This window comes from Mesorhizobium sp. WSM4823, assembly GCF_055811195.1.
Window position 1 is genome coordinate 788,876 of sequence record NZ_JBVVQL010000001.1, and the last position, 54,988, is coordinate 843,863.

58 protein-coding genes (2 of these 58 cut by a window edge) are annotated in these 54,988 nt (G+C 61.4%); 37 read left to right on the forward strand and 21 right to left on the reverse strand.

What is annotated here, in order from left to right; genetic code table 11:
- Window positions 1-255 carry the 5' end (the start) of a TetR/AcrR family transcriptional regulator gene (locus AC0L26_RS03795; RefSeq protein WP_473631315.1) on the reverse strand. The gene continues 387 nt to the left of window position 1, outside the view, so 255 of the gene's 642 nt are visible here — the first part of the coding sequence; the start codon lies at window positions 253-255; the stop codon falls past the left edge of the window.
- A 181-nt stretch (window positions 256-436) separates the two neighbouring features.
- Between AC0L26_RS03795 and mddA the strand changes: the two genes are divergently transcribed.
- The 4 genes from mddA (at window position 437) to AC0L26_RS03815 (ending at window position 3,673) form a co-directional block, all read left to right on the forward strand.
- Window positions 437-1,171 (forward strand): methanethiol S-methyltransferase, encoded by a 735-nt coding sequence (mddA, locus tag AC0L26_RS03800; protein WP_473631316.1) that lies wholly within the window; start codon window positions 437-439, stop codon window positions 1,169-1,171.
- Between the two features lie 106 nt (window positions 1,172-1,277).
- Window positions 1,278-2,081: a class I SAM-dependent methyltransferase gene (locus AC0L26_RS03805; protein WP_473631317.1), complete on the forward strand. Its 804-nt coding sequence runs from the start codon at window positions 1,278-1,280 to the stop codon at window positions 2,079-2,081.
- 139 nt (window positions 2,082-2,220) lie between these two features.
- Window positions 2,221-3,039, forward strand: a complete 819-nt coding sequence (gene fabI, locus AC0L26_RS03810) for an enoyl-ACP reductase FabI (protein WP_473631318.1) — start codon at window positions 2,221-2,223, stop codon at window positions 3,037-3,039.
- A gap of 46 nt (window positions 3,040-3,085) precedes the next feature.
- A complete protein-coding gene (locus tag AC0L26_RS03815) occupies window positions 3,086-3,673 on the forward strand; it encodes a histidine phosphatase family protein (RefSeq protein WP_473631319.1) in 588 nt (195 codons plus the stop codon).
- 78 nt (window positions 3,674-3,751) lie between these two features.
- On the opposite strand, the gene AC0L26_RS03820 is transcribed toward AC0L26_RS03815, so the two are convergent.
- Both AC0L26_RS03820 and AC0L26_RS03825 read right to left on the reverse strand, forming a co-directional pair.
- Window positions 3,752-4,036 (reverse strand): hypothetical protein, encoded by a 285-nt coding sequence (locus AC0L26_RS03820; RefSeq protein WP_473631320.1) that lies wholly within the window; start codon window positions 4,034-4,036, stop codon window positions 3,752-3,754.
- Window positions 4,037-4,108: 72 nt separating this feature from the next.
- Window positions 4,109-5,722: an adenylate/guanylate cyclase domain-containing protein gene (locus tag AC0L26_RS03825; protein ID WP_473631321.1), complete on the reverse strand. Its 1,614-nt coding sequence runs from the start codon at window positions 5,720-5,722 to the stop codon at window positions 4,109-4,111.
- Window positions 5,723-6,124: 402 nt separating this feature from the next.
- Here AC0L26_RS03825 and AC0L26_RS03830 point away from each other — a divergent pair, with 402 nt between their 5' ends.
- The 4 genes from AC0L26_RS03830 (at window position 6,125) to AC0L26_RS03845 (ending at window position 12,262) form a co-directional block, all read left to right on the forward strand.
- A complete protein-coding gene (locus AC0L26_RS03830; protein WP_473631322.1) occupies window positions 6,125-8,257 on the forward strand; it encodes a caspase family protein in 2,133 nt (710 codons plus the stop codon).
- 645 nt (window positions 8,258-8,902) lie between these two features.
- Window positions 8,903-9,358 (forward strand): hypothetical protein, encoded by a 456-nt coding sequence (locus AC0L26_RS03835; protein WP_473631323.1) that lies wholly within the window; start codon window positions 8,903-8,905, stop codon window positions 9,356-9,358.
- Window positions 9,355-11,571 (forward strand): glycosyltransferase family protein, encoded by a 2,217-nt coding sequence (locus AC0L26_RS03840; protein ID WP_473631324.1) that lies wholly within the window; start codon window positions 9,355-9,357, stop codon window positions 11,569-11,571. The genes AC0L26_RS03835 and AC0L26_RS03840 overlap by 4 nt, the downstream gene beginning before the upstream one ends.
- Before the next feature lie 403 nt (window positions 11,572-11,974).
- Complete coding sequence (locus AC0L26_RS03845; RefSeq protein WP_352938689.1) at window positions 11,975-12,262, forward strand: hypothetical protein; 288 nt, start codon at window positions 11,975-11,977, stop codon at window positions 12,260-12,262.
- Window positions 12,263-12,470: 208 nt separating this feature from the next.
- Here AC0L26_RS03845 and AC0L26_RS03850 read toward each other — a convergent pair whose 3' ends face one another.
- Window positions 12,471-12,725, reverse strand: coding sequence for a DUF1344 domain-containing protein (locus AC0L26_RS03850; RefSeq protein WP_352987594.1), 255 nt, complete (start codon window positions 12,723-12,725; stop codon window positions 12,471-12,473).
- Window positions 12,726-13,002: 277 nt separating this feature from the next.
- Here AC0L26_RS03850 and aroC point away from each other — a divergent pair, with 277 nt between their 5' ends.
- Together aroC and ribB are read left to right on the forward strand one after the other, a co-directional pair.
- Complete coding sequence (gene aroC / locus AC0L26_RS03855) at window positions 13,003-14,103, forward strand: chorismate synthase (RefSeq protein WP_473631325.1); 1,101 nt, start codon at window positions 13,003-13,005, stop codon at window positions 14,101-14,103.
- Between the two features lie 93 nt (window positions 14,104-14,196).
- Entirely contained in the window at window positions 14,197-15,297 is a 1,101-nt protein-coding gene (gene ribB / locus AC0L26_RS03860) for a 3,4-dihydroxy-2-butanone-4-phosphate synthase (protein WP_473631326.1), read from the forward strand.
- Between the two features lie 60 nt (window positions 15,298-15,357).
- Here ribB and AC0L26_RS03865 read toward each other — a convergent pair whose 3' ends face one another.
- Window positions 15,358-16,581 (reverse strand): MFS transporter, encoded by a 1,224-nt coding sequence (locus tag AC0L26_RS03865; RefSeq protein ID WP_473631327.1) that lies wholly within the window; start codon window positions 16,579-16,581, stop codon window positions 15,358-15,360.
- 118 nt (window positions 16,582-16,699) lie between these two features.
- Between AC0L26_RS03865 and AC0L26_RS03870 the strand changes: the two genes are divergently transcribed.
- The 10 genes from AC0L26_RS03870 (at window position 16,700) to AC0L26_RS03915 (ending at window position 24,972) form a co-directional block, all read left to right on the forward strand.
- Window positions 16,700-17,347, forward strand: a complete 648-nt coding sequence (locus tag AC0L26_RS03870; protein ID WP_473631328.1) for a TetR/AcrR family transcriptional regulator — start codon at window positions 16,700-16,702, stop codon at window positions 17,345-17,347.
- A gap of 133 nt (window positions 17,348-17,480) precedes the next feature.
- Window positions 17,481-18,407 (forward strand): histone deacetylase family protein, encoded by a 927-nt coding sequence (locus AC0L26_RS03875; RefSeq protein WP_473631329.1) that lies wholly within the window; start codon window positions 17,481-17,483, stop codon window positions 18,405-18,407.
- Window positions 18,408-18,410: 3 nt separating this feature from the next.
- Window positions 18,411-18,662, forward strand: a complete 252-nt coding sequence (locus tag AC0L26_RS03880; RefSeq protein ID WP_352938671.1) for an exodeoxyribonuclease VII small subunit — start codon at window positions 18,411-18,413, stop codon at window positions 18,660-18,662.
- A gap of 96 nt (window positions 18,663-18,758) precedes the next feature.
- Complete coding sequence (locus AC0L26_RS03885) at window positions 18,759-19,025, forward strand: DUF2277 domain-containing protein (protein ID WP_126039692.1); 267 nt, start codon at window positions 18,759-18,761, stop codon at window positions 19,023-19,025.
- Window positions 19,026-19,035: 10 nt separating this feature from the next.
- Window positions 19,036-19,956 (forward strand): pirin family protein, encoded by a 921-nt coding sequence (locus tag AC0L26_RS03890; RefSeq protein WP_473631330.1) that lies wholly within the window; start codon window positions 19,036-19,038, stop codon window positions 19,954-19,956.
- A gap of 106 nt (window positions 19,957-20,062) precedes the next feature.
- Window positions 20,063-22,003 (forward strand): 1-deoxy-D-xylulose-5-phosphate synthase, encoded by a 1,941-nt coding sequence (gene dxs, locus AC0L26_RS03895; protein ID WP_473631331.1) that lies wholly within the window; start codon window positions 20,063-20,065, stop codon window positions 22,001-22,003.
- Between the two features lie 80 nt (window positions 22,004-22,083).
- On the forward strand, window positions 22,084-22,878 hold the full coding sequence (locus AC0L26_RS03900; RefSeq protein ID WP_473631332.1) for a TlyA family RNA methyltransferase: 795 nt from the start codon (window positions 22,084-22,086) through the stop codon (window positions 22,876-22,878).
- Window positions 22,875-24,116 carry a class I SAM-dependent RNA methyltransferase gene (locus tag AC0L26_RS03905; protein WP_473631333.1) on the forward strand — a complete coding sequence of 414 codons (1,242 nt, stop codon included), beginning with the start codon at window positions 22,875-22,877 and terminating at the stop codon, window positions 24,114-24,116. The genes AC0L26_RS03900 and AC0L26_RS03905 overlap by 4 nt, the downstream gene beginning before the upstream one ends.
- 109 nt (window positions 24,117-24,225) lie before the next feature.
- Window positions 24,226-24,510 (forward strand): hypothetical protein, encoded by a 285-nt coding sequence (locus AC0L26_RS03910; RefSeq protein ID WP_473631334.1) that lies wholly within the window; start codon window positions 24,226-24,228, stop codon window positions 24,508-24,510.
- A 108-nt stretch (window positions 24,511-24,618) separates the two neighbouring features.
- Complete coding sequence (locus tag AC0L26_RS03915) at window positions 24,619-24,972, forward strand: antitoxin Xre/MbcA/ParS toxin-binding domain-containing protein (RefSeq protein WP_473631335.1); 354 nt, start codon at window positions 24,619-24,621, stop codon at window positions 24,970-24,972.
- Window positions 24,973-25,022: 50 nt separating this feature from the next.
- Here AC0L26_RS03915 and AC0L26_RS03920 read toward each other — a convergent pair whose 3' ends face one another.
- The 4 genes from AC0L26_RS03920 to AC0L26_RS03935 form a co-directional block, all read right to left on the reverse strand.
- Window positions 25,023-25,412 carry a type II toxin-antitoxin system VapC family toxin gene (locus AC0L26_RS03920; protein ID WP_473631336.1) on the reverse strand — a complete coding sequence of 130 codons (390 nt, stop codon included), beginning with the start codon at window positions 25,410-25,412 and terminating at the stop codon, window positions 25,023-25,025.
- Window positions 25,399-25,674 carry an AbrB/MazE/SpoVT family DNA-binding domain-containing protein gene (locus AC0L26_RS03925; protein ID WP_473631337.1) on the reverse strand — a complete coding sequence of 92 codons (276 nt, stop codon included), beginning with the start codon at window positions 25,672-25,674 and terminating at the stop codon, window positions 25,399-25,401. Before AC0L26_RS03925 ends, AC0L26_RS03920 begins: the two co-directional genes overlap by 14 nt.
- A 144-nt stretch (window positions 25,675-25,818) precedes the next feature.
- Window positions 25,819-27,231 carry a metalloprotease TldD gene (tldD, locus tag AC0L26_RS03930; RefSeq protein WP_473631338.1) on the reverse strand — a complete coding sequence of 471 codons (1,413 nt, stop codon included), beginning with the start codon at window positions 27,229-27,231 and terminating at the stop codon, window positions 25,819-25,821.
- Between the two features lie 139 nt (window positions 27,232-27,370).
- Window positions 27,371-27,943: an invasion associated locus B family protein gene (locus AC0L26_RS03935; protein ID WP_473631339.1), complete on the reverse strand. Its 573-nt coding sequence runs from the start codon at window positions 27,941-27,943 to the stop codon at window positions 27,371-27,373.
- Window positions 27,944-28,317: 374 nt separating this feature from the next.
- On the opposite strand from AC0L26_RS03935, the gene coxB reads away from it, so the two are divergent.
- The 11 genes from coxB (at window position 28,318) to rnhA (ending at window position 37,616) form a co-directional block, all read left to right on the forward strand.
- Window positions 28,318-29,202 (forward strand): cytochrome c oxidase subunit II, encoded by an 885-nt coding sequence (gene coxB / locus AC0L26_RS03940; RefSeq protein WP_473631340.1) that lies wholly within the window; start codon window positions 28,318-28,320, stop codon window positions 29,200-29,202.
- A gap of 37 nt (window positions 29,203-29,239) precedes the next feature.
- The gene (gene ctaD / locus AC0L26_RS03945; protein WP_095486177.1) at window positions 29,240-30,892 is read left to right on the forward strand and encodes a cytochrome c oxidase subunit I; all 1,653 of its coding nucleotides are present in this window, start codon (window positions 29,240-29,242) and stop codon (window positions 30,890-30,892) included.
- A 76-nt stretch (window positions 30,893-30,968) separates the two neighbouring features.
- Window positions 30,969-31,910 (forward strand): heme o synthase, encoded by a 942-nt coding sequence (locus AC0L26_RS03950; protein WP_473631341.1) that lies wholly within the window; start codon window positions 30,969-30,971, stop codon window positions 31,908-31,910.
- Between the two features lie 2 nt (window positions 31,911-31,912).
- On the forward strand, window positions 31,913-32,074 hold the full coding sequence (locus tag AC0L26_RS03955) for a hypothetical protein (protein WP_473631544.1): 162 nt from the start codon (window positions 31,913-31,915) through the stop codon (window positions 32,072-32,074).
- Window positions 32,075-32,082: 8 nt separating this feature from the next.
- Entirely contained in the window at window positions 32,083-32,724 is a 642-nt protein-coding gene (locus tag AC0L26_RS03960; RefSeq protein WP_473631342.1) for a cytochrome c oxidase assembly protein, read from the forward strand.
- 1 nt (window position 32,725) lies between these two features.
- A complete protein-coding gene (locus AC0L26_RS03965) occupies window positions 32,726-33,607 on the forward strand; it encodes a cytochrome c oxidase subunit 3 (RefSeq protein ID WP_473631343.1) in 882 nt (293 codons plus the stop codon).
- 80 nt (window positions 33,608-33,687) lie between these two features.
- Window positions 33,688-34,074, forward strand: a complete 387-nt coding sequence (locus AC0L26_RS03970; protein WP_473631344.1) for a DUF983 domain-containing protein — start codon at window positions 33,688-33,690, stop codon at window positions 34,072-34,074.
- Window positions 34,071-34,868: an SURF1 family protein gene (locus AC0L26_RS03975; RefSeq protein ID WP_352938639.1), complete on the forward strand. Its 798-nt coding sequence runs from the start codon at window positions 34,071-34,073 to the stop codon at window positions 34,866-34,868. Before AC0L26_RS03970 ends, AC0L26_RS03975 begins: the two co-directional genes overlap by 4 nt.
- 239 nt (window positions 34,869-35,107) lie before the next feature.
- Complete coding sequence (gene ispH, locus AC0L26_RS03980) at window positions 35,108-36,118, forward strand: 4-hydroxy-3-methylbut-2-enyl diphosphate reductase (RefSeq protein ID WP_473631346.1); 1,011 nt, start codon at window positions 35,108-35,110, stop codon at window positions 36,116-36,118.
- 5 nt (window positions 36,119-36,123) lie between these two features.
- Complete coding sequence (locus tag AC0L26_RS03985; protein WP_473631347.1) at window positions 36,124-37,086, forward strand: homoserine kinase; 963 nt, start codon at window positions 36,124-36,126, stop codon at window positions 37,084-37,086.
- A complete protein-coding gene (gene rnhA, locus AC0L26_RS03990; RefSeq protein ID WP_352938632.1) occupies window positions 37,083-37,616 on the forward strand; it encodes a ribonuclease HI in 534 nt (177 codons plus the stop codon). Before AC0L26_RS03985 ends, rnhA begins: the two co-directional genes overlap by 4 nt.
- A gap of 19 nt (window positions 37,617-37,635) precedes the next feature.
- On the opposite strand, the gene AC0L26_RS03995 is transcribed toward rnhA, so the two are convergent.
- The 3 genes from AC0L26_RS03995 to AC0L26_RS04005 form a co-directional block, all read right to left on the reverse strand.
- The gene (locus AC0L26_RS03995; RefSeq protein ID WP_473631348.1) at window positions 37,636-38,112 is read right to left on the reverse strand and encodes a DUF2938 domain-containing protein; all 477 of its coding nucleotides are present in this window, start codon (window positions 38,110-38,112) and stop codon (window positions 37,636-37,638) included.
- Window positions 38,113-38,231: 119 nt separating this feature from the next.
- Entirely contained in the window at window positions 38,232-38,714 is a 483-nt protein-coding gene (locus AC0L26_RS04000) for a redoxin family protein (RefSeq protein WP_473631349.1), read from the reverse strand.
- Between the two features lie 121 nt (window positions 38,715-38,835).
- Window positions 38,836-39,642 carry a protein-disulfide reductase DsbD domain-containing protein gene (locus AC0L26_RS04005; RefSeq protein WP_473631350.1) on the reverse strand — a complete coding sequence of 269 codons (807 nt, stop codon included), beginning with the start codon at window positions 39,640-39,642 and terminating at the stop codon, window positions 38,836-38,838.
- Between the two features lie 170 nt (window positions 39,643-39,812).
- On the opposite strand from AC0L26_RS04005, the gene AC0L26_RS04010 reads away from it, so the two are divergent.
- Window positions 39,813-40,421 (forward strand): YqgE/AlgH family protein, encoded by a 609-nt coding sequence (locus AC0L26_RS04010; protein ID WP_354494431.1) that lies wholly within the window; start codon window positions 39,813-39,815, stop codon window positions 40,419-40,421.
- A gap of 263 nt (window positions 40,422-40,684) precedes the next feature.
- On the opposite strand, the gene AC0L26_RS04015 is transcribed toward AC0L26_RS04010, so the two are convergent.
- From AC0L26_RS04015 to thrC, 4 genes are read right to left on the reverse strand one after another with little or no spacing between them, the layout of a single operon-like run.
- Entirely contained in the window at window positions 40,685-43,573 is a 2,889-nt protein-coding gene (locus AC0L26_RS04015) for an EAL domain-containing protein (RefSeq protein ID WP_354494433.1), read from the reverse strand.
- A 3-nt stretch (window positions 43,574-43,576) separates the two neighbouring features.
- Window positions 43,577-44,173 (reverse strand): GNAT family N-acetyltransferase, encoded by a 597-nt coding sequence (locus AC0L26_RS04020; protein ID WP_352938616.1) that lies wholly within the window; start codon window positions 44,171-44,173, stop codon window positions 43,577-43,579.
- A gap of 15 nt (window positions 44,174-44,188) precedes the next feature.
- Entirely contained in the window at window positions 44,189-45,481 is a 1,293-nt protein-coding gene (locus AC0L26_RS04025; protein ID WP_354494435.1) for a M16 family metallopeptidase, read from the reverse strand.
- Window positions 45,482-45,495: 14 nt separating this feature from the next.
- The gene (gene thrC / locus AC0L26_RS04030; RefSeq protein ID WP_473631351.1) at window positions 45,496-46,893 is read right to left on the reverse strand and encodes a threonine synthase; all 1,398 of its coding nucleotides are present in this window, start codon (window positions 46,891-46,893) and stop codon (window positions 45,496-45,498) included.
- A gap of 128 nt (window positions 46,894-47,021) precedes the next feature.
- Between thrC and AC0L26_RS04035 the strand changes: the two genes are divergently transcribed.
- Entirely contained in the window at window positions 47,022-47,696 is a 675-nt protein-coding gene (locus tag AC0L26_RS04035) for a hypothetical protein (protein WP_473631352.1), read from the forward strand.
- Window positions 47,697-47,732: 36 nt separating this feature from the next.
- Here AC0L26_RS04035 and AC0L26_RS04040 read toward each other — a convergent pair whose 3' ends face one another.
- On the reverse strand, window positions 47,733-48,419 hold the full coding sequence (locus tag AC0L26_RS04040) for an HAD family hydrolase (RefSeq protein ID WP_473631353.1): 687 nt from the start codon (window positions 48,417-48,419) through the stop codon (window positions 47,733-47,735).
- Between the two features lie 172 nt (window positions 48,420-48,591).
- Here AC0L26_RS04040 and AC0L26_RS04045 point away from each other — a divergent pair, with 172 nt between their 5' ends.
- Complete coding sequence (locus tag AC0L26_RS04045) at window positions 48,592-49,725, forward strand: DNA methyltransferase (RefSeq protein WP_473631354.1); 1,134 nt, start codon at window positions 48,592-48,594, stop codon at window positions 49,723-49,725.
- Window positions 49,726-49,839: 114 nt separating this feature from the next.
- Here AC0L26_RS04045 and vapC read toward each other — a convergent pair whose 3' ends face one another.
- The 4 genes from vapC to mutY form a co-directional block, all read right to left on the reverse strand.
- Window positions 49,840-50,229 (reverse strand): type II toxin-antitoxin system VapC family toxin, encoded by a 390-nt coding sequence (gene vapC, locus AC0L26_RS04050; protein ID WP_473631355.1) that lies wholly within the window; start codon window positions 50,227-50,229, stop codon window positions 49,840-49,842.
- Window positions 50,226-50,438: a type II toxin-antitoxin system VapB family antitoxin gene (locus tag AC0L26_RS04055; protein ID WP_473631357.1), complete on the reverse strand. Its 213-nt coding sequence runs from the start codon at window positions 50,436-50,438 to the stop codon at window positions 50,226-50,228. The genes vapC and AC0L26_RS04055 overlap by 4 nt, the downstream gene beginning before the upstream one ends.
- 333 nt (window positions 50,439-50,771) lie before the next feature.
- Window positions 50,772-51,383 carry an HAD family hydrolase gene (locus tag AC0L26_RS04060; protein WP_473631358.1) on the reverse strand — a complete coding sequence of 204 codons (612 nt, stop codon included), beginning with the start codon at window positions 51,381-51,383 and terminating at the stop codon, window positions 50,772-50,774.
- Between the two features lie 38 nt (window positions 51,384-51,421).
- Complete coding sequence (gene mutY, locus AC0L26_RS04065) at window positions 51,422-52,606, reverse strand: A/G-specific adenine glycosylase (RefSeq protein WP_473631359.1); 1,185 nt, start codon at window positions 52,604-52,606, stop codon at window positions 51,422-51,424.
- A gap of 55 nt (window positions 52,607-52,661) precedes the next feature.
- Here mutY and AC0L26_RS04070 point away from each other — a divergent pair, with 55 nt between their 5' ends.
- From AC0L26_RS04070 to smc, 3 genes are all read left to right on the forward strand, one after another.
- Window positions 52,662-53,162, forward strand: a complete 501-nt coding sequence (locus tag AC0L26_RS04070; RefSeq protein ID WP_473631360.1) for a DUF721 domain-containing protein — start codon at window positions 52,662-52,664, stop codon at window positions 53,160-53,162.
- Between the two features lie 130 nt (window positions 53,163-53,292).
- Window positions 53,293-54,030, forward strand: coding sequence for a DsbA family protein (locus AC0L26_RS04075; protein ID WP_473631361.1), 738 nt, complete (start codon window positions 53,293-53,295; stop codon window positions 54,028-54,030).
- Window positions 54,031-54,147: 117 nt separating this feature from the next.
- Window positions 54,148-54,988, forward strand: partial view of a chromosome segregation protein SMC gene (gene smc, locus AC0L26_RS04080; RefSeq protein ID WP_473631362.1) — the start only. It continues 2,618 nt past the right edge of the window; the window shows 841 of its 3,459 coding nt (coding positions 1-841); its start codon is at window positions 54,148-54,150; its stop codon lies beyond the right edge, outside the window.

Genomic DNA, 54,988 nt, shown 5'->3' on the forward strand with positions numbered 1-54,988 from the left:
TTCCGCCTGGCGCTTTAGCAGGCGCTCGTTCAAATGATCGAGCAGGGCCAGGATCAGGCGTTCCTTGGAGCCGAAATGATAGTGGATCTGGCTGAGGGGAACGCCCGCTGTCTCGGCAACGCGCCGCGTCGACAACTCAGCGAAACCGTCCCGATGCAGGCAAATCTCGGCTGCCGCCAGCAGTTCGGCGCGTGTGTCGCGCCTTACCTTGTTGTTCGAACCCGTCGCATCAGATTTGTCTGCGACGTCTGTCATGCGGTGTGCCCGTTGCTCGAATGGGCACGCTGTTGGTGATGCATGATTTCTCCTGTCCAGGTTCGCGTCTCACCACCTTACTTCAGTCGAGCGACCGATCAAGTTGACTCTCTTCTCTAATTGTGATGTTATGTGAATTCGGTCGACCGACCGAATTTTTATGCTTGCAAGGAGGGGGAGCATGGCGGGCGTAATCACCCTTATTTACGGCATTGTCGCATACGTCATATTTTTGGGCTCGTTTCTCTACGCCGTCGGCTTCGTCGGCAATCTAGTGGTTCCGAAATCGATCGATTCCGGAACCGTGGGAAGTCCGGTCGAAGCCGTGATCGTCAACACGCTGCTGCTCGGTCTTTTCGCCGCGCAGCACAGCGTCATGGCGCGCCCGGCCTTCAAGCGATGGTGGACGCGGCTTGTGCCGAGGTCGGCTGAGCGCAGCACCTATGTGCTGCTGGCCAGCCTCATCCTGCTGCTGCTTTATTGGCAATGGCGGCCGATCCCCGGACTTGTCTGGACGATCGAGAACCCACTGTGGACCGCCGTCATCCATGGCGTATTCTGGCTTGGATGGGCGATCTTGCTGATCAGCACCTGTCTGATCAACCACTTCGAACTGTTCGGCCTGTCGCAGGCCTTCGCCGCGTTGCGCAAGAAGGAACTGCCGCCTCCCGTCTTCAGAACGCCGCTCTTCTACAAATGGGTCCGGCATCCGATCTATGTCGGCTTTCTGCTGGCCTTCTGGGCGACGCCGTCGATGACATGGGGCCATCTTCTGTTTTCGCTCGGCACGACCGGTTACATCCTGCTTGGCATTTTCCTCGAGGAGCGGGATCTCGTCATGCTGTTCGGCGATCGGTACCGTCTCTACCGCAAACAGGTGGGAATGCTCTTCCCCTGGCGCAAAGTTGCCGAATAGGCAGCATTTTCGGCTCAAATCCCGGCACGGGATACGAGACAGCCTCGCCTGAGGCACGGGACTGTTACCGTGTGCGTCGAGAATGCTGACCTGCCGCGGAGAGAGAATGAACAAGTCTGCCGAATTCGATGCATGGAGCGTTGGTCAGAACTATGACTACTATATGGGCCGCTGGAGCAGGCGGATCGCCGATCAATTCGTAGATTGGCTGGGCCCGTCGCGGGACGCCGCCTGGCTTGATGTCGGCTGCGGCACGGGCGCCTTGACGGCGGCGATCCTTGGCGGATGTTCGCCACGATCAATCTTGTCGACCGACCCGTCGGAAGGGTTTCTGGCGCACGCCCGCTCGGCAATCCACGACGAGCGCGTCCGCTTCGAGATCGCAAGCGCGCAAGCCCTTCCGGCCAGCGATGCCAGTTTCGACATCGTCGCTTCGGCGCTAGTCTTGAATTTCGTCCCCGACAGGCAGGCGGCATTGGCTGAGTTGCGCAGGGTTTTGAAGCCGGGTGGGTTGCTGGCCTTCTATGTCTGGGACTATCCCGGCGGCGGGATGGGTTTCATCGATGCCTTCTGGAAAGCGGCTGCAATCGACCGCGACGCCGCTGCGCTGGACGAAAGCAAGCGGTTTCCGTTCTGCACCCGGGATGGGCTTGCCGAAATCTGTCATGCGGCGGGTTTGATGTCACCGGTCATCGAATCGCTCGAAATCGAAACGGTATTCCCCGATTTCGAGGCGTTCTGGCTGCCGTTCACGCTCGGCGCGGGGCCGGCACCCGGCTATTGCAGCAGTCTGCCGCAGGAGAAGCGAGCCGCACTGAAGGCACATCTGGCACATACGCTTGGAACAGATCAGCCTATTCGTCTGGTTGCGCGAGCCTGGGCCGTCAAGGCACGCTGGCCAGAGCACTGAAGCTCGCTCCAACGCCCGTCCTGTCCGCCGTTCACGCCGCGTGACTGATTTGAACTCGCTGGCCGTCTGCGCTTGATGCGGCGTTTTGCCTGTGCGATAGGCACTCCACAAAGCAGAAGATCTTGCGGAGAGCGCTCACATGGCGGGTGGACAAGGCATTATGGCCGGCAAGCGCGGGCTTGTCCTGGGCGTCGCGAACAATCGGTCGATCGCCTATGGCATAGCCAAGGCCTGCGTCGACCACGGCGCCGAGATCGCGCTGACCTATCAGGGCGAGGCGTTCAAGAAGCGCGTCGAGCCGCTGGCGGCGGAACTCAACGCCCATGTTGCCGGCCATTGCGACGTGACCGATCCGGCAACCCTCGATGCGGTTTTCGACGACATCGCCAAGCATTGGGGCAAGCTCGATTTCCTCGTCCACGCCATCGCCTTTTCCGACAAGGACGAACTGACAGGCCGCTATGTCGAGACGACGCGCGACAATTTTCTGCGCACCATGGACATTTCGGTGTTTTCCTTCACCACCATCGCCAAGCGCGCCGAGGCGCTGATGACCGGTGGCGGCTCTCTGCTGACGCTGACTTACTACGGTGCGGAAAAAGTGATGCCGCACTACAACGTCATGGGTGTCGCCAAGGCGGCGCTCGAAGCCAGCGTGCGCTACCTGGCCGTCGACCTCGGCGCCAAGAAAATTCGCGTCAACGCCATCTCCGCCGGCCCGATCAAGACGCTGGCTGCTTCCGGCATCGGCGATTTCCGCTACATATTGAAGTGGAACGAGTACAATTCACCGCTGAAGCAGACCGTGACGCAAGAGGAGGTCGGCGATTCGGCCGTCTATTTCCTGTCCAACCTTTCACGCGGCGTTACCGGTGAGGTCCACCATGTCGATTCCGGCTACCATGTCGTCGGCATGAAGGCGGTCGACGCGCCTGATATCTCGACCGTCAAGGAATAGCTTCCTCGACAAGCACCTCGCCTGCTCCCGTTATCCGAAAGACCTGATGTATCCGCTCGTCTACATCGCGCGCCATGGCCAGACGGAGTGGAACGCCGAGTCCCGGCTGCAAGGACAGGCCGACACCGATCTCAACGCGCTCGGCCGCGATCAGGCCTCCCGCAACGGCCATCGGCTGGCCGAAATCGTTCATAACCCCGAAGAGTTCGACTTTGTCGCCAGCCCGATGCGGCGAACGCGTGAGACCATGGAACGCGTTCGCATGGCGATGGGCCTCGATCCGCAAGCTTATCGTACCGAGCCGTTGCTCGTCGAGTTGAGCTTTGGCGACTGGCAGGGTTTCACCTTTGCCGAACTCGAGGCGAGGGATCCCGGTTCGACCAGGCAACGCCGCCTCGATAAATGGAATTTCCAGCCGCCCGGCGAAAGTGCCGAAAGCTACCAGACGCTGCTCGAGCGGGTGAAGCCGTGGTTCGACGCGCTCGATCGCAACACCGTCTGCGTGACCCATGGTGGTGTCGTGCGCGCGCTGTTCCGCCTGGTGCTAGGGATGTCCACGCAAGAGGCGGTTAGGCTGGACGTGCCGCAGGATCGCCTGCTCCGGCTGGAGGGCCGGCGCCTGGAGTGGCTTTGAGGGTCGAAATCCAATCGCTCTGAGCGATTAGCCCCCTCTCAGACATTGATGGCGTGAATAGCCGCTTCGCCCCTCAAATCAGGCATTCCTGCCCCCCGGGATTGAAATGACCGCCAGCGGACTCGTGCCCCGAATTGTGGTCGCAAGAGCCGGCCTCGTGATATGAAAAGCTACCCACTGGCCGGAAGGTAGGCCGGTGATTTCAAGCTCGATTAGCAAGCCGCCCGGCGTTGCCGTCAACTGAGCTGTTCCACTGTCCTTGCCCGCCACACCGGTGAAGCCGACGGTCACGGTTTCCGCGTCTTGCGCGATTGCCACCGTTGCCATTGCCGCGAGAACGACCGCGAATAAAACAGTCTTCATCTTTCTAGCCCTAACTGTTTGATGTGCTCGCCGGTCGTGAGCGTCGGGGCCGTATCGGCTCCTCCCAATGCGCTAGCCGCTCGTTTCCTTTGGAGAAGGCACAACCAACTTAGCCTCGAGTTGAGCCAGCGCCGACTGAAGTTTGTCGCGCAGACGCGCAGCCCTGGCGGGGTCGAGCCCGGCGGTATCGAGCGTCAACGACATGCCCTCGTCCATTTCTGTTATGACAGTGTCGTCGCGCAACTGTTCCCGGACACCCCGCACCGTATAAGGCACGATCGGTCTGCTGATCCCCTTCATGCTGATCTGCTCACCTGCCGACGCTTCGACCATGTCCCGCACGTTGGAATATGTTTCGTAGCTGAGCATTATTCCGCCGGCAGGTGCAATGCTCTGCAGCCGAGCGGCGAGGTTAGCTTCGGCGCCGATGATGGTGTAATCCATACGATCGTCACTGCCGAAGTTGCCGACATTGCAGTAGCCGGTGTTTATTCCCATCCGCACACGAAAGGGGTGCTCGATACCCTGCTGCCGCCATTTGACTTGCAAGTGCTCCAAACGCTTTTGCATGGCCAAGGCCATACGCAGACATGCACGTGCGTCTTCGCGCGGGCCAAGCGTCTGCGGGTCGCCGAAAAACGCGAGAATGGCATCGCCGATGAACTTGTCCACGGTGGCGCCATGAGAAATTGCGATATGCGACATCTCTGTTAGATACTCGTTGAGATGGGCCGTCAGTTCCTCAGGTTGCATACGCTCGGTCGTGGCAGTGAAATCCACGATGTCGGAGAAGAAGATGGTTAGTTTCTTTCGCTCTGCAGTCACCTTCACGTCGCGCTCGCCGCTGAACACACTTTTGTAGATCTCAGGCGAGAGATATTTTGCGATTTTAAGCGACACCGTTGCCAAGAAGTTGTTGGCCACCTTCAGTTCGCCGTTGACCAGGGCGAGTTCGCGCGACTGCCGCCACTGCATTACGATGAATGCAACTCCTGTGGCTATGGCGGCCGCAAAATATGCGAAGAGATAGTGGAAGCCGATTGACCCTTGAGATAGGGGCTGCGAGACAGACACAGCTTGAATCCCTCTGACATCACCGACGTTCCAATCCTTCTTTGGGCTGTCCGGATGCGAGTTGTGGCATGCTACGCAGGCGGCGGTCATGCGGATCGGCGAAGCCAGCCGAACGGTCGGACTCCAGCCACCTTCCGTCGCCTCAAGCGTTTGAACATTCGGGTCGGCACGAAATGATGCCAATGCCTTTAATTGAAAGTCATCGAGATTGTGTGGAGGCCGCCCGGCGAAAGGATAGTCGGAAACAAATTCGTACCGGACAGTGTTGTCACGCGAACTCGTGAGACGCCCGATTTCCAGCGAGAACGTCGCTGGAATTGGTATCGCGCCAGCAACGTCGCGGTAGTTATCGGTCGCGGTGATTTTCGTATGCGCGTCCGCTTGGACGATTCGCCCAACCACGTCATTGGCGTAGAACGTGCGAATGTCAGTTATGATCTTGCTGATGTCGTTCGCTTGACGTTCGGATAGTTGATGCGTGAAGTCACGCAGGTCGAGGAGGACAGCAGCTGGAAGCGTCACTAGGAGCAGGATCACCGCGATCGCAGCCGGCCAGATGCGACGCTCCCGAATGTTGTTATTTTCCTCTGAAGCCGGTTGCGCGCTTGTCACAGCAATGACCCTTGGTTAGCTGAGTTGCCGCGCAAGATTGCATGAAATTAGTTCCGATACTGTGTCGCTAAAGCACGCGCTGGAATTCGCGCACGTTACAAGGTGTCTGAGTGCATCCTATGCGCCCGCGAAAGCGGCAGCTTTGCGCCTCACGTCGGCCGTTGGATCAATCTTGCTATCGCCCGATAGCAGACTTAGCCAGCGCGAACCGCGGACATCGCAGTTGCCCCTATTGCAGAAATTCCTCGCCCGCTCAGAAGCACCTTCCTTATCGACCGAACCAAGCGCGCCCTCAAGCAGTGATCTAGAGCAAAAACGAGGTCCGTTGGAATTTGCCATTGTTCGGGCTATGATTGTGCGGATTCTTCCCTTGGAAAAACGCTGAGAAGGCAGGTTGCGACGGTGCTTTCCAATCATTTGAGGCGTGGCTTCCTGTTCGCGTTCATGGCCGCGTTCAGCCTGCTTTGGCTCGCTGAGGCCCACGCCGAGAGACGCGCGGCCGTTGTCGTCGGTAACGGTGACTACGCCTTCGCTCCCCTTGCAAATCCCCGCAACGACGCCAAGCTTATTGCCAATACCTTGACCGAGCTCGGCTTCAATGTGCTGCTTTTCTACGACATCAAAAAGGCTGCCACCAAGGATTTGAAGGACGCAATTGCAGCGCATCTCGTGGGTGCAGACATGGCGATATTCTACTATGCCGGCCACGCACTGCAGTTCGATCGTCAGAACCTGCTGCTGCCGGTCGACACCGCCACGTCCTCCGCAAAGAAGATCGTCGCCGATGCAATGCGGTTCAACGATCTCATCGATATCGTCAAGGACGACCCGGTTGGGGTGAAGCTCTTCATCCTCGATGCCTGCCGAAGTAACCCTGCCGCGAAGGACAAGGGACTGGACGAGGGACTGGCCTACACAGAATCGGGAAGCGGCCAGGTGCTTATTGCCTTCGCGACAAGTGCGGGAGAAGTCGCCTATGATGGCACAGGCATAAACAGCCCATATTCCTCCGCCCTCGCCAACGCTTTGCAAACGCCGGACCTCGATATCTACGACACGTTCAGGACGGTGCGAGGCGACGTCCGCCAGGCGACAGGTGGGTTTCAGATACCCTGGATCACCGGTTCGATTGAAACGAAATTTGTGTTCAAGCACGGTGTCGCAGCGATCGGCGGGGGGCAGGCGCCGGCTGAGACAAGCGGCGGCCTGACCATCGACGCGGTATTGTGGGCCTTCATCAAGGATAGCCCCAACCCGGACGATTTTAGCCGTTTCGCAAAAGTCTTTCCGCAGAGCCGCTTTGCCGCAGAGGCAACGGTGAAGAGCAAGGTACAGCTGGCGTCGCTTTCCCAGCGCGGCGCCTTCGTCAGCGGCCCTCTGAGATCCGCTTCAATCGAGGACGAGATCTTGGTCGTCGGTGAGAGCCAGGCGGCTAGCGCCGAGTTTGTTTTCCAACAGGCAGGAGAACGCGCCGTCAGTGAAACGTTTCGCGTATGGCCATCGGTTTTGCCCGACACTCAAAAGGGCATGAAGGCGCTCGTGACGAATTGTGACCTCTATGCGGCAGATCCCAACGACCCACAGCGTTCTGTCCCAGGCGTCACCAATGGGCTGGTCAACGTTCGCGATGCGCTCAGGGCATGCGGCTTCGACCTTGCAGCTGACATCAACAACCCGCGCCTGCAGTTTCAATTCGGGCGTGTTCTGGAAATTGCCAGGCGCTACGATTGGGCTGAACATTACTATGAGCTTGCCGGCAAGCAGCAGTACAGTGCTGCGCTCATAAACATGGGCTATATGGCACGTGTCGGAATGGGGCGCGAGATCGACTACGGCCGCGCGTTCGACTTTTACGTTCGGGCCGCTGCGCTTGGCAATCTCAGGGCCAGGACCGACATCGGCTCAGCCTATATTGCCGGCCAGGGCGTGCCAAAGCTGCCGGAGGAAGGCGTTCTTTGGTATCGCTTGGCCGCATCAAGCGGCTGGGCAAATGCGATCACCGCGCTCGGCGACGCATACCGCCTCGGCACCGGCGTCAAGCAAGACTTCGTCCAGGCAGCGTCGTTGTATGCAGCAGCAGCCGACACCGGCCAGATCGATGCGATGGCGAATCTGGGACAGTCCTATGTCGCGGGGGAAGGCGTGAAAAAGGACGTGCCACGAGGACTCGACCTGTTGCAGCGCGCAACCGAAATGGGCAACAGGTACGCGCCCTATTTTATGGCCCAGCTATATCTGAAGGGCGACCGCAAGCTGGCTGCCGATCCTCGCCGCGCCCTGACCCTCCTTGAGCTTTCCGCAAACAGGGGAAATGAGTACGCCTATGTCCGTCTCGCATGGGGGCATCGCGACGGTTTATTCACCGGGGGCAAGCCCAACCTGCAACGAGCTTATTTCAACGCCTCGCTCGCCGCGAGGCTGCGGGCCGATCAAGGGGAACAGGCAAAGGCAGAAATTGCCGACAAAATAAACCGCGCAACTCGAGAAAAAATAGACGCAGAAGTTGAACTATTCATCAAACAGAACGGACCGTAACATCTGAGCAATATTACACGAGATTCGAAATTCTCGCGTCACTACCGATTGTCAGAAGCCAAAAACCCAACATTTATGACGGCTCCCGGCGAAAAAGTCGGTTGATCAATATTGAGAACTGCGGCGCTCCGGCGCTGATTGGTCGCGTCGAGGCGCATTCGCCTTGGTGACCTTAGCGCACCGTCCGTCCGAGACGAAGACGCAGATAATGGGCCTCCCTGCAATCGTCCCGCAGCCGTTTAGCATGACTGAAGTGGAAACCAGAGCGGCAGCCGAAGCCAACCGTGACAGTAGCGATCTTGCCATCTGCGTCACTCCTCAAGACTTGGCCGAAGTAGAACGGCCACTGCCCAGCATCAGGAAGTTCCAACTGCACGCCAGAACAAGAAATACGCGAACTGCCCTACAGTCAAGGCCACGCGGGCGAATGCGCCGGCCTTGCAAATTGACGAAGCCGTCGACGGAGTTTGGCGAAGGGCATGTAACTGGAGTGTGCCGCCATTGCGAGGGCTTTTCGCCCCGTTCCATATGCTGCTAGACTGGTTCGAGACAGCGAACACCAGACAGGCGCGCGCATAGCTTGAACGTTTGACACGCATAAATCGTCATTGCTGGGCTAAGCATCCCTAAAGTGAGCGCCAATCAATGAGAAAACTCACAGAATTTTTCCTTCGAAGAAGTAAGCAAAAAACGGAAGTTGAAAACCCAGGTAATATTTATATATACAAATCTAAAGAAAAAATTTCGACTATTATTATAACGATTTTTGATGTAAATCCAGATCTTCTCGAAGAAATCATCGTTACCACCAAGCGCAGGCTTCCGGGAAAGAACGATAGGCTCGTTTATCTGACCAACAATCCGGACTTCACGATGTTCCGCCGTCATGGCGTAATTTTCGAGTATCTGCCCCCTCTGATAGAACAGCGGCTGCACGCAACCGACATGCCCTGGCAGGCTTATTTGCGGGGACGCTGGGGGCTCATTCTTGCAAAATGGCGCCCCCGCCGTGTCCTGGCTTACGGCACGACAATCGACACTTTCCTGGAAGCGGCGCCAGCGACAACTGTCCGCAAAGCGCCGGATACTCCCAAGTCATGAAGCTGAACATTCTGTTCATCGCCGATGTCCGCTTCGAAGGCGGCACGTCCACGGCGCTTGCGGTGGAAATCCAAGCGGCCGCCCGCGCAGGTCTCAAGACCGGCTTGCTGGCAGTGAAGGGACCATTGCTGGATCATCCCTACCCGATGCATCCCGACTTGCGGGCGCTGCTCGATGGCGGCGCTACAGAACGGATCGACCCGGAAACGAAGGTCGAGGCCGATCTTGTCCTACTCCACCACCCGACGATAATGTCCAACTGCGTCACCAGGCGGATCAGCATCCGGGCCAAACACCTGGTCATGGTTCTCCATCATCCTATGGTCGACCGGCTAGGCAAGCTGCAGTATGACCTAGCGCGCATCATCAACAATTGTCGTTGGACGTTTGGCGTCAATGTTTTGCTCGCCCCCGTCAGCGCCATCGTTCGCGATGCTTTACCCCGTCGTTTGCCTACGGGCGCCGAACTGTTGTCGGAAGATTGGACCAATCTGATCGATCTCGACGACTGGCCTCGCAGGGCAGACGGCCCACCGCATAATCCAGTGGTCATTGGCCGCCATGCCCGTCCGGACAAATTGAAATGGCCAAGCAGCGTCGCCGATGCGCTGCGCATCTACCCTGCAGATCAATCACGCTACACCATTAGGATCCTGGGCGGCGATTCCTTCCTCGAAGAACTTTATGGCCAGCTGCCGGCCAACTGGGAAATACTACCCTTTGCATGGACCGGCATCCCCGAGTTTCTCCAAGGGCTCGATTTCTATGTCTACTATCATAGCGATTCCTGGTCGGAGGCTTTTGGCCGCACCATCCTCGAAGCGCTCGCGGTAGGGCTCGTCACGATTCTCCCCATACACTTCCAGCCATTATTCGGTGACGCAGCAGTCTATGCGGCGCCGAGTGATGTTGAGCGGGTCATCGACAAATTCATCAAGGACGTAGAGGCCTACGCTCAGCAATCGGCCTTGGCCAAGGATTTCGTTTCTCGGCACCATTCAGCCGACCTCTTCCAGCAACGCCTTGAGAGGTTGTTCGGCATTGCCAGACCACGAGATTCGGCAGCCGAGCGAGCGTCGATGATCCAGCCATTGCCGACACGTCACGTGCTGTTTGCATCCACCAACGGTATCGGAATGGGGCATCTTGCACAGCAGATGGCTGTCGCTCAGCGGTTGCCGGAGGGGCTGAAGCCCGTCTTTGCGACGATGTCCTACGCCATGAGAATTGCAGCCAATGAGGGTTATCACGCCCACTTCCTAACCTATCACCGCGGCATCGATGCCGCGCCCGAGGACTGGAACGACGTGCTTGCCGAGGAATTATTCGACCTGATCAGCCATCTGCGCCCCGCTGTATTTGCCTATGACGCGACAGCCGTGTTCGACGGTGTCGCCGCAGCGCTTGCCATGGACCCCAACCTTTTTTCGATCTGGGTGCGCAGGCCGATGTGGAGGGAATCCCACCGAGGGTTCCTGGAGATGGCGAACGCTTTTGACGCCGTGATAGAGCCAGGAGAGTTGGCGGATGAGTTCGATCACGGCCCGACCAAGGAGATGCGCGACAAGGTCTTTTTGGTCCCGCCGGTCCTGCATCTGGAACCCAACGAGCGCCTGGAGCGCACTGCTGCGCGCCTATTCCTCGACCTGCCGGAAGGCGTGACCGTCGTTGCCCTGCAACTCGGCTCAGGCAGCAATTTCGACATGCGCGGCGTCCGCAACGGCGTTCTTAAAGCTCTGCTCGACCGTCCGGATACGCTGGTGCTAGATATCCGCTCGCCGATCCGCGCCGATCTCGCACCCGACGAGCCGGTCGGTCCGAGGCATCGGATCGTCGAGCTGTTCCCGAGTTTCCGCTATAGTCGCGCATTCGACGCCGCGGTCGTCGCGCCTGGCTACAACACTTTCCATGAGAATATCCTTGGCGCAGTCCCGACTTTGTTTGTGCCCAACGAGGCCGACGAGATGGACCTGCAGCTCAACCGCGCACGCTGGGCCGAGCTCGGCGGTTTTGGCCTACTGATGCGGCGCGACCATGGCCTCCCACATGTTGATAGCTTCGTTGAGCGGCTGCTCGACCCTACCGAGCGCGACAGCATGGCAGCGCGCTGCAGTTCTATCATATGGACCAACGGCGCCGACCAGATCGCGGACTTCATCGAAGACCACGCCAGGATTCTCCGAACCGACTGGGACATCACCAAAGGTGCCTGACGTCGCGGCTGAGCAAATATTCTGTTAGTGTCGTCCAACGGTGTCGTCGTCGGCCGTCTGACCCGCCAAATTGCCGTCGCCGAACGGCTTGCGGCCGCTTTCGGTCCAAGGCTGCAGTCCAGCTTTGCGCCGCCTATCGGACATTGAGACCAGCGTAGCTGTGCGCTCAAAACGGACCTCGCGAGCCAGAATCGTCAGCTGGATGGACCAGCAAGCGCGCCGAGCAGCAGACGCGCTCGGCCGAAGAGCCTAGCACCTGGTCGGTGGTCGGTCCCAAGCCAATTTTCTGCCTGCCGCGCTCCACGTCATTGCAAGACGTTCAAATTTGAGCTTCCGCACTCATGCTTTGTCGAGAGTATCTCCGTAAGTTTTAGCCGTTCTGACGGCGAAATAGGAGAACGCAATGACTCGCAATCACGTTGAACGTCTTGGAGAGTTCAGGGAAATCCTGGTCACAACTCGACGCGAAGGTGTCCGTAACGTCCACCATACTCGCGACGCAATGCGGGCAAGTGGTTTTCAGATCGGGGACAGCGACGGCTCCAGCTACGGAGCCGAGTTGAAGGCGCTCCAAGAGGAAATTGAGGCAGTCGATCGCGCCATCGAAGACGAGAAGCGGTTGGCCTTGGCCCTTGAGGGCGCTGCTCAACCCCGCCGAACGACTAAACCGAGAATCGTGAAGAGAGCATAGAGTCAGGTTACGGCCTGCCCCGTCGCGTCGATCGCCTGCGACATCGTATCGGGCTCGTCGCCGCCGTGGTGCAGCGCCTTGACAGCGGACGTTCCGTTTTCGGCAAATTTCGGTCGTTCGAGGACCAGTATTCCCGTGGCAACCTATGTCGCTGTGTGCTCGTTTCCACCCGCCGGCTTCGGGATGGCCCGCTGGGACTCTATTCGGTTTAATCGCCATCCGGCAATTGCATGTCGGTGATGATGTTCTCGCCGTTTGTCTCGTCATAGGCGATCACGATATCCATGCCGGGTTTCAGCGCTTCGAGATCGGTTTCGGCATTCAGCTTGTAGGATTTGCCGTCGTCGAGTGTCAGCGTCAGCGTTTCCTTGTCGACCGCCTTGATCAGTCCCTCGGTTTGACCGGCGAAGGCGGCGGTGGAAATCAGCAATGTGGCGGCAACGGCGCCGATCAGGATACGCATCATCGTCCTCTTATCATTGCGCCGGCACGGTGGCGGCGGGTGTTCAACGGGCAGATGGAGCTGACCAGAAACCAACCGAATGTGTCAAAACTAAATCCGCCGGATCACAGTTTGACCACTGCGGAAAACGCCAATAGAACGCAGACTACAGCGCCGCGCGTCCTGACGCGCAAAGGACGCTGTAGCACTTTTGATTTGCGCAGGATCCTTTCCGAAAGTCGCTCCGATTTTCAGGGTCATGCGCTAAGCCGGCTCGATGCCGGCAGGGCAGGTTTCCATGTCTCACAACACGTTTGGCCATCTTTTCCGCGTCACCACCTGGGGCGAGAGCCATGGCGCAGCGCTCGGCTGCGTGGTCGACGGCTGTCCACCCGGCATCCGCTTTACGCGGGAGGAGATTCAGGCCGAGCTCGACAAGCGCCGTCCCGGTCAATCGCGTTTTGTCACGCAGCGCCGCGAACCCGACGAGGTCAAGGTCCTGTCCGGCTTCATCCTGGATGAGGACGGCGAGACCATGATCACCACCGGCACGCCGGTGTCGATGATGATCGAGAATGTCGACCAGCGCTCCAAGGACTATGGCGAGATCGCCCGCCAGTATCGGCCGGGTCATGCCGATTATACCTACGACACTAAATACGGCCTGCGCGATCATCGCGGTGGCGGCCGCTCTTCGGCCCGCGAGACGGCGGCGCGGGTGGCGGCCGGCGCCTTGGCCCGCAAGGTCGTGCCCGGCATGACCGTGCGCGGCGCCTTGGTGTCGATGGGGGAAAAACGAATAGACCGCGCCAACTGGAACTGGAATTTCGTCGGCGATGCCGAAAACCCGTTCTTCACGCCCGATCCGGCCTCAGTCGCCGTGTTCGCCGCGTATCTCGACGGCATCCGCAAGGCGGGTTCGTCGGTCGGTGCGGTCATCGAGATCGTTGCCGACGGCGTTCCGGCAGGCCTCGGAGCGCCTATCTACGCCAAGCTCGACCAGGATATCGCCTCGGGCCTGATGTCGATCAACGCCGTCAAGGGTGTCGAGATCGGCAACGGCTTCGAGGCCGCCCGCATCACCGGCGAAGGGAATGCCGACGAGATGCGCATGGGCAATGACGGCAAGCCGGTCTTCCTGTCCAACAATGCCGGCGGTATCCTCGGCGGCATCTCGACCGGCCAGGCGATCGTCGCCCGCTTTGCCGTCAAGCCAACCTCGTCGATCCTGACCCCGCGGAAGTCGATCGACAAGGACGGCAACGACGTCGAGATCATGACCAAGGGCCGGCACGATCCGTGTGTCGGCATCCGCGCCGTGCCGATCGGCGAGGCGATGGTTGCCTGCGCGATCGCCGATCACTATTTGCGTCATCGGGGACAGACGGGAAGGCAGTAGGGCCCGTTGTCGCTGAGCCCCCAGTCATTTTTTCCTTTCCCCTACTCTCTTACTGCCCTATTCCCCTACTCCCTGCGAGTGAAACGAGCGCCCATGCCTTACGACCAGAAGAAAATCGTCGAAGCTCTGCGCGCCTTCGAACGCGGCGAGATTGTCGTCGTCATGGACGATGATGGACGCGAGAACGAAGGCGATTTGATCGTCGCGGCCGTCCATTGCACGCCGGAGAAGATGGCCTTCATCGTCCGCAACACCTCCGGCATCGTCTGCGCGCCGATGCCGCGCGAGGAAGCCAAGCGGCTCAACCTGCAGCCGATGGTCGCCGACAATGATTCGGCCCACACCACCGCCTTCACCGTCAGCGTCGATTTCAAGCACGGCACCACAACGGGCATTTCGGCCGACGACCGCACGCTGACCGTGCGCAACCTCGCCAACGGCAATGTCGGCGCTTCCGACTTCGTCCGCCCCGGCCACATCTTTCCGCTGATTGCTAGGGAAGGCGGCGTGCTGATGCGTTCGGGCCACACCGAGGCTGCGGTCGACCTCTGCAAGCTCGCCGGCCTGCCGCCGATCGGCGTCATTTCCGAGCTGGTCAACGACGACGGTACCGTCATGCGCGGACCGCAGGTGCAGGCCTTCGCCGAAAAGAACGGGTTGAAGCAGATTTCGGTCGCCGACCTCATCGCTTACCGCCAGCGCAAGGAAACGCTGGTCGAGCGCGTTGCCTGTTCCGAAATCGACACGCCCGGCGGCAAGGCGCAGGTCTTTACCTACACGCTGCCCTGGGACTCGATGCACCATGTGGCGATCGTCTTCGGCGACATTCGCGACGGCGAGGAGGTGCCGGTGCGCCTACATTCCGAGGACGTGGTGACCGACGTCTTCGGCACCAGCCACAGGCTGGACGGCATCATGAAATCGATGGGGGAGCGCAAGCGCGGCGTCATCGTTTATCTGCGCGAGGGCTCGGTCGGCGTCGCCCATCAGGAGCGCAACCGGCCGGCTGCCGGCGACCGCGAGGACCATGAAGAGGCGCGTCGCCGCGAAAACGAATGGCGCGAGATCGGTCTCGGCGCGCAAATCTTGAAGGATCTGGGCATTTTCTCGATCAACCTGATCGCCTCGCGCGAACGCCATTATGTCGGGTTGGAAGGTTTTGGCATCCATATCGCCAACACCGAGATTCTCTAGGCAGGCCCAGCGACGCTGGCATTCGTCCGGTCCCGTCGGGACCGGACGTACAGCCGGACATTATTCAGCAGGAACCGCGGCTGCCTCGCATGCGGAGGTGTCGCAATCCGGTGTGGCAAGGCTGCGCTGGCCGGCGAGCACGATGACCAGCGCGATTGCGCCCGCCGCCACCGACACCAGAAACCCGCTCTGCGCGCCGAAGGCGTCCACCACCCAGCCGGCGGCGAAAGAGCCGAGTGCCATGCCGATGCCGATGCCGGTCATCACCCAGGTGACGCCCTCGGTCAGCATCGCCTCCGGCACGCGCCGCTCGATCAGGCCGAATGCCGTGATGAAGGTCGGCGAGATCGCCACGCCGCTGATGAAGACGGCCAGCGCCAGAAGAGGCACCGTGTCGGCGATGAGCAGCGGCAGCGCGGTGAGCGCAATAATTGCGACCGCGATGGCGAGCTGAATTTGCAGCGGCGTTTTCAGGTTCAGGGCACCGATGACAATACCGACCACGAACGATCCGAGCGCGTAGACGCCGATGACGAGACTGGCGGCGCCCGGCTGGCCGAGCTCCTTGGTGATCGCCACGGTGCTCACCTCCGTGGTTGCGAAGGTCGCGCCGATAAAGATCAGGGCCAAGGTGATGATTTGGACCGGCCGCAGGCGGATTGCCGAGCCACCCGAACCAAGTTCCACCGGTCGCACACGCGGCTCGGTCGAGCGCTGCAGGATAAAGGCGGTCGAGCCGAAAGCGAGGAACAACGTGCTCGCCAACATTCCCGCTTCCGGGAAAAGGGCGACGCTCAGGCCCACCGACAGCGAAGCCCCGGAGATGTAGACCAGCTCGTCGGCCGCCGACTCGAAAGCGAACGCGGTGTTCATCTCGGGGCGATCCCGGAAGAGCTCTGTCCAGCGCGCGCGCACCATTGCCGGGATGCTGGGCATCGTGGCGGCCAGCAGCGCTGATGCGAACAGTGTCCATATCGGCCAGTCCTGATTGGCCGCCGCAATCAGCACTACAAAAGCGAGCACGGATATGACGGTGGTGGGCACAACGATCCGAGCCTGGCCGAGGCGGTCCACTAGCCGCGATATCTGCGGCGCGGCAAAAGCATTGGCCAGCGCATATGTCGCGGAGACGGCGCCGGCCAGCCAGTACTCGCCATGTGTCTGCGACAGCATCGCGACGATCCCGATCGGAGCCATGGCCATCGGCATCCGGGCAACGAAGCCGGCAGCGGCGAAGCCTTTGGCTCCCCTTGCCTTGAAGATTTCGCGATAGGGATTGGGCATGTGAATACTCCTGGATTTTTGAGGCCGGGCCACTTATATACGTGGCGTATGCAAATCAGATAATGGCATACGATGCGTATGTCAATTAATATACGAGGCGTATGAGAAAGAAGGGGCAATGGCGCACAAACCACGCAAAGAGATGATCGCCGAGACCCGCGCCAAGCTGGTCGCTGCGGCGCGCCATGCCTTTGGCACTGTCGGCTATGCCGAGGCCTCGATGGACGACTTCACCGCATCGGCCGGGCTGACGCGCGGCGCGCTTTATCACCACTTCGGCGACAAGAAGGGCCTTCTCCAGGCCGTTATCGCCGAGATCGACGCGGAAATGTTGGCCCGGCTGAAAATCGTTTCGGCCAGGGCGGACACTCTCTGGCAGGGTTTTGTCGACGAATGCACCGCCTATATCAAGATGGCGCTGGAACCGGAGATCCAGCGTATTGTGCTTCGCGATGGGCCGGCGGTGCTAGGCGATCCTTCACAATGGCCGAGCCAGAATGAATGCATCCGCTCGATGAGCGAGAACCTTCAAAAGCTAAGGGACGAGGGAACCATCGTTGCCGTCGATCCCGAAGCCGCAGCAAGGCTGGTCAGCGGCGCCTCGCTGCATGCGGCGCAGTGGATCGCAAATTCGGAGGATCCCGAAGCGACGTCGAAAAAGGCGGTAAAGGCATTCAACGTGCTTTTGGAGGGGCTGCTCAAGCAAGGCCGCAGGCCTGGTCGTCCGCAAGTACTGGCTGAGATTGGAGAAGAGGGCCATCCCTGAAGGGGGAGGTCGGGGCACTATAGGACGGCTCGCGCTGGACCTAACCAGCACCAGGCATCTAAACCCTGTTGAACGTCTGCCTTTGATGGCGTCAAAACATGGTCAAAGCCGCCCGGCGCGCCTATATCGGGGCATGGTCACAAGGCTTTACACCCATCCGATCTTTCTCGAGCATATAACACCGCCCGGTCATCCGGAGCGGCCGGACCGCCTGCGCGCCATCGAACGCGTGCTCGACGACGAGGCCTTTGCCGCGCTCGATCGTGCCGAGGCGCCGGAAGGCGACGAGGCGACCGTTCTCTACGCGCACCCGCAGGAATTCGTCGATCGGGTCCGCGCAGCGATACCGGATACCGGTATCGCTCGCGTCGACGCCGACACCACCGCCAGCCCGAAAAGCTGGCAGGCTGCGATTACGGCAATAGGTGCCGCCAACGCGGCCGTCGATGACGTTTATCGGGGGCGCGCCGATAATGTTTTTGTCGCTGCGCGGCCGCCCGGCCACCACGCCGAAAAGACCACGGCCATGGGCTTCTGCCTGTTCAACACCGCGGCGATCGCGGCGCGCTACGCGCAAAGGCAGCACCATGCCGAGCGTGTCGCAATCGTCGACTGGGACGTGCACCACGGCAATGGCACGCAGGACATTTTCTGGGACGATCCGTCGGTGCTCTATTGCTCGACGCACCAGATGCCGCTTTACCCAGGGACCGGGGCCGTGAGCGAAACCGGGGCCGGCAACATCGTCAACGCGCCGCTGGCGCCGCAGACCGGCAGCGAAGTTTTCCGCGATGCTTTCCTGTCGCGTATCTTGCCGGCGCTCGACAATTTCGCGCCTGACCTCATCATAATTTCCGCCGGCTTCGACGCGCATCACCGCGATCCGCTGGCCGAGATCAACCTCACCGAGGACGATTTCGACTGGGCGACCGGCCAGTTGATGCAGCGAGCCGGTCGCCACAGCGACAACCGGCTCGTCAGCCTGCTTGAGGGCGGCTACGATCTGCAGGGATTGGCATTTTCGGTCGCCGCCCATGTCGGGCGACTGATGAAAGGATAGACGATGGATGGTGAGACCAACGAAGACGTCAAGGCGATGAGCTTCGAGCAGGCGCTCGACGCACTGGAGAAAATCGTCGATGATCTGGAGCGCGGCGACGTGCCGCTCGACCAGTCGATCCGCATCTATGAGCGCGGCGAGGCACTGAAGGTGCATTGCGATCGGCTGCTCAAGGCGGCCGAGGACAAGGTCGAGAAGATCAGGCTTTCGCGCGACGGCAAGCCGGTCGGGACAGAGCCGCTGGACGCGGAGTAAGCATGATCCCACCCGAAGTTGCGTTAGCGAACCGATTTTCGGACAAGATCATGCTCAAAGCGAGGATAAAAGCGAGACACGGAGGTCCGGAAAGCAATGTGCAGAAACATCAAGACCCTGTTCAATTTTGATCCGCCGGCAACCAATGACGAGGTCCGCGATGCCGCACTTCAGTTCGTCCGCAAGCTGAGCGGAACGACGCGGCCGTCGAAACAGAACCAGCATGCGTTCGACCACGCTGTCGAGGCCATTGCCGCATCGGCACGCGAATTGCTCGACAGCCTCGAGACGACGCAGCATCCGCGCAATCGTGAAGAGGTGGCGGCCAAGGCGAAAGCCCGGTCCGCTCTCCGCTTCGCCTGAGGGAGGCTGCATGAGTTTCTTCCCTGGAAATGATCCACAGGCTGGCGATGCCTTCGCCAGCGACCAGATCGAACTGATGGTCATTCCGAACGCCAAGGACATTGGCGGCTTCCAGGTTCGCCGCGCTTTGCCGACTGCTAGGCGCCGGCTGGTCGGTCCCTTCATCTTCTTCGATCGTATGGGGCCGGCCATTTTGCGGGCCGGCCAGGCGCTCGATGTCCGTCCGCATCCGCATATCGGCCTGTCGACGGTGACTTACCTGTTCGACGGCAAGATCCGGCACCGCGATTCGCTAGGCACCGAAATGGTAATCCAGCCAGGCGACGTGAATTTGATGACCGCCGGCCGCGGTATCGTCCATTCCGAGCGTACGCCGGAAGAGCTGCGCGGCGCGCCTATGTCGGTTTCAGGCCTGCAGACATGGCTGGCGCTGCCCGACGACAAGGAGGAGGTCGCCCCGATTTTCGAGAATACGGCGGCCATCCGTCTGCCCGAGATCGATGCCGACGGCATCAGCGGGCGCGTCGTCCTCGGCGCATTTTCCGGGCTGCGGTCTCCGGTTGCGACCGCATCGGACACGCTCTACGCTGACCTCCGCCTGGCACCAGGTGCCAGCGTGAAAATCCCTGCCGATGCCGAAGAGCGCGCCATCTATACGTTGGAAGGCGAGGTTTCGATTACCGGCGACCGCTTTCCGGCGGAGCGGCTGCTGGTGTTCCGGCCCGGCGACGAGATCGTCGTGTCGTCGGAGGGCGGCGCGCATTTCATGCTGTTCGGCGGCGCCTCGCTCGGCTCCAAGCGCTACATCTGGTGGAATTTCGTGTCGTCGTCGAAGGAACGCATCGAACAGGCCAAAGAAGAGTGGAAGACAGGCCGCTTCGACATCGTTCCTGGGGATGAAGAAGAGTTCATTCCGCTGCCGGACAATTAGAATGTTACGCGTCTTTTTGGATGCGCTGAGGGCGCTCTAGCACTTTGGATCTACACCGCGTCATTGACACGCATTTACATTCGCCGGCCAGCGGCCTATTTCGCAGATGAATAAAAAGCAGGCCCCACCGCCAGTGAACGCAAAGCTCCATACGCCGCTTCTCGACAAGGTCCGCATCCCGGCCGACCTCAGGACGCTTGACGAGGGTGATCTGCCGCAGTTGGCATCGGAGCTTCGCACCGAATTGATCGATGCGGTGTCCCACACCGGCGGACATCTCGGCGCTGGCCTTGGCGTGGTCGAACTGACGGTCGCGTTGCACTATGTCTTCAACACGCCCGACGACCGGCTGATCTGGGATGTCGGTCACCAGGCCTATCCGCACAAGATCCTGACCGGCCGCCGCGACCGTATCCGTACGTTGCGACAAGAGGGCGGCCTGTCCGGTTTCACCCAGCGCGCCGAGAGCGAATACGATCCGTTCGGCGCCGCCCACTCCTCGACCTCCATTTCCGCTGGCCTCGGCATGGCAATGGCACGCGATCTCTCCGGTGGCCGCAACAATGTCATTGCCGTCATCGGCGACGGCGCCATGTCGGCCGGCATGGCCTACGAGGCGATGAACAATGCCGGCGCGCTCGATGCCCGGCTGATCGTCATCCTCAACGACAACGACATGTCGATTGCTCCGCCGACCGGCGCGATGAGCGCCTATCTGGCCCGCCTTGCGTCGGGCAAGGCCTATCTGGGCTTGCGCGATTTCGGCAAGAAGCTGACTTCCTATCTGGGCGAACGCGCCGATCGCGCCATCAAACGGGCGGTCGAACATGCGCGCGGCTACGTCACCGGCGGCACATTGTTCGAGGAAATGGGTTTCTACCACATCGGCCCGATTGACGGTCACAATCTCGAGCACCTCATCCCGGTGCTGAAGAACGTTCGCGATAATGCCGACGGCCCGGTGCTGATCCACGTCGTAACCCAGAAGGGAAAAGGCTACGGACCGGCCGAGGCGGCCGCCGACAAATATCACGGTGTCAACAAGTTCGACGTCATCACCGGCGCGCAGGCCAAGGCGCCGGCCAACGCACCGAGCTACACGAAGGTCTTTGCGGAAAGCCTGATTCAGGAAGGCCGGGAAGATGATCGCATCGTCGCCGTCACCGCCGCCATGCCGCAAGGCACCGGCCTCGACCTTTTTGGCGAGGCGTTCCCGGCGAGAACCTTCGACGTCGGCATCGCCGAGCAGCACGCGGTGACCTTTGCCGCCGGCCTTGCCACGGAAGGCTTCAAGCCTTTTGCCGCAATCTATTCGACTTTCCTGCAGCGCGCCTACGATCAGGTCGTCCATGACGTGGCGATCCAGAGACTGCCGGTGCGCTTTCCGATCGATCGCGCCGGCTTCGTCGGCGCCGACGGGGCGACCCATTGCGGCGCCTTCGATACGACCTTTCTGGCGACGCTGCCTGGTTTTGTCGTCATGGCCGCGGCAGACGAGGCGGAACTGCGCCACATGGTGCGCACGGCGGCAAGCTATGATGATGGGCCGATTGCTTTTCGCTATCCGCGCGGCAACGGCGTCGGTGTCGACATGCCGGAGCGTGGCTCGGTGCTTGAAATCGGCAAGGGCCGTATCGTCAGGGAGGGTACCAAGGTTGCGCTGCTCTCCTTCGGCACGCGGTTGCAGGATTGCCTGTCTGCGGCCGAGGAGCTCGGTGCGGCAGGGCTTTCCACCACGGTCGCCGATGCTCGTTTCGCCAAGCCGCTCGACGAGGATCTGATCCGGCGCCTGGCGCGCTCGCACGAAGTGCTGGTAACAGTGGAAGAAGGCGCGGTCGGTGGCTTCGCCAGCCACGTGCTGCAGTTCCTGGCGCATGAAGGGCTGTTGGAAAACGGCCTGAAAGTACGCCCACTCGTGTTGCCCGACACCTTCGTCGATCACGCCAAGCCCGAGAAGATGTATGCCGATGCCGGGCTGGACGCTGCCGGCATCGTGCGCACGGTCTTCTTGGCGCTGGGACACACCGCCAGCGCGCAAAGCGCCTGATCTGGCGGCCTGATCGCTGCATTCCGAAGTTGTTCGTTGTCCTCCCTTGCCTTCGTGACCGGCTTTCGCCATGAAAGCCGATGAACTCCCCTTTGCCAGCCAGCATACGCCAGCGGCTCGACGAACTGCTCGTCGCGCGCGGCCTGTTCCCAAGCCGCTCTCGTGCCCGTGACGCGATCGAGCGCGGCACGGTGATGGTCGATGGCGTCATCGCCCGCAAGCCCGGCCAGACCGTCTTGGCGGATTGCCTCATCGTCATCGATGATCCGGCGCAGGGTTACGTGTCGCGCGCGGCGCTGAAGCTGATCGCCGGGCTCGACCATTTCGGTCTCTATCCCGCCGGCAGCGAAGCGCTCGACGTCGGCGCCTCGACCGGCGGCTTCACTCAGGTCTTGCTCGAGCGCGGCTCGGCCCATGTCACGGCGATCGATGTCGGCCATGGCCAGATCCATCCGGACATCGCTGGTGACCCGCGCGTGACGCTGATCGAGGGCCTGAATGCCCGTGATCTCTCGGTAGCCGATCTTGCGGATCGCATTCCGGATTTCATCGTCTGTGATGTCAGCTTCATCTCGCTGAAACTGGCGCTGCCGCCTGCACTCGCCATTGCCAGGAGCGGCGCCAGAGCAATATTTCTGGTCAAGCCGCAATTCGAGGCGGGCCGTGAGGCGATCGGCAAGGGCGGCTTGCTGAAAGACCCCTACGATGCCGCTCGGGTTGCCGGTCTGCTGCAGGACTGGCTTGACGGCGTCCCCGGCTGGCGCTCGCTGGGCCTGCTTCTGTCGCCGATCGAAGGCGGCGACGGCAATCGCGAATTCCTGCTCGCCGGGATCAAGGACGCCGAGATGAAGAACGGCGGGATCGGCGGCCGATGAACGCGCGTTTCACGATCACAAGACTGGGCTCCCAGGGCGACGGCGTTGCCGACACTGAAACCGGCGAACTTTTCATTCCGTTCACGCTGCCCGGTGAAACCGTCACCGCAGCGCGCGAAAAGGATCGCGCCACGCTGATGTCGGTAGTGGAAGCGTCGCCGCTTCGCATCGACCCCGCCTGCCGGCATTTCACCGAATGCGGCGGCTGCGCCATCCAGCATATCGAGGCCGAAGCTTATAACAGGTGGAAGCGCGACAAGGTTGCGCATGCGCTCGGCAGCAAGGGCATCGCCTGCGACATTGACGCGCTGGTGCCATGCGCGCCGCAGACGCGCCGGCGCGTCGTGTTCACCGCCCGGCGGAGCGAGGCCGGCATGCGGCTCGGCTTTGTTCGTGCGCTATCATCCGAAATCATTTCCATCGAGGAATGCCCGATCTCGCTGCCCGAGATCGTCGCAAGCCTCGACCGTCTGAAAGCACTCGCCGAATTGGTTTGCGCAACGACGAAATCGTTCCGCATGACGGTCACGGTGACCGGTTCTGGCCTCGATGTCGCAGTTCATGATTCCGGCAAGCTTGGCGAGAACCAGCGGCGCGTCGCCTCCAACTTTGTCATCGCTCAGGGGCTGGCCAGGCTTTCGATCGACGGCGAGATCATCATCGAGCCCAGAAAGCCGGTTGTCACGTTCGGCGGCGTCGCTGTCGCGGTGCCGCCGGGCGCCTTCCTGCAGGCCACCGAGGCCGCCGAGCAGGCGATGGCGGACATCGTCGGCCGGCACCTCGCGCGCGCCAAAAAGGTCGCCGATCTCTTCGCCGGCTGCGGCAGCTTTGCGCTACGCCTCGCCGCGAAGTCGGAAGTCCACGCGGTGGAGGGTGACGCGCCGGCCCTTGCAGCTCTCGACCGCGCCTTTCGTTTCGCCAGCGGTCTGAAGCGGGTGACCAGCGAACGCCGCGACCTGTTCCGGCGGCCGCTGATCTTCAAGGAGCTGAATGCCTTCGACGGCCTCGTCTTCGATCCACCCCGCGCTGGCGCCGAGGACCAGTCGAAGCAGATCGCCCGTTCCGATGTGCCGCTCGTCGCCGCGGTTTCCTGCAATCCGGTGACGCTGGCGCGCGACCTTCGCATCCTCATCGACGGCGGCTATGCGCTCAAAAGCGTGACGCCGATCGACCAGTTCCTGTGGTCGCCGCATGTCGAGGCCGTCGCGCTTTTGGAGAAGCCGAGGCGAAGGCATTAACGCGCGTCGCGTTGACGGCTTGCGAGACACGCTAAAATTCTTGTTTTTGCATGTTGTGTTTCCCGACCGAAACGAGCATGATGCACGCTAGGGTAGAGGGGGAAGAATAATGTTTTCATCAAGGGTTGTGGCTGAGATTTTGGGCGCCGCTTTGTTCATGGCGCTAACCGGTGCGCTGATCGGCTGGCTTTTGAGAAAGGTCACCCGCATCGGGCTGTTGCCATCCTATGCACTTGGCATCGCGGTCATGACATTTGTCGGAGCTGCGCTATATGTCTCCAGTCAGGACGGGGCTGTCGACTACCTGAGTGCCTGGATCAGGCAAGCGATCGGCGGTGTTGTCGGCTTCCTGATCCTCTATGCGACGTCGCGCAGATCTGTCAGCAAGACGTAGCCGCTCGCACCCGGAGGCCATGCGCTTCAAGCCCATCTGTTCCGGATAGCGGTTGAGCTTGAACTATACGCAAGTCACGAGAGAGGTCCGAAGCGTCAGGAAGTCATCATGAACACCGGAGACTTCGAAGTCCCGGCGCGGTCACAAAGCCTCTCGGCGAGGCGGGTTGCCGAACTGCTCGGCGTCAACTTGACCGAACTGGCCGGCCTGATCGGTGTCACGCGCAGCACACTTGCCGCCAAGGCCAGCGCACGCAAGTTCGACGCTGCACTCAGTCCCGTCGTTCGCATCCTGATGATGGCAGGCGACATGGCTGGCAATGAACAACGCGTGGCTATCTGGTTCAAGCATCAGCCTATCCCTGGCTGGGCCGGAAAGACCGCCTACGATCTGGTCCGTGAGGGCAAGACGGACAAGGTACTCGCCTATCTGGAGGCTGTCCGTTCCGGCATTTATGCCTGAAGCCTGTGATAAGCCTTCATGCCGCGCTGAAGTGGTTGGCCGGAAGTCCGCTACGCTTCTTGCACCCCGTCATACCCAGCGGCCTTTGCGGCCTTGACGAACTTGCGATCAAAAGTCGCGAAGCCAGCGCAGTGAGCGGACTTGCACAGATGCAGCGCATCAGCGAAATCCAATCCTCTTTCCGAGAGGTCGAGCGCGGACGACACGACCGCTACGTCCTCCACCTCCACCGTGGGGAGCCCACTAAACGCCCGTAGCGTACGGGTGATTTCGAGCGGCGCAAAACCATAGGTGCTGCGCAACACCCACTCGACCTCCAAGATCACCGTGACGGCGACAAAGACCGGCTGGCTATCGATCAGCGCCCGGGCGCGGGAAGACTGCGTCGGATGATCGCCTGTCAGGTAGCGGACGATCAGGTTAGTATCAATCGCGAGCATGGCGCCGTCGCGCTTCGGCGAGCACACCCGCGTCCATTTCTTCCAACGTCTTCGGCTTGCCTCTATGGGGCAGGGATCCAAACACGTCCTCTGGCCGCGTCTCGGCGAAGACTGGCGCAGGTTTCAGCAGCACGCCCTCTGGAGTATCCTCGACCAGAAGGCGTGTGCCGGCATCCCATTCCCTCCGTTTCCGGATCGCGCTGGGCAAAATAACCTGTCCCTTGGTCGAGACGGTGGTTATGAGCTTTTCCGTAGCAGCCATTTCGGCGCGCCCTTAGTTGTAAGACAAACGTAAGATAGATGAAGCCCGCGCCACGTTCAAGGCGCAAGTACGCTTACTTGACACGATGAAGAGGCGTTGGGCGGGAGTTGGGCATTCGGGTGAAGATGTCTCGGCGCTGATCCATCAAACTCTCGTCCCGCCGACCGTCATCTGGTTCATCCTGAGATGCGGCTGGCCGACGCCGACCGGTACGCCCTGTCCTGATTTGCCGCACATGCCGATGCCGGTGTCGAGCTTCATGTCGTTGCCGATCATCGAAACGCGGTGCATGGCGTCAGGCCCATTGCCGATCAGCATGGCGCCCTTGATCGGCTGCGTCACCTTGCCGTTCTCGATCATGTAGGCCTCGGTGCAGCCGAACACGAACTTGCCTGAGGTGATGTCGACCTGGCCGCCACCGAAGGAGACGGCATAGATGCCGTTCTTGACCGACGCGATGATTTCGTCCGGCTCTATGTCGCCTGATGTCATGTAGGTGTTGGTCATGCGCGGCATCGGCTGGTGCGCATAGCCTTCGCGCCGTCCGTTGCCGGTAGCGTTCATGCCCATCAGCCGGGCGTTCTGGCGGTCCTGCATGTAGCCGACAAGCTTGCCGTCTTCGATCAGCACGTTGCGGGCTGACGGCGTGCCTTCATCATCGACGGTCAGCGAGCCGCGCCGCTCGGCCATGGTACCGTCGTCGACGACGGTCACACCTTTCGCGGCGACCTGCTGGCCCATCAGCCCAGCGAAGGCCGATGTCTTCTTGCGGTTGAAGTCGCCTTCCAGCCCGTGGCCGACGGCCTCGTGCAGCATGACGCCCGGCCAGCCGCTGGACAGGACGATGTCGAAGGTGCCGGCCGGCGCCGGGATCGCCTCGAGGTTGACCAGCGCTTGCCGCAGCGCCTCCTTGGCCGCGTGCTTCCAGCTCTCCTCGACCAGGAATTCGCCAAACGCCTTGCGCCCGCCCATGCCGTAGGAGCCGCTCTCCTGGCGGTCGCCATTGCCGACCACTACCGACACGTTGATCCTGACCAGCGGACGGATGTCGCGCACCACCTGGCCATCGGCGCGCACGATCTCGACATGCTGCCAGGAGGCGGCGAGCGACGCCGTCACCTGCCGCACGCGCGGATCCTCGGCTCGCAGCCACGCATCGATTTCCTGAAGCAGCTTGGCCTTGGCCTCGAAGGAGGGCGAGGGGATCGGGTTCTCCTCGCCATAGAGATGGCGGTTGGTGCGGGCGGGTGCTGCGGCAAGCGTGCCGGAATAGCCGCCCTTGACCGTCGAGACGGCGTCGGCGGCGCGCAGCAGCGATGCTTCGGAAAGATCGCTGGAATGCGCGTAGCCACTGGCTTCGCCGGCGACGGCACGCAGGCCAAAACCCTGGTCGGTGTTGAAATTGGCGGTCTTGAGCCGGCCATTGTCGAACATCAGCGCTTCGCTTTCGCTGTATTCGAGAAACAACTCGCCGTCGTCGGCGCCGTTGATGGTGTCGGCGACGATCTGCTTGATGCGATCGTCGGAAATGTCGAATTGGCCGATCAGGCTGTTCATGGCAGGTCCGTCCGTGGAAAGAGATTGTCCTCACGATGTAGGCGCGAAGGTGCGCCCAGACAATCGGCAATGACCATTGTCATCGCTAAAGCCGGTCACAATCTCTTTTCGTTGGCAGGATTTTAAGATTCTGACCGGATCAGGGCAGGGCGGCAAAACCCTCGGCGAAACCCTTGAGTTCGACGGGAATGCCGATGCCTTCCTCCGGCGTCTGGAAGACGATGAAGGTAGCCGATGTTCCAGTCTTCAGCGTGTCGAGCAGCGGCTTTTCGAGAATGACCTCGGCGTAACAGCCGTCCTGGAAGCAGCGCACGAAATAGGCCCGGCCGATGTCCTTGCCGTCGACATTGAGGCCGAGTCCATTGGGCAGCAGCACGCCGAGCGGCGCCAGCACGCGCAGGATTTCGGCCTTGTTGTCAGCGGTGCGCAGCACGACGACGGAAAGCCCCATCTCGGGACGGTCCTCGGCGACGACGTTCTGCATCATCACGCATTGTTCTGATGTGGCGCCGGCCGGCGTGTCGCAGATGATCGACCACGCGCCATGCGTCGACCGCACCTTGCCGCTTGGCTGCGCGGCATTGGCCTGGCTGACGCCGGACAGGCCAATGCCAGACAAGCCGCAAGACACGGCGGCGAGAAAGATGACCTTCGCCAAGCTTCTCGAAAGTCCAAGCCTCGAAGGCCTCATTGCCCAAAGCCAAGAGTTCATGACGGCTCCATTGCGAATCACGGCACTTTAAGCCGCGCCAAGGGCAAGTAAAGGACGAGACCACTGCCGGTCCGCTTCGACCAAAGCAATTATGCGCTTTTCTGTGCCAAATTCGCCCGAATTGCGACCGCCCGGCGCATTTTGCCGGGACACTCCGCCGTTAGGGCTTCCGCGGTCGGCCCACACCGAGGCCGCCGCCAAAAGACGCAGCCGCGCTTGCGCGCAAAAATGCCGCACGGTTTCCTCCGCTCCTTTCTTGCAGAGGCAAATAGAGTATGGTTTGAACCAGCCTCGGGACTGTCCGGGATTCCCGTCCCGACGTTGTTCGATATTCTTGCGGTCCGATCGCGAGGAACTGGGAGATAATGAGGGCAATGAGAAAATTCCTAGCAGGCGCCAAATTCCTAGCAAGCGCTTGGGCCGCCGCCACGCTGTTCACTGGTGCATCCGCCCATGCCGCCCAGCCTGCGCAGTGGGAGATGACCTTCCAGCCCGCCGCCACCGACATGATGCGGCAGATCGCCTGGTTCGAGCACTACACGCTGTGGTTCATCGTCCCGATCACCCTCTTCGTGCTCGCTCTTATTGCCTATTGCATCGTGAAATTCCGCGCCAGCGTCAATCCGACCCCGTCGCGCACCAGCCACAACACGCTGATCGAGGTGATCTGGACGGTCGGGCCGGTCGTCGTCCTGCTCTGTCTCGCCATCCCTTCTTTTCAGCTTCTGACCGCGCAATACACGCCGCCGGAAGAAGCCAAGCTGACCGTCAAGGCGACCGGCAACCAGTGGAACTGGGACTACGAATACCAGACCGAAAACACGCTTTCCTTCAATTCGGCGATCCTGGCGGATTCTGACCGCGCTGCGGCCGGTAAGGAAGATCGCGGCGTTTATCCGCGCCTGCTCGCCGTCGACAACGAGATGGTGGTGCCGGTCAACACCATGACCCGGGTGCTGGTGACAGCGGCAGACGTGATCCACGCCTTCGCTATGCCGTCCTTCGGGATCAAGACCGACGCGGTTCCGGGCCGCATCAACGAGGTCTGGTTCAAGGCGGAAAAGGAAGGCCTCTATTACGGCCAGTGTTCGGAGCTCTGCGGCAAGGACCACGCCTTCATGCCGATCGCGATCCGCGTCGTCTCCGACGCCCAGTACAAGACCTGGCTGGCGGCGGCCGGCACCGACCTTCCCGGCGCCAACAAGGCGCTGATGGCCGAGGTCGACAGCAAAGATAAGGTAGCGGCCGCCGGCAACTGATGCCGCGACCAGAAAAGATCAGGGAACGGAGCCGAACATGGCAGACGCTGCAGCTCACGACGATCACGACCATAAGCCGTATCATGGCTGGGTCCGGTGGGTGTATTCGACCAACCACAAGGATATCGGGACGCTATATCTGATCTTCGCGATCATGGCGGGCTGCGTCGGCGGTGCCCTTTCGGTCGTCATGCGCATGGAACTGCAGGAGCCGGGGATCCAGATCTTCACCGGCCTGGCGCAGATGGTTTACGGCTTGAACGCCGACGCTGCGCTCGACGGCGGCAAGAGCATGTACAACGCCTTCACCACCGCACATGCGCTGATCATGATCTTCTTCATGGTCATGCCGGCGCTGATCGGCGGCTTCGCCAACTGGATGGTGCCGATCATGATCGGCGCGCCCGACATGGCCTTCCCGCGCATGAACAACGTTTCGTTCTGGTTGCTGCCACCGGCTTTCATCCTGCTGATCATCTCGGCCTTCGTGCCGAGCGCGCCTGGCGCCTACGGCGTCGGCGGCGGCTGGACGATCTATCCGCCGCTATCGACGTCGGGCCAGCCGGGACCGGCGATGGATCTTGCGATCCTGTCGCTGCACATCGCCGGCGCATCGTCGATCCTGGGCGCCATCAATTTCATCACCACCATCTTCAACATGCGCGCGCCCGGCATGACGCTGCACAAGATGCCGCTGTTCGCCTGGTCGGTGCTGATCACCGCTTTCCTGCTGCTGTTGTCGCTTCCGGTTCTGGCCGGCGGCATCACCATGCTTCTGACCGACCGCAACTTCGGCACCACCTTCTTCGCGCCGGATGGCGGCGGCGACCCGATCCTGTTCCAGCACCTGTTCTGGTTCTTCGGGCACCCGGAAGTCTACATCCTGATCCTGCCGGGCTTCGGCATCGTCAGCCACATCGTCTCGACCTTCTCTAAGAAGCCCATCTTCGGCTATCTCGGCATGGCCTATGCCATGGTCGCGATCGGTGCGGTCGGCTTTATCGTCTGGGCGCACCATATGTACACGACCGGCCTGTCGCTCGACACGCAGCGCTATTTCGTCTTCGCCACCATGGTTATCGCGGTGCCGACGGGCGTGAAGATATTCTCGTGGATCGCCACCATGTGGGGCGGGTCGATTTCGCTCAAGACCCCGATGCTGTGGGCGATCGGCTTCATTTTCCTGTTCACCGTCGGCGGCGTTACCGGCGTCCAGCTTGCCAATGCCGGTCTCGACCGCCCGCTGCACGACACCTATTACGTGGTCGCACATTTCCACTATGTGCTGTCGCTGGGCGCGGTCTTTGCCATCTTCGCCGGCTGGTACTACTGGTTCCCGAAGATGACCGGCTACATGTATTCGCCGGTCATCGCCAACACCCACTTCTGGGTCACCTTCGTCGGCGTCAACCTCGTCTTCTTCCCGCAGCATTTCCTCGGCCTCTCCGGCATGCCGCGTCGCTACATCGACTATCCGGATGCGTTTGCCGGCTGGAACATGGTGTCGTCCTACGGGTCGTACATCTCGGCTGTCGGCGTGGTCATCTTCCTCTATGGCGTGTTCGAGGCCTTCCAGAAGAAGCGGGTGGCCGGCGCCAACCCATGGGGCGAGGGTGCGACGACGCTCGAATGGCAGCTGCCTTCGCCGCCGCCTTTCCACCAGTGGGAACAGTTGCCGAAGATCAAATAGGCTTCTGCCTGGACGAATACGGAACCGCCGGTCCTCAGGCGGTTTTGGCCAACGGAATAATGGACTTTAAGTACGCATGGCCCTTGTCGACGACACATTGACTGACGAACCGGGCTTTCGCATGTCGGAAGCAACGGCGGGCGATTTCTTCGCCCTGTTGAAGCCGCGCGTCATGTCGCTGGTGGTGTTCACCGCCTTTGTCGGCCTGGTCGCGGCCCCTGTGACCATCAACCCGCTTCTGGCGGTGGTCGCTATCCTGGCTATTGCCATTGGTGCTGGCGCCTCAGGCGCGCTCAACATGTGGTATGACGCCGATATCGATGCAGTGATGACCAGGACCGCCGGCCGTCCGGTGCCGGCCGGCCGCATCCGGCCCGGCGAGGCACTGAGTTTCGGCCTGGTGCTGTCGGTGCTGTCAGTGATGACGCTCGGCGTGCTGGTCAATTGGCTGTCGGCGACGCTCCTGGCCTTCACCATCTTTTTCTATGCCGTCGTCTACACGATGTGGCTGAAGCGCTGGACGCCGCAGAACATTGTCATCGGCGGTGCTGCCGGCGCTATTCCGCCGGTGATCGGCTGGGCCGCGGTGACCGGGACGGTCAGCCTGGAAAGCGTCGTCCTGTTCCTGATCATCTTCCTGTGGACGCCGCCGCATTTCTGGGCGCTCGCTCTCTTCAAGTCGCAGGACTATGCCAGGGCCGGAATTCCGATGATGCCGAATGTCGCCGGCCATGCTTCGACCCGACGCCAGATCTTCGCCTACGCGCTGATCCTTGCGCCGGTTGGCGTGCTGCCATGGGCGCTCGGGTTCACCACTCCCGTCTACGGCGTCGCTGCGGTGCTGCTTGGCGCCGGCTTCGTCTGGTATGCGTGGAAGGTGCTGCAGATGGCGGACGACGACCATGTGATGAAGCCGGCCAAGGCATTGTTCGGTTACTCGCTGCTCTATCTCTTCGCCATCTTCGCCATCTATCTTGCCGACTGCGTCATCGGGCGCGTGCTGGCGGGCGGAGCATGATCATGACCGACAAGAAGCTTGAACTCGTCACGCTGACGGAACGCCAGCAGAAGGCCCGGCGCAACCGCTCGGTAGCCATCGGCCTGGCGCTGGCGGTACTCGTCGTCATCTTCTATATCGCGACTGTCGTGAAATTCGGTCACAACCTCACCGGAACGATGTGAGGCTCAAGATGAATCGCCAAACAGCGACCCATCCTCAAAAGAAGAACACCAACCGCATCGTCGCCGGCGTCTGCATAGCCTTTTTCGGCGGCATGATCGGCATGGCCTATGCCGCGGTGCCGCTCTACGCGATGTTCTGTCAGGCGACCGGTTACGGTGGCACCGTGAGACGTGCAACGCAGCAATATGCCGACCGCGTGCTCGACCGCGACATCACCATCCGCTTCGACGCCAACACGGCGGGCGTGCCATGGCAATTCGAGCCCGTCGCCCGCTCGGTCACCATCAAGATAGGCGAGACGGCCCAGGCGCATTACAGCGCGACCAACAAGTTCAACCGCGCCACCACCGCCCGCGCGACCTTCAACGTGCAGCCGGAACTGGCGGGATCTTACTTCAACAAGGTCGAGTGTTTCTGCTTCACCGACACGACGCTGAAGCCTGGCGAGACGCTGGACATGCCGGTCGTGTTCTATGTCGATCCCGACATCGTCAACGCGCCGGAGCTGAAGGACTTGAAGACGATCACCCTGTCCTACACGATGTTCCCGGTCGAGAAGAACGAGAAGAACAAGCCGGTGGCGGCGTCAGTGCCGGCCGAAGGCACAAGCAACAAAGTTTCACATACCGAAGGAAGCCTCGGGGGTTGATATGGCAGACGCGCACGCAAGACCACAACATGACTACCATCTCGTCAACCCGAGCCCGTGGCCGTTCCTCGGCTCGGTCGGCGCGCTGGTCACCGCGATCGGCGGCGTCTGTTACATGCAGTATCTCAAGGGCGGCGATTTCCCGATCTTCGGCTTCAACATCGCCAATCCCTGGCTGTTCTACATCGGCCTCTTGATCGTCATCTACACCATGTACGCCTGGTGGTCGGACACCATCAAGGAAGCGCATGAAGGCCACCACACGCGTGTCGTGTCGCTGCATCTGCGCTACGGCATGATCATGTTCATCGCTTCCGAGGTGATGTTCTTCGTCGCCTGGTTCTGGGCATTCTTCGACGCCAGCCTGTTTCCCGGCGAGGCACAGCAATACGCTCGCGCCGCCTTCACCGGTGGTGTCTGGCCGCCCAAGGGCCTCGAGGTCCTCGACCCGTTCCACCTGCCGCTCTACAACACCGTCATCCTGCTTCTGTCGGGCACCACGGTGACCTGGGCGCACCACGCGCTGCTTCATGGCGACCGCAAGGGGTTGATCAACGGCCTGGTGCTGACCGTTGGCCTCGGCATGCTGTTCACCATGGTGCAGGCTTACGAGTACATGCACGCGCCGTTCGGCTTCAGGGATTCGATCTACGGCGCCACCTTCTTCATGGCGACCGGCTTCCACGGCTTCCACGTCATCATCGGCACCATTTTCCTGCTGGTCTGCCTGGTCCGCGCGATGAAGGGCGATTTCACGCCAAAGCAGCATTTCGGCTTCGAGGCCGCCGCCTGGTATTGGCACTTCGTCGACGTGGTCTGGCTGTTCCTGTTCGCATCCATCTATGTCTGGGCATCAGCCGGCGCGGTGATCGAAGGCCACTGAAATCTTCTTGACGAATTGAGGGGCGGCTGCGGCGACGTGGCCGCCTTATCTTTTGGAGCGAAGGGCACTAAGGTATCGGAATGAGCGACGACAAGGCGATCTGGCCCCCGGTCGATCCGATTCGGGCCGGCCTGCACGGCCGCTGCCCGCGCTGTGGCGAGGGACGACTGTTTTCCGGCTTTCTCACCGTCGGCAAACGCTGCGCCAATTGCGGCCTCGACTATTCCTACGCCGATGCCGGCGACGGGCCGGCAGTGTTCGTCATCCTAATCATCGGCTTCGTCGTCGTCGGGCTGGCGTTGTGGATGGAGGTGACGCTTAGTCCGCCGCTCTGGCTGCATCTCGTGCTGTGGATACCGCTGACACTGGTGCTATGCCTTGGGGCGCTCAGGCTGATCAAGGGCGTGCTCTTGACCCTGCAATATCGCAATAAGGCAGCCGAGGGCAGGCTGGATCTCGGCGAATGAACGCGACATCCGATTCGGTCGCGGGCCGTTCGCGGCCGAAGATGGCATTGCTGCTTGGCCTCGGCCTCGTGCTGTTCGTCATTCTGCTGGCGCTCGGCACCTGGCAAGTTCAGCGCCTGTACTGGAAAGAGGGTCTTCTCCAGACCATAAACGAGCGCACGCATTCGGCGCCTGTGCCATTGGCGGAAGTCGAAAAGCGGTTTGCCGCCACCGGCGATGTCGACTACATGCCGGTGACCGTGACCGGTACTTTCCTGCATGAGGGTGAGCGACATTTCTTTGCGACCTGGCAAGGCCAGTCCGGCTTCAATGTCTTCACACCCTTGCATCTGGAGGATGGCCGCTTCGCCCTGATCAATCGCGGCTTCGTGCCCTACGATCTCAAGGATGCGGCCAAGCGCCCGCAAAGCCAAGGTGCGGGCCAGGTGACGGTGACGGGGCTCGCCCGCAACCCGCTGCCGGCGAAGCCATCGATGATGCTTCCAGACAATGATCCGCGAAAGAACATCTTTTACTGGAAGGATCGCGATGCGATGGCGGCAAGCGCGAGCCTGCCGGCCGGCGCGGGACTGGTGCCATTCTTCATCGACGCGGACGCCACGCCGAACCCGGGCGGGCTGCCGGTCGGCGGCGTTACGATCATCGACCTGCCGAACAGCCATTTGCAATATGCGGTAACCTGGTACGGCCTTGCCGCTGCCCTTGCCGGCGTCCTCATCTTCATGCTTCGCCGCCCGGCGAAAGACGCATCGGCCCGAAAATCGGAATCGATTTTCGGAAAGCACGATGCGTAGGTTGAAAGTGTCAGAGCAATTCCAGGAAAAGTGTGAACGGTTTTCCGTCCGGAATTGCGTTGAAACAAAGAGGTAGAGCCGTTCCACGAACGGCTCTACAGCGTACTTCGTGCGTCCATTCGGACGCACGTCGCTCTAATGATCACCATCGGCGCCCTTGACAGGGCAGGGGTGCGCCCCTCATTTCGCGCCTTGAGTTCGAGACTTGAGTTCACGATACGACCAACCGGCCGGAAATCATGCTTCACACGACCACAAAGCCACCGCTGACGATAAGGCTCTGCCAGCCCAGGGGCTTTTGCGCCGGCGTCGACCGCGCCATCCAGATCGTCGTGCTGGCGCTGAAGAAATACGGCGCGCCGGTTTATGTCCGCCATGAGATCGTACACAATCGTTACGTCGTGGAGGGCCTGCAAAGCCTCGGTGCGGTGTTCATTGAGGAGCTCTCCGAGATACCGGCGGAGCATCGCCAAAGCCCGGTCGTCTTTTCGGCGCATGGCGTGCCGAAGTCGGTGCCGGCGGACGCCCAGGCGCGCGATCTCTTCTATCTCGACGCCACCTGCCCGTTGGTTTCGAAGGTCCACAAGCAGGCGATGCGCCATCAGCGGCTCGGCCGCCATGTGCTTCTCATCGGCCATGCCGGCCACCCGGAAGTGATCGGCACGATGGGGCAATTGCCAGACGGGGCCGTCACCTTGATCGAAACCGAAACCGACGCGGCGAAATTGGTGCCGGCCGACCCGCAGGCACTCGGTTTCGTCACCCAGACGACGCTCTCGGTCGAGGACACCGCCGGCATCATCCGCGTGCTCAAGGATCGTTTTCCCGATTTGCATGCGGCGGCCGCGGAATCGATCTGCTATGCCACCACCAACCGTCAGGAGGCGGTCAAGGAGACCGCTGCTGGTGCCGATCTCTTCCTGATCGTCGGCGCCCCCAACTCCTCCAATTCGCGGCGTCTTGTCGAAGTGGCCGAACGCGCCGGCGCCTCGATGTCACTCCTCGTACAGCGCGCCTCCGAAATTCCGTGGACTGACATTGCCGGCATCTCGACGCTCGGCCTGTCGGCAGGTGCCTCAGCGCCGGAAATCATTGTTGACGAGATCATCGACGCCTTCCGGCAGCGCTTCAATGTGACGATCGAGTTGGCGGTGACAGCCACGGAAACGGAAGATTTTCCGGTGATGCGGGTGCTGCGCGACGTCGAACTGACGGCGGCCGACATGGCCTTCGTCAACGGGGCCGCGTAAGATCCATGGCGGTCTACACCGACGTCAATGAAAGTGAGCTCGGCGCGTTCCTGAAGGCCTATCCGGTCGGCGATCTGCTGTCCTACAAGGGCATCGCCGAAGGCACTGAGAATTCAAATTTCCTGCTGCACACGACCAGCGGCTCCTACATCCTGACGCTTTACGAAAAGCGCGTCGACAAGGCCGACCTGCCGTTCTTCCTCGGCCTCATGGGCCATCTCGCCAGGAAGGACATTTCCTGCCCGCTTCCGGTGACGGCGCATGATGGCGGCGTTATCGGAACGCTCGCCGGCCGGCCGGCGGTCATCATCACCTTCCTCGAAGGACTTTCGCTGCGGCGGCCGACATCAGCGCATTGCGGTGAGGTCGGCAAGGCGCTGGCGCAACTCCATCTCGCGGGTCAGGACTTTCCCATGACCCGCCCGAACGCCCTTGCCATAGATGGCTGGCGCAAGCTGTGGGACGCGTCCCACGCGCGCGCCGACGAGGTCGAGCCGGGACTTGCGGCCGAGGTCGATGCCGACTTTGCCGATTTCGAACGGAACTGGCCCAAAGGCCTGCCGGAAGGCATCATCCATGCCGATCTTTTCCCGGACAATGTCTTCTTCCTCGGCGAGAAACTGTCCGGGCTGATCGACTTCTATTTCGCCTGCAACGATCTCTACGCCTATGATGTCGCCACCTGCCTCAATGCCTGGTGCTTCGAGAAGGATTTTTCCTTCAACCTGACCAAGGGCACGGCGCTGCTTGCCGGCTACCAAAGCGTGCGGCCCTTGAGCGGCGAGGAGAAAGCGGCGCTGCCGATGCTGGCGCGCGGCTCGGCGCTGCGTTTCATGCTGACCCGGCTTTACGACTGGCTGACTGTTGCCAATGGCGGGCTGGTCATCAAACGCGACCCGACCGAATATATCAGGCGGATGCGTTTCCACCGGGCGATCAAATCTCCTTCCGAATACGGGCTGACATGACTAAGCGCGTTGAAATCTTCACCGATGGTGCCTGTTCGGGCAATCCGGGGCCTGGCGGCTGGGGTGCGGTCCTGCGCTTCAACGGCGTCACGAAAGAACTGTCGGGCGGCGAGGCTGCTACCACGAACAATCGCATGGAACTTTTGGCTGCCATCTCGGCGCTCAATGCGCTGAAAGAACCCTGTGCCGTCGATCTTTACACCGACAGCAACTACGTCAAGGACGGTATTTTCAGCTGGATCGACGGCTGGAAGCGCAACGGCTGGAAGACGGCCGCCAGGCAGCCGGTGAAGAATGCCGAACTGTGGCAGGCCCTCGACGAGGCGCGCAATCGTCATCAGGTCGTATGGCATTGGGTCAAGGGCCATGCCGGCCATCCAGAGAACGAGCGTGCCGATGAGCTGGCACGGCTCGGCATGGCGCCGTTCAAGAGCAAGCCGGCCAGGCCAGCGCCCGCTTCGGCTAGGGAAAGCACCCAAGCCAAGCAGCCGGCTGGCAAGAAAGTGCGTCGCTCGACCCAGAGCTACTAACCAGTCTGGTCCGCCGTATTCAACGGATCAGCAGCGCCGTGCCGAAAAGCCCGAGCGCAAACACCGTATGCGACACGAGGTTGAGGGCGCGGATCTGCATGGGGTTGGGGCGCTTCGATGCGGCCCAGCCGGCGCCCATGCCGGGCGCCAACAGGAACCAGCCGGCGCCCACGGTGACGATGCCGAGAATGAAGGCCGGCAGGAATGTCGGCGCGGCCAGCCAGCCCGTTCCCGCCACCACGACCAGGATGACGCCGTAGACTATGCCGACAAAATAATGGAACGCCCAGCCCAGCGCCGATTCCTGCGCGTAGGGTGCCGCCTTGCCAATGTCGTCGTGGAAGACTTTGTCACGCAAATGCCAGACCCAGCGACCGACCAGTCCCCAGTTCGGCCGCGGTTGGGCAAACACTGTGTTCAGGAAAATCGCCCATAGGTCCATGAGTGCTGTGGCGCCGATGCCGATCACCACGGCCCGCCAGAAGATGTCAAACATCGAGGTCCCTCAAACAGGCAATCCTAATGCATGTCGCCCGAACATGTGCAGCGGTGTTAGGAGAACGAAATGCAATGATTTCTTTAAACGCGACGCGCTTTAACAGCCCAAGCGGAAATCTAAAGCTGTCCGAGAATATGAGCGGCCCCGGATTCGTCCACGCCGGGCTTTGTTTCGACATTGAGCGCAGTGACCTTGCCGTCGTCGACGATCATCGAGAACCGCTTCGAACGCAGCCCCATGCCACCACCGGAGAGGTCGACGTCGAGGCCGATCGACTTGGCGAAGTCACCATTGCCGTCGGCAAGATAGAGAATCTTGCCTTCGCCGCCGCTGAAGCGGGCCCAAGCCCCCATGACGTGAACGTCGTTGACGGCAACCACGGCGATGGTGTCGACGCCGCGCGCCAGGATGGCGTCGTAATTATCCAGATAGCCAGGCAGATGGTTATTGCTGCACGTCGGCGTGAAAGCGCCTGGAACGGCGAACAGCACCACCTTCTTTCCCGAGAAAATCTCGGCCGTCGTGATCGGTTTGGCCCCGTCGGCAGTCATCGTCTTGAAGGTCGCTTGGGGCAGTTTGTCGCCAACGGCAATCGTCATGATGGTCCTCATTTGCCAAATGGAAGGGAGTATCCTTGCGATAGCGAAGTCAGGCCTTTCCCGCAACCGTCGGGGGCGCCTGGATCAGAGGATGTTCGAACTGAACATCCTCTGATCGGTATCAAGGGAATGGCAGCAGTCCCTCGACCGCGCCGGCTCCAGTTGTCAGCGTGTAGTAAAGTCCGCCATCCGTCGGCGTCGTCGTCGGCCTGTCGAGGATCGGCACGGTGAACACCAGCTTGCCGTCCTTTTCACTGCGAGCCGGCACGCCGAACATGTAATCCCGCTCGCCCGCAACGAAGAAGTCGGCCGCCTCCGGATCGCCCGGAAAGCTCGCCTCGACAATCAGTGTCTCGTGGTCGCCCGGCAGGACGTTGATGCCGAAATCGGGCCTTGCGGAGGCAGGCAGGGTTGCCAGCGCCGCCTTTACCAGCGCAGCGTCTTCGACATTGTCCGCATCGGAGGCCGGATCGATGGTCAGCTTCGTCTGCACCGGGATGCAGATCGTCTCGCAAATGCCGAGAAAGATGTCGGCATCGATGACAGCTGGTTCGTTCGGCGCCGACAGCGTGAACGTCACCGGCAGCGAAACCGGATGGTCATAGCCGGCCCATTTGCCGTAGCCGTCGTCGTGGCGCTGGGGCGGCGGAAACGAAAGCGTCGCGTTGGCAATGTTGGTGCTGGCCGAGACATCGATTTGCGGCGGCACGCCCGCGTCGCCCGGATCGCGCCAGTAGGTTTTCCAGCCGGGCTTAAGCGCAATGTCGAGGGCGCCATGGATACGTCCGGCCTCGTCGGGCTTGCCGCTGGTCACAAGCCGCACTTTGCCGCCTTCGGTGTTGTACCAGATCGACGAGGAAGCTGCGGCGGGAAGGCCGGTTCCACATCCAATGGCAGCGCCGAGCAGCAGGATCTTCAGGCTTTGCATGGCGGTGATTTGAGCGTCCGTTCATGGTTGCGCAATGATTTCATGGCGTCGCTATTATCATATTTCCGTGACCTCGGGCACGGCTTGGCGTGACCTTAGATGCGCAGCTGAGATCAAATCGCGCGAGGCGCATCTTTTCGGCGCTCCAGAAACGCGTTACGCTCCCGGCTATGGACTTGTTGCGCCACAAGAGGATGGTCGCAGGACGCGGCTTTCTCGACGATCAGTTTCTGATTGCCATGCCTGGCATGAAGGACGACCGCTTCACGCGCTCCGTCATCTACATTTGCGCGCACAGCGACGAAGGCGCGATGGGCCTGATCATCAACCAGACGCAGCAGATGCTGTTTCCGGATCTTCTCGTGCAACTCGGCATCATGAACGAGCAGGAGGCGATCCGCTTGCCCGCGCAGGCCCGCGATTTCGTCGTGCGCAACGGCGGACCAGTAGACCGCAGCCGGGGCTTCGTCCTGCATTCTGGCGACTATCGGGTGGAATCGTCACTGACCGTCTCCGATGACATCTGCCTGACCGCGACAGTTGACATATTGCGCGCCATTTCGTCGGGCCGCGGCCCCCGGCACGCGCTGATGGCGCTTGGCTATTCGGGCTGGGGCGCCGGCCAGCTGGAAAGCGAAATTGCCGAGAACGGCTGGCTGACCTGCCCGGCAAGTGCGGAGCTTCTGTTCGATACCGACATCGAGCGCAAATACGACCGGATTCTCGCTTCGATCGGTATTGATCTCGCGCATCTCAGCCTGGCGGCTGGTCACGCCTGAAACCCAGCTTCGTCATCCTAGGGCGAAGCAGTCGCGGAGCTCCGTCGCGGAGACCCTAGGATCCATGCCGTGACCTCTACCGAAGGATGCAGCGGACCAGAATTCTGAACCGTTGCAACGCTTTAACGTCACGGCATGGATCCTGGGGTCTGCGCCGCGTCGCTACGCTCCTTGCTTCGCCCCAGGATGACGACGTGATGGGCATCGCGGCCAATCATCGAGGCCTCTGCCAAGCTATCGCGCTTGGATGAGCGTGAAACCTCTCACGCCTGGGTCAGCGGATACTGTTCCTTCAGTGTCTTCAGCACCTGATCGCCGGGCATCGGCGCGCCGAACATGAAGCTCTGCACATATTCGCAGCCCATCTGGCGCAGTTCGAGCGCATCGCTTTCGTCCGAAATGCCCTCGGCCACGACCGAAAGGCCGAGCTCATGCGCCATGTTGACCATGGATTTGAGTAGCACCGCGCGCTTCGGCGTCGCATCGTCGACAAAGCTCTTGTCGATTTTGATCGTGTCGAAGGGGAAGCGCGTCAGATAGGCCAGCGACGAGTAACCGGTGCCGAAATCGTCCAGCGACAGGCCGATACCAAGCTTTTTTAGCTTGTTCAGCACATGCGCTGTCTGCTCGGGATTGTCCATCACCAGCGATTCGGTGAGTTCGAGCCGGAAGCAGCGCGGCTTCAGATTGGCTCGCGCGATCACCGAGCGGACGTCGCTGACCAGATCGCGGCGGATGAGCTGACGGCTGGACAGGTTGACCGAAACCGACAGCGGCACGTCGCCGATCTGCTTTTGCCAACCCGCCAGATCTTCAGCGGCCTGTTGCATGGCGAACAAGCCAAGCTGCACGATCAGGCCGCAGCTCTCGGCGACCGGGATGAAATCGCCCGGCGGGATCATGCCGCGGCGCGGATGGTCCCAGCGCAAAAGCGCCTCGAAACCGGCAACACTGCCGTCTTCCAGCCGCACGATCGGCTGGTAGGCGAGTGTGAATTCGCGCCGTTCGATGGCGCGGCGCAGGTCGGACTCGAACTGCAGCCGGTCAGTGCCGACAGTGCGGAAGGCGGGGCGGAACGGCTCGATCCTGTCGCCGCCGAAACGCTTGGCCTGGTGCATGGCAAGCTCGGCGTCCTTGACCATGTCCTCGGCCGAACTCTGCGCCGAGGTCCAGGTGACCAGCCCGATCGAGGCGGTCAGCACGATCTCGCGTTTGGCAAAGGTGATCGGATTGTTGATCGCATGCTTGATGGCGTCGGCGACTGCCGCGATGCGGGCCGGGTCCTGTTCGGAAAGCAGCATCAGCGCGAACTGGTCGCCGGCAAAGCGCGACAGCGAATCCTTCGGCTTGAGCAGCCGGTGCAGCCGGCGTGCAATGGTCAGCAGGATCGTATCGCCGGCCGAGATGCCGAGCCCGTCATTGACCTGCTTGAACCGGTCGATATCGATGACGAAAACGGTCGGGCGCACCTTCTCTTCCGTGCGGGCGATCGAGATGATCGCCTCCAGCCGGTTCATCAGCAATTCCCGGTTTGGCAGGCCGGTCAGATTGTCGTGCACGGCATCGTGCAGCAGCCTCTCTTCCGACTTCTTCTGCTCCGTCACGTCGACCATGGTGCCGACGCAGCGGATGACCTCGCCGTCCGATCCGATCACCGGCCGGGCGCGCAGCGAAAACCAGTGATAGTGCCCGTCGGCGCCGCGCAGGCGGAAATTCTGCGACACTCGGCCGCGCCGGTGTTCGAGCACCACGTCAAGCGTGGTGCGGAACGTGTCGCGATCGTCGGCATGCAGCACCGGCAGCCAATTGCGAGCGGCCCCGCCCAGGCTGTCGGGCGCAAGGCCAAGCTGGATACTGACATCCGGTCTGGTGACGACGCGGTCGCGCATCACGTCCCAGTCCCACACCGTGTCGCCCGATCCGGCGACGGCCAGCGCCTGTCGTTCGAGATCGGAGAACAGGCCCTGGTGCAGCGCGCCGCCGGCAAAGGCGTGCTGCATGACGGTGAAGCCGATCAGCAGGATGATGAGGATCAGTCCGCCGCCCAACGCAGGCTGGGCGATGTCGTTGTCGAGCATGCCGGTGATCGCCATCCACGACCCGCATAGCCACAACAAGACCATGACCCAACTGGGCACCAGCATGATGGCACGGTCGTAGCCGCGTATACCGAGGAAGATGATCAGGCCGAGGCCGGTCAGCGCGGTGGCGGCGAAGGACAGCCTGGCGATGCCGGCGGCGACCGCCGGATCGACGATTGCGACGCCCGCGATCAGCACCAGCCCCAGGATCCAGACCAGCGCACCGTAGCTGAAATGGCCGTGCCATCGGTTGAGGTTGAGATAGGCGAACAAGAACACCACAAAGGTCGCCGCAAGCGCCACCTCCGTTCCGGCTCGCCACATTTGCTCGTTGCCGGGCGATATTTCCAGGACCTTATTGAGAAAGCCGAAATCGATGCAGATATAGGCGAGCACCGCCCAGGCGAGTGCTGCGGTTGCCGGGAACATCGAGGTTCCCTTGACGACGAAAAGGATGGTCAGGAATAGCGCCAGAAGGCCGGCGATGCCGATGACGATGCCGCGAAACAGCGTGTAGGAATTGACCGAGTCCTTGTAGGATTCCGGATCCCACAGATAGACCTGCGGCAGTTTGGGCGAGGCAAGTTCGGCAATGAAGGTGATCACAGTTCCGGGATTCAGCGTCACCCGGAACACATCGGCGTCGGGGCTGGTCTGGCGGTCAAGCGCGAAGCCCTCGCTGGGCGTGATCGCGGCAATGCGGGTCGAGCCGAGATCCGGCCAGAAGATGCCGGAATTCACCAGCCGGAAATGCGGTGCGACGATCAGCCTGTCGAGCTGCTGGTCGGTGGTGTTGGCTAGCGCGAACACAGCCCAGTCGCCGGTCGAGCGCGCATCATTGGCCTCGACCTCGATGCGCCGCACGATGCCATCCGGTCCCGGCGCGGTCGATACCTGGAAATTCTCGCCCTGATTGCGGTAGATTTCGACGGCGCCCGAAAGGTCGAGCGCCACGTCGTCGCGAGCGATCTTGATCGGTTCGACGGCGAAGGCCGAGGACGCCGCGCAGAGCGTGACGATTGCCGTCAGGATAAAGGCGAACAGCGACCCGATTCGCAGGAAATTCGTCAAAAATCAGTCCTTCGTTCCCGCGCCCGGCGGATCGTCCTCGATCCGGGCGTAGAGGTAATGGTCCTGCCACATGCCGTTGATCCTGAGATAGGATCGCAGAAGTCCTTCGCGCCGGAATCCGGCTTTTTCAAGCACGCGGATCGACCGGGCGTTGTCGGGAATACAGGCAGCTTCGATCCGGTGCAACCTCAGCGTATCGAAGGCGAAGCGCGTCACCAACTTGACCGCGTCGGTCATCAGACCACGGCCGCTGTAGCGCTCGCCGATCCAGTAGCCGATGTGGCCGCTTTGCGCGACGCCGTGGCGAATATTGCCGAGGGTGATTCCGCCGACAAGCTTGCCGCTGTTCTTCTCGAAGATGAAGAAGGCTATGGCCGTTCCCTGCGCGTAATCTTCGCGGTAGCGGCTGAGGCGATGCCGCCAGGCCGTGCGGTCGAGTTCGTCGGGGTTCCACCGCGGCTCCCACGGCTCCAGGAAGGCGCGGCTCTCTCCGCGCAGCACCGACCATTCGCGATAGTCGTTGGTCAGCGGCACGCGCAGCGTGACCCGGTCGCCCTTCAGTGCCGGCAGGTCGCGGCGAAAGAAAGGGAGCGCGAACATGGCGCTTTGATGGGCTTAGCCGGCGAGCTTTCGGGCCGTGGTCTGGGTGCCCGAAAGCGAGTCGAGGATCGCCTCATAGGGAGCGAGTGTGCCCACCGGTCCGACGGCAGTCAGCGTCGGCTTGGTCGAAAACAGTCGTGACGACAGATCCGTCAGCCGCTCGACCGTCAGCGCCGCCAGCCGTTCCATCAGCTCTTCCTTGGCGATCGGCCGGCCGAACAGAAGCATTTGCCGGGCGATCTGCGAAGCGCGGCTGGCCGGGCTTTCGGCGGACATGATCAGGCCTGCGCGGTACTGGGCGCGCGCCCGGTCGAGTTCTTCCTGCAGTATGTTCTCGCCGGCCTTCTGCAACTCGTCGATGACCACCGGCACCAATTCGGCGATGTCGCTCTGGCCGGTCGCGGCATGGACGCCGAATATGCCGGTGTCGGAAAAGCCCCAGTGGAAGGCATAGACCGAATAGCACAGGCCGCGCTTTTCGCGGACCTCCTGGAAAAGGCGCGACGACATGCCGCCGCCAAGGATCATCGAAAGGACCTGCGAGGCGTAGAAGTCGCGCACATGATAGGCGCGGCCCTCGAATCCCAGCACGATCTGCGCGTCCATCAGGTCGCGGTCCTCGCGGAAATCGCCGCCGACATATTGCGCATATTCCGGCATCGTGTTGTCGGACTTGCTGCGGAAACCGCCGAGATGCTTCTCGACCTCGCGCACGAAATTGTCGTGCTTGATGTCGCCTGCGGCGACGACCACCATGCGCTCGGCGCCATATTGCCGTTCGATGAATTTGTGCAATTGCTTCGAGGTGAACGATTTGACGGTCTCAGGCGTGCCGAGGATGGAGCGTCCGATCGTCTGATGGCGGAAAGCCGTCTCGGTGAAGCGGTCGAAGACGATATCGTCGGGCGTATCGTGCGCGGCGCCGATCTCCTGCAGGATGACATGCTGCTCGCGCTCCAGCTCTTGCGGGTCGAACTCGGATTCCTGCAGGATGTCGGAGAGGATATCGACGGCCAGGGGCACGTCGTCGCTCAGCACCCTGGCATAGTAGGAGGTGGTCTCGACACTGGTGGCGGCATTGATCTCGCCACCGACATCCTCGATTTCCGAGGCAATCTCGAAGGCGCTGCGCCTTCTGGTTCCCTTGAACGCCATATGTTCAAGCAGGTGGGCCATTCCGTGCTCTTCGATACGCTCGTTGCGGGCGCCTGATTTGACCCAGGCACCAAGAGCGACGGATTCGAGGCTTGGAAGGGTTTCGGTGGCGACTGTCAGGCCGTTCGACAGACGGCTTACCTCAACACCCATATAGCAAATACTCCCTAACTTGCCGCCCGCGTGTGGCGGCTAACATAATCTTCCACCATTTTCAGGTCGGATGGAAGTACCGTGTATTTTTCCTCTGACGTCATCAACCCGCCTAGCCATGCGGGCAGGGCGGGCGAGACGCCGCTGGCGGCTTCGACGGCGGCCGGAAACTTCGCCGGATGGGCGGTGCCCAGCACCACCATGGGCACTGCATTGGTGGCCTTCGCAGCCGCAACATGCATGGCCGCGGCCGTGTGCGGGTCGAGCAGATAGCCGCTGGCTGCGAGCGTCGAGCGGATCGTGGCGGCGACTTCATCCATCGTCGAACGGCCGGCATCGAATTCGGAGCGGATCCTGGCGATCTCGCCCGCTTCGATGGCAAAGGCGCCGGATTGCTTGAGGCCGCTCATATAGCGCCGCACGGTCGAGGCGTCGCGGCCGGCCGCCTCGAACAGCAAGCGCTCGAAATTCGACGAGACCTGGATGTCCATCGACGGCGAGGTGGTCGAAAAGACGCCTTTCGTGCGGTACTCGCCGCTCGACAGCGTGCGGGCCAGAATGTCGTTGTCATTGGTCGCGATGATCAGGCGCTCGATCGGCAGCCCCATCTTCTTGGCGGCGTAACCAGCGAAGATATCGCCGAAATTGCCGGTCGGCACCGTGAAGGAAACCGGCCGGTCGGGCGCGCCGAGCGACAGCGCCGATGAGAAATAATAGACGATCTGGGCCATGATGCGGGCCCAATTGATCGAATTGACGCCGGACAGCGACACCCGGTCGCGAAAACCGTGATCGTTGAACATGTCCTTCACCAGGCCTTGGCAATCGTCGAAATTGCCTTCGACCGCCAGTGCATGGACGTTTGCGGCGGTGGATGTCGTCATCTGCCGCTGCTGCACCGGCGAGACCTTGCCATGCGGGAACAGGACGAAGATGTCGGTGCGATTGCGCCCGGCGAAAGCGTCGATGGCAGCCCCGCCAGTATCGCCTGATGTAGCGCCGACAATGGTGGCGCGCTGGTCGCGTTCGGCAAGCACATGGTCCATCAGCCGGGCGAGAAGCTGCATGGCGACGTCCTTGAAGGCAAGTGTCGGCCCATGGAAGAGTTCCAGAACGAAGATGTTCGAGCCGGTCTGCACCAGCGGGCAGACCGCCTCGTGGCGGAAGGTCGCATAGGCTTCGCGCACCAAGCGCTCGAACACCGGCATCGCGATCTCATCGCCGAGAAACGGCGACAGCACGCGGATGGCTAGGTCAGGATAGGCAAGGCCGCGCATGGCGCGGATCTCTGCCGTCGAAAACTGCGGCCACGTGTCAGGCACATAAAGGCCGCCATCACGCGCCAGACCTGTCAGCACCGCGTCGGAAAATCCAAGCATGGGCGCTTCACCGCGGGTACTCACATATCGCATCGTCACATTTCCATTGCTGCCGGGCGGCTTCATCCGCGGCAAAGTGGTTAATTTCGGCACTTGCTCAGTCGCATTTTTGCCGCGCGGTTGATATACGTCACCCGCTTTGCGAGAGGGAAGTGCAGTTCATGGCGTTTCATTCATTCAACGTTCGTCTTGTCGCGGGTCTGGCGCTCACCGGCTTTATGCTTACCGCCGCCGGCTGCCAATCAGGCGGCAATGGCATGCTCGGCTTCGGAAAGAAGGACACGACACCGCCTCCACCTCCGGACCCCAAGGTTCTTGCCAGCCAATTGCAGGCCTATTGTCCGAAAGTGACGCTGCGCGACGGCACCGCTTTCTTCAACACCTATGCCAAGGGCAGTCAGAAGCCCAAGAAAAAAGCCGCCGCTCAGGATGCCGAAGCCGCCGCGCTCGACGCGGGCAGCGAGCAGCAGGATGATTCCGCGAAGATCATCTACCAGGCCTCGATCACCGACGTGACCCGCGACTGCAGCCGCGCCAACGGCTCTTTGACGATGAAGATCGCAGTCGCCGGCAAGGTCGTTCCGGGACCTATGTTCAGCCCGGGCACGATTACAATGCCGATCCGTGTCGCCGTGATGCATGGCACCGAGGTCCTTTACTCGCAGCTTCACCAACATCAGGTCCAGGTTACCAATCCCTCAAGTGCAACCCAGTTCGTCTTCACCGATTCGAACGTCGTCGTTCCCGAGCCCACTGCGCAAAACTATCAGGCGTTCGCCGGCTATGACGAAGGCCCGGCGAAGAAAACCGACAAGAAGGTTGCCGCAGCCGAATAGTGGCGGTGTTGGGGGCTCCAGTCGGGGGCGTATGCATCACGCATCCGACCATTCCGACAGGGCGGCGATCACGCTTTTCAGTTCCGCCCAGCGACGGATGACCGTTTCGGCGCCGGCCTCGGTCAGCGCATCCGCATGGCCGGGATAGCTGTGCGCCGCTCCGGTGAAGCCGATCACGCGCATGCCGGCTGTTCTGGCGCCGGTGACACCGTGCACGGAATCCTCGATGACGAAGGTGTTCGCCGGGTCGGCCTTGAGCTTTTCCGCGGCAAAGAGAAACACGTCGGGCGCCGGCTTCGATTTTCCGCTCGGCGTTTCCAGCGAGGAAAAAATGCGCCCGGTGAAAAACGGCAGCAGACGCACCTTCTCCAACATGAATTCGATCCGCCCGGTGCGCGAGTTCGAGCAGATGCAGCGCGGCGCAGTCACCGCGGCGACCGCCTCGTGCACGCCGTCAATGGCGCGCACGTCGCTGCGCAGCCGGCGGTCGACCAATTCTTCCTCCCTGTCGATCAGTGAAGCCTGGAACGGGATACGGGACTTCTCCTCCACCCGCATCATGATGTCCTTGAAGGTCAGCCCGGCGTAGGTTTCGGAAATCTCCTCAGCCGATATTTCATATCCGGCCGAGGTCAGCAGCTCGGCGTCGACGCGCGCGGCGATGATTTCGGAATCGACGAGCACGCCGTCGCAATCGAAGATGACAAGGTCTGGCTGGGGCATGGCGATCCGGAAAGCGGGAGGGGAGGGCTGAGACGCTCAGGCGGCGCGACATACACCAACAGGCCGGTCTTCGCAAATTACCTGGGGTCCGCACCCCAAGCCTTCACCGAATATTTACGCTGATCGGTAACCATAACAGGGAGTAAACAGTAACGCGTGCTTTGGGTGTCAAATGTCTGCCGTGCGTCTTCTCGACGAACTTTCCCATGCTCCCCAACAATCCGAATGGCTGGATACGATCCTGAAGGGTGATTGCGTCGCGGCGCTTGACCGGCTGCCCGAAAAATCAATCGACGTAATCTTTGCCGATCCGCCCTACAACCTGCAGCTCGACGGCGATCTGCACCGGCCCGACCAGTCCAAGGTCGATGCCGTCGACGACGACTGGGACCAATTCGCGAGTTTTGAGGTCTACGACGCCTTCACCCGCGCCTGGCTGCTGGCGGCGCGCCGCGTGCTGAAGCCCAACGGCACCATCTGGGTCATCGGCTCCTACCACAACATTTTCAGGGTCGGCGCGAAGATGCAGGATCTGGGGTTCTGGATCCTCAACGATGTCGTCTGGCGCAAGACCAATCCAATGCCGAATTTCCGCGGCCGCCGCTTTCAGAACGCCCATGAAACGATGATCTGGGCCTCGCGCGACCAGAAAGGCAAGAGCTACACCTTCAACTACGAAGCGCTGAAAGCATCGAACGACGACATCCAGATGCGTTCCGATTGGCTGTTTCCGATCTGCACCGGAGCCGAGCGCCTGAAAAACGAAAATGGCGACAAGCTGCATCCGACCCAAAAGCCCGAAGCGCTGCTCGCCCGCATCATGATGGCCTCGACGAAGCCCGGCGATATCGTGCTCGATCCCTTCTTCGGCTCCGGCACCACCGGCGCGGTGGCCAAGCGCCTCGGTCGTCATTTTGTCGGCATCGAGCGCGAGCAGGCCTATATCGACGCCGCCAATGAGCGCATCGATGCAGTCCGGCCGCTGGACCGCGCTGATCTTACCGTGCTTACCGGCAAGCGCGCCGAGCCGCGCGTTGCCTTCGTCAGCCTCATCGACACCGGGTTGATGCTGCCGGGGGCCACGCTCTATGACGCTAAGAAGCGCTGGGCGGCCAAGGTTCGAGCCGACGGCACGGTGGCGATCGGCGACAGCGCCGGATCGATCCACAAGATCGGCGCGGAAGTGCAGGGGCTGGACGCCTGCAACGGCTGGACCTTCTGGCATTATGAGCGCAGCGGCGGCCTGACTCCGATCGACGAGCTTCGCCGCATCGCCCGCCTCGGCATGGAGCGGGCAGGGGCCTGACAATAACCGCTATGGCGATCTCGTTGCACATGGTTTCCGAAGGAAGCAGGATTGCGCTTTCTTGACCGAGAGGTGCCGCGAAGCGTTCCGCCAGTCCCCGTCGTCGGACCCTCGTCAAGCGAGTTGCAGACCGAGGTGTTGAACCATCGGATCGAAGTCTCGGTCATCATGCAGCAGCGCGTGTCCGTTTTGGATGCAGAATGTGCCGATGATCATATCGATTGTCTTGCGGATGGTGATGCCCCGCTGCCGGAGCATGCGGTAGTTTCGGGCAGCTTCGACTGCCGTCACCGGATCCAGCATCGGAACAATAGCGAACTGTCGAAGGTTCCGCTCAATCAGTTGGGCATGCGGTTCGTTGCGCGCGCCTTGTAACACCTCCAGCAGGATCAAGTCTCCGACCAGAATCTCCTGGGTGTCGTCGAGATGCCTGAGCTTACCTACCGAGACGCTGTCTGTATTGCGGAGATGGGCGATCCAGACGGAACTGTCGACGACGATCATCGACGCTGATCGGGCGAACGACCTTCCCGCATGGTCTCAAGATCGCCGTCCCAGCCGGCGCCAGCAAGTGCGGCGATAGCCATATCTTGCCGGTGCCGGCGTATCAGAGTGCGCAAAGCCGCCTCGATCGTCGCTTTCTTCGTCTTGAGACCGGAGGCGGCCATGGCCTCCGCGATCAGTTTGTCGTCAAGTTCGATGTTGGTTCGCATGGATATACTCGATGTGTATAAATTGGACTAAATATACACATTCTGCTCATGACCAACAACCCGTCATGACGAAAGAGTGGGACATCTACCTCGGGCAAACTCCCCCTAGTTGCCGACGCAGCGGATCGAGCTTGGCATGGCCAAAAACGGGCGACCGCACCACCATTACACGCCGTCTTGTCCATCGGCTTGCCCGCTTTCGATTCGGAGGCTCAGCCCTTGCGTGCTCTGTCACCTGTTAACTCACCCCGATTATCCTGGGCCTGACAACGGATCCTATTATAATCTAACACCTTAAAGCGGGTTATCATCGGTCTGTCGAAATGATTCAAATCACACTCTGATCCCCAGCCCTTTGAGGTCTGCCTCGAGCGTCTTGGCGTCGGTGAACAGTACCGACTGCCAGCCGGCCGCCTTGGCGCCGTCGACATTCTTCGGGCTGTCGTCGATGAACAGCGTGGCCGCGGGGTCGAGGCCGAAGGCGGCGACGTGATGGTCGTAGATGCCGCGATCCGGCTTGATCATGCCGATCTCGCCCGAAATGGTCACCCCGCGCGGACGGTTGAGAAAGTCGAAGCGCTGCCGGGCTTCGGCAAGCGTGTCTGCGGCAAAATTGGTCAGCATGGTGACGTCGTGGCCGCTCTCGATCAGCTTCTCCATGATCTCAACGCTGTCCTCATAGGCATGCGGCACCATCTCGTGCCAGAGGCGGCGGAAGCTGCGGATGTTTTCGGCGTGGTCCGGATGTTCGGCGATCAGCAGCGTCTCGGCTTCTTCCCAGCTCCGTCCACGATCCTGCTCGATGTTCCAGTCGTGCGTGCAGACATTGTCGAAGAACCACTTTCTCTCCTCGGCATCCGGAATGAGACGGCTGAAGGGCAAGTTCGGATCGTAGTGGATCAGCACTCTGCCGATGTCGAAAACGATGTGGCGGATCTCGGTCATTCTTGTCCTCGTTCAATGCGATTCAAATGTGAGGCGATTCAATGCGGGCGCGGCTTCTTCGTCGCGCCCGGTATCGCCGCTTCGATTACCTTTTTCATGACACTGGGCAGCGCTTCCCCGGAAATTTCATGGACCAGCGACCAGAAATGCCCGTCTCGGTCGGCGCCATCGGTCACCGTTTTGAAGACCTCGAGTTCGAGCGCGAAATGGGTGAAGACATGGCCGATCCGCCCGGCTGGCCGCCAGTTGCCAGGGAAGGGTGCTGCCGCGTCCGTGGTGGCGCCGTCGACCCGTGCGGTCCAGTCGGTCGTCGGCACCTCGGTCATGCCGCCAAGCAGTCCTTTATCCGCGCGTTTGCGCAAAAGGATGGCGCCGTCATCGCGCACGGCAACGAAGGCAGCCCCACGCCGCAAAGGTTTCTCGCCCTTCGGCAGGCGCACAGGGAAGCGTTCGGGATCGCCGGAAACAGTGGCGCTGCAATCCTCGCGCAGCGGGCACAGCATACAGCGCGGCCGGCGTGGCGTGCAGATCGTCGCGCCCAGATCCATCATCGCCTGGGCGAAATCGCCTGGTCGGGTCGCGGGAACCATGCGCTCGACATAGGCGCGTATGTCGCCCTTGGCTTCGCTCAGCGGAGTGGCAATCGAGAACAGCCGGGAAACGACCCGCTCGACATTGCCATCGACGACCGCGGCTGGCTGGTCGAAGGCGATCGCTGCGATCGCCGCTGCCGTGTAGGCGCCGATGCCAGGCAGCTCTCTCAAGCCAGCTTGCGTATCTGGAAACCTGCCGCCTTGCCGTGCGACGAGATCGGCGCAGGCCTTGAGATTGCGCGCGCGGGAATAATAGCCGAGCCCGGCCCATGCCTTCATGACATCCTCGGTCGGTGAAGCGGCCAGCGCATCGACATCAGGCCATTTCTGGACAAAGGCCCGGAAATAGGATTTGACCGCTTCGACCGTGGTCTGCTGCAGCATGACTTCGGATAGCCAGACGCGGTAGGGGTCTGGCCGTATGCCGCGTGCCAACTCGCGCGGCGCAATGCGCCACGGCAAATCTCGATGATGCGCATCGTACCAGCCGAGCAGGCGGGACGCGATCTCGCCGCTGTCTCCGGATCCAGCCTTGCTGGTATCTCCAGACGCGGCTCTGCCGCTGTCTCCGGATCCAGCTTTGCTGGTATCTCCGGATGCGGTCTTGCGGGTCTGGTCGTGCAGTGCCATTGATCGAGGACTGGCCTAACCGATATGTGGTGATGGTCGTGACTGGAGAACGCACATGGCAGGGAAAAGGCCCTTCGGCAATCCCGTTCCGGTGAGCGATCTCGCAACCGAGATCCTCGATCCTGTGTTGCGCAAGCGGGCAGGCATGTCGATCGGGCTCGTCCAGTCATGGGAGGAGATTGCCGGGCCGCGGCTCGCCAGCCGCTCGCGCCCTGAAAAGATCCAGTGGCCGCGCCGCATGCATGAAGACGATCCATTCGAGCCGGCGGTGCTGGTCATCGCCTGCGAAGGCATGGCCGCGCTCCATTTGCAGCACGAGACCGGTGAGATCATCAACAGGGTCAACGCCTTCCTCGGCTTCAACGCTATCGGCCGCATCAGAATCGTGCAAAAGCCGGTGACGGCGGACCAAGGGCGGCCTAAACCAAGCTTGCGGCCGCTAACCGCGGCCGAGAAGGCGAAGTTGTCCGGCGCCGTCGGAATGATTGAGGATGACGGCGTTCGCGCTTCGCTGGAGCGCCTGGGCGCCACCATTCTCGGTCAAAAGAAAGTATAATCTCGCGGTTTCGTGATCGCGTACCCAAGATTTGGCCATTGGAATGGGGATGGCTATGCCTTAATTCGCGCCAACTCTCGCCTTTTCTAGCCTTTGCATTGCAAAATCCAACCATTGTCAGGTGATTCGTATGCCCCGTCCTTTGTCCCGCAGAAACCTACTGTCATCGCTGGCCGCCATTCCGGCGGTGGCTCTGCTCGCCGCTTGCAGCGATTCGGGCGAGAAAGCCGTGGCGCAGGATGCGACGCCTGCGGCTCCTGCCGACGCGATGAAGCCGGCCGATCCGGCGAAGCCGGCCGCGGTCAAGGCGCCCGAGGCCCAGGGCACGGTGGACATGGCGGCCCTGCTGAAGCCCGGCGCATTACCCGACGAGCAACTGGGCAAGGACGACGCCAAGGTCACCATCGTCGAATATGCCTCGATGACCTGCCCGCACTGCGCGCATTTCCACGAAACCACGCTCCCGGAGCTGAAGACGAAGTATATCGACACCGGCAAGGCCCGCCTTATCCTGCGCGAATTTCCGTTCGACCCCAGCGCCGAAGCCGGCTTCATGCTGGCGCGCTGCTCCAAGGACAATTATTTCCCGATGGTGGACGTTCTGTTCAGGCAGCAGGCGAACTGGGCAGGCGTTGCCAATACCAAGGACGCTCTGCTGCAAATCTCCAAGATGGCCGGTTTTACACAGGAGTCCTTCGAGGCCTGCTTGACGGACCAGAAACTTCTGGACGATGTGAGGTCGGTCCAGAAGCGCGGCGCCGATGAATTCAAGGTCGACTCGACGCCGACCTTCTTTATCAACGGGAAGACCTACAAGGGGGCGCTGTCGATTGAGGAAATATCGGCCATCATCGACCCTCTGCTCTGACGTTTCGGCAGCGCCGAAGCGGCTGCGCTTCGGCGTGCGCGACTTTTTGCTGTGCCGCGGATTCTCTTCGCATGACCGCGGAACATTTTTGCGGGATTTGGCTATGGGGCGGCGCGAATGAAGTTCTCGCGCCTTCGCCTGCTCGGTTTCAAGTCTTTCGTCGAACCCGGTGAGTTCGTCATCGAACGCGGCCTGACCGGCATCGTCGGACCGAACGGCTGCGGCAAGTCGAACCTTGTCGAGGCTTTGCGCTGGGTGATGGGCGAAAGCTCGTACAAGAACATGCGTGCGTCCGGCATGGATGACGTCATCTTTTCCGGTTCGGGAACGCGTCCGGCCCGTAACACCGCCGAAGTCACGCTTTTCCTCGACAACAGCGACCGCACTGCGCCGTCGGCCTTCAACGACGCGGACGAGTTGCAGGTTTCGCGCCGCATCGAGCGCGAAGCGGGCTCGCTCTACCGCATCAACGGCAAGGAAGCCCGCGCCAAGGACGTGCAGCTGCTTTTCGCTGACCAGTCGACCGGAGCGCGCTCGCCCTCGATGGTCGGGCAGGGTCGCATCGGCGAGCTGATCCAGGCCAAGCCGCAGGCGCGTCGCGCGCTTCTCGAAGAAGCGGCCGGCATTTCCGGCCTGCATACGCGCCGCCATGAAGCCGAACTGCGCCTCAAGGCGGCCGAGCAGAATCTGGAACGGCTGGACGACGTCGTCGGCGAACTGGAAAGCCAGATCGAAAGCCTGAAGCGCCAGGCACGCCAGGCGTCGCGGTTCAAGAACCTGTCCGCTGATATCCGCAAGGCCGAAGCGACGCTGCTGCATTTGCGCTGGACACTGGCCAAGACCCAGGAAGCCGAGGCGCGCTCGGCGCTGGCAATTGCCACGGGACTGGTTGGTGACCGCGCTGCCGCCCAGATGGCTGCCGCCAGGGAGCAAGGGATCGGCGCCCATCGGCTGCCCG

What these genes read in the sequence shown, in the direction of transcription:
- mddA (WP_473631316.1), top strand. Translation starts at nt 437, where the DNA reads ATGGCGGGCGTAATCACCCTTATTTACGGCATTGTCGCATACGTCATA.
- AC0L26_RS03805 (WP_473631317.1), top strand. Translation starts at nt 1,278, where the DNA reads ATGAACAAGTCTGCCGAATTCGATGCATGGAGCGTTGGTCAGAACTAT.
- fabI (WP_473631318.1), top strand. Translation starts at nt 2,221, where the DNA reads ATGGCGGGTGGACAAGGCATTATGGCCGGCAAGCGCGGGCTTGTCCTG.
- AC0L26_RS03815 (WP_473631319.1), top strand. Translation starts at nt 3,086, where the DNA reads ATGTATCCGCTCGTCTACATCGCGCGCCATGGCCAGACGGAGTGGAAC.
- AC0L26_RS03820 (WP_473631320.1), bottom strand. Translation starts at nt 4,036, where the DNA reads ATGAAGACTGTTTTATTCGCGGTCGTTCTCGCGGCAATGGCAACGGTG.
- AC0L26_RS03835 (WP_473631323.1), top strand. Translation starts at nt 8,903, where the DNA reads ATGAGAAAACTCACAGAATTTTTCCTTCGAAGAAGTAAGCAAAAAACG.
- AC0L26_RS03840 (WP_473631324.1), top strand. Translation starts at nt 9,355, where the DNA reads ATGAAGCTGAACATTCTGTTCATCGCCGATGTCCGCTTCGAAGGCGGC.
- AC0L26_RS03845 (WP_352938689.1), top strand. Translation starts at nt 11,975, where the DNA reads ATGACTCGCAATCACGTTGAACGTCTTGGAGAGTTCAGGGAAATCCTG.
- AC0L26_RS03850 (WP_352987594.1), bottom strand. Translation starts at nt 12,725, where the DNA reads ATGCGTATCCTGATCGGCGCCGTTGCCGCCACATTGCTGATTTCCACC.
- aroC (WP_473631325.1), top strand. Translation starts at nt 13,003, where the DNA reads ATGTCTCACAACACGTTTGGCCATCTTTTCCGCGTCACCACCTGGGGC.
- ribB (WP_473631326.1), top strand. Translation starts at nt 14,197, where the DNA reads ATGCCTTACGACCAGAAGAAAATCGTCGAAGCTCTGCGCGCCTTCGAA.
- AC0L26_RS03865 (WP_473631327.1), bottom strand. Translation starts at nt 16,581, where the DNA reads ATGCCCAATCCCTATCGCGAAATCTTCAAGGCAAGGGGAGCCAAAGGC.
- AC0L26_RS03870 (WP_473631328.1), top strand. Translation starts at nt 16,700, where the DNA reads ATGGCGCACAAACCACGCAAAGAGATGATCGCCGAGACCCGCGCCAAG.
- AC0L26_RS03875 (WP_473631329.1), top strand. Translation starts at nt 17,481, where the DNA reads ATGGTCACAAGGCTTTACACCCATCCGATCTTTCTCGAGCATATAACA.
- AC0L26_RS03880 (WP_352938671.1), top strand. Translation starts at nt 18,411, where the DNA reads ATGGATGGTGAGACCAACGAAGACGTCAAGGCGATGAGCTTCGAGCAG.
- AC0L26_RS03885 (WP_126039692.1), top strand. Translation starts at nt 18,759, where the DNA reads ATGTGCAGAAACATCAAGACCCTGTTCAATTTTGATCCGCCGGCAACC.
- AC0L26_RS03890 (WP_473631330.1), top strand. Translation starts at nt 19,036, where the DNA reads ATGAGTTTCTTCCCTGGAAATGATCCACAGGCTGGCGATGCCTTCGCC.
- dxs (WP_473631331.1), top strand. Translation starts at nt 20,063, where the DNA reads ATGAATAAAAAGCAGGCCCCACCGCCAGTGAACGCAAAGCTCCATACG.
- AC0L26_RS03900 (WP_473631332.1), top strand. Translation starts at nt 22,084, where the DNA reads ATGAACTCCCCTTTGCCAGCCAGCATACGCCAGCGGCTCGACGAACTG.
- AC0L26_RS03905 (WP_473631333.1), top strand. Translation starts at nt 22,875, where the DNA reads ATGAACGCGCGTTTCACGATCACAAGACTGGGCTCCCAGGGCGACGGC.
- AC0L26_RS03910 (WP_473631334.1), top strand. Translation starts at nt 24,226, where the DNA reads ATGTTTTCATCAAGGGTTGTGGCTGAGATTTTGGGCGCCGCTTTGTTC.
- AC0L26_RS03915 (WP_473631335.1), top strand. Translation starts at nt 24,619, where the DNA reads ATGAACACCGGAGACTTCGAAGTCCCGGCGCGGTCACAAAGCCTCTCG.
- AC0L26_RS03920 (WP_473631336.1), bottom strand. Translation starts at nt 25,412, where the DNA reads ATGCTCGCGATTGATACTAACCTGATCGTCCGCTACCTGACAGGCGAT.
- AC0L26_RS03925 (WP_473631337.1), bottom strand. Translation starts at nt 25,674, where the DNA reads ATGGCTGCTACGGAAAAGCTCATAACCACCGTCTCGACCAAGGGACAG.
- tldD (WP_473631338.1), bottom strand. Translation starts at nt 27,231, where the DNA reads ATGAACAGCCTGATCGGCCAATTCGACATTTCCGACGATCGCATCAAG.
- AC0L26_RS03935 (WP_473631339.1), bottom strand. Translation starts at nt 27,943, where the DNA reads ATGAACTCTTGGCTTTGGGCAATGAGGCCTTCGAGGCTTGGACTTTCG.
- coxB (WP_473631340.1), top strand. Translation starts at nt 28,318, where the DNA reads ATGAGAAAATTCCTAGCAGGCGCCAAATTCCTAGCAAGCGCTTGGGCC.
- ctaD (WP_095486177.1), top strand. Translation starts at nt 29,240, where the DNA reads ATGGCAGACGCTGCAGCTCACGACGATCACGACCATAAGCCGTATCAT.
- AC0L26_RS03950 (WP_473631341.1), top strand. Translation starts at nt 30,969, where the DNA reads ATGGCCCTTGTCGACGACACATTGACTGACGAACCGGGCTTTCGCATG.
- AC0L26_RS03955 (WP_473631544.1), top strand. Translation starts at nt 31,913, where the DNA reads ATGACCGACAAGAAGCTTGAACTCGTCACGCTGACGGAACGCCAGCAG.
- AC0L26_RS03960 (WP_473631342.1), top strand. Translation starts at nt 32,083, where the DNA reads ATGAATCGCCAAACAGCGACCCATCCTCAAAAGAAGAACACCAACCGC.
- AC0L26_RS03965 (WP_473631343.1), top strand. Translation starts at nt 32,726, where the DNA reads ATGGCAGACGCGCACGCAAGACCACAACATGACTACCATCTCGTCAAC.
- AC0L26_RS03970 (WP_473631344.1), top strand. Translation starts at nt 33,688, where the DNA reads ATGAGCGACGACAAGGCGATCTGGCCCCCGGTCGATCCGATTCGGGCC.
- AC0L26_RS03975 (WP_352938639.1), top strand. Translation starts at nt 34,071, where the DNA reads ATGAACGCGACATCCGATTCGGTCGCGGGCCGTTCGCGGCCGAAGATG.
- ispH (WP_473631346.1), top strand. Translation starts at nt 35,108, where the DNA reads ATGCTTCACACGACCACAAAGCCACCGCTGACGATAAGGCTCTGCCAG.
- AC0L26_RS03985 (WP_473631347.1), top strand. Translation starts at nt 36,124, where the DNA reads ATGGCGGTCTACACCGACGTCAATGAAAGTGAGCTCGGCGCGTTCCTG.
- rnhA (WP_352938632.1), top strand. Translation starts at nt 37,083, where the DNA reads ATGACTAAGCGCGTTGAAATCTTCACCGATGGTGCCTGTTCGGGCAAT.
- AC0L26_RS03995 (WP_473631348.1), bottom strand. Translation starts at nt 38,112, where the DNA reads ATGTTTGACATCTTCTGGCGGGCCGTGGTGATCGGCATCGGCGCCACA.
- AC0L26_RS04000 (WP_473631349.1), bottom strand. Translation starts at nt 38,714, where the DNA reads ATGACGATTGCCGTTGGCGACAAACTGCCCCAAGCGACCTTCAAGACG.
- AC0L26_RS04005 (WP_473631350.1), bottom strand. Translation starts at nt 39,642, where the DNA reads ATGCAAAGCCTGAAGATCCTGCTGCTCGGCGCTGCCATTGGATGTGGA.
- AC0L26_RS04010 (WP_354494431.1), top strand. Translation starts at nt 39,813, where the DNA reads ATGGACTTGTTGCGCCACAAGAGGATGGTCGCAGGACGCGGCTTTCTC.
- AC0L26_RS04020 (WP_352938616.1), bottom strand. Translation starts at nt 44,173, where the DNA reads ATGTTCGCGCTCCCTTTCTTTCGCCGCGACCTGCCGGCACTGAAGGGC.
- AC0L26_RS04025 (WP_354494435.1), bottom strand. Translation starts at nt 45,481, where the DNA reads ATGGGTGTTGAGGTAAGCCGTCTGTCGAACGGCCTGACAGTCGCCACC.
- thrC (WP_473631351.1), bottom strand. Translation starts at nt 46,893, where the DNA reads ATGCGATATGTGAGTACCCGCGGTGAAGCGCCCATGCTTGGATTTTCC.
- AC0L26_RS04035 (WP_473631352.1), top strand. Translation starts at nt 47,022, where the DNA reads ATGGCGTTTCATTCATTCAACGTTCGTCTTGTCGCGGGTCTGGCGCTC.
- AC0L26_RS04040 (WP_473631353.1), bottom strand. Translation starts at nt 48,419, where the DNA reads ATGCCCCAGCCAGACCTTGTCATCTTCGATTGCGACGGCGTGCTCGTC.
- AC0L26_RS04045 (WP_473631354.1), top strand. Translation starts at nt 48,592, where the DNA reads ATGTCTGCCGTGCGTCTTCTCGACGAACTTTCCCATGCTCCCCAACAA.
- vapC (WP_473631355.1), bottom strand. Translation starts at nt 50,229, where the DNA reads ATGATCGTCGTCGACAGTTCCGTCTGGATCGCCCATCTCCGCAATACA.
- AC0L26_RS04055 (WP_473631357.1), bottom strand. Translation starts at nt 50,438, where the DNA reads ATGCGAACCAACATCGAACTTGACGACAAACTGATCGCGGAGGCCATG.
- AC0L26_RS04060 (WP_473631358.1), bottom strand. Translation starts at nt 51,383, where the DNA reads ATGACCGAGATCCGCCACATCGTTTTCGACATCGGCAGAGTGCTGATC.
- mutY (WP_473631359.1), bottom strand. Translation starts at nt 52,606, where the DNA reads ATGGCACTGCACGACCAGACCCGCAAGACCGCATCCGGAGATACCAGC.
- AC0L26_RS04070 (WP_473631360.1), top strand. Translation starts at nt 52,662, where the DNA reads ATGGCAGGGAAAAGGCCCTTCGGCAATCCCGTTCCGGTGAGCGATCTC.
- AC0L26_RS04075 (WP_473631361.1), top strand. Translation starts at nt 53,293, where the DNA reads ATGCCCCGTCCTTTGTCCCGCAGAAACCTACTGTCATCGCTGGCCGCC.